At 52.8% G+C, this 57671-nt stretch carries 51 protein-coding genes, 1 tRNA gene and 1 pseudogene (2 of these 53 running past the window's edge); 30 read left to right on the top strand and 23 right to left on the bottom strand.

All coding sequences use genetic code 11. The annotated features are described in order from the left end of the window. Positions 1-423 carry the 5' end (the start) of an ABC transporter substrate-binding protein gene (locus K5Y33_RS01375; RefSeq protein ID WP_101763261.1) on the bottom strand. Its footprint begins 537 nt before the window's first position, so 423 of the gene's 960 nt are visible here — the first part of the coding sequence; the start codon lies at positions 421-423; its stop codon lies beyond the left edge, outside the window. Between the two features lie 137 nt (positions 424-560). On the opposite strand from K5Y33_RS01375, the gene K5Y33_RS01370 reads away from it, so the two are divergent. Then, positions 561-1916, top strand: coding sequence for a PLP-dependent aminotransferase family protein (locus K5Y33_RS01370; RefSeq protein ID WP_222233125.1), 1356 nt, complete (start codon positions 561-563; stop codon positions 1914-1916). On the opposite strand, the gene K5Y33_RS01365 is transcribed toward K5Y33_RS01370, so the two are convergent. The 3 genes from K5Y33_RS01365 to pagP form a co-directional block, all read right to left on the bottom strand. Continuing rightward, entirely contained in the window at positions 1900-2325 is a 426-nt protein-coding gene (locus K5Y33_RS01365) for a GNAT family N-acetyltransferase (RefSeq protein ID WP_101763263.1), read from the bottom strand. The genes K5Y33_RS01370 and K5Y33_RS01365 overlap by 17 nt on opposite strands. 357 nt (positions 2326-2682) lie before the next feature. Continuing rightward, positions 2683-2892 carry a transcription antiterminator/RNA stability regulator CspE gene (cspE, locus tag K5Y33_RS01360; protein WP_007890714.1) on the bottom strand — a complete coding sequence of 70 codons (210 nt, stop codon included), beginning with the start codon at positions 2890-2892 and terminating at the stop codon, positions 2683-2685. Between the two features lie 150 nt (positions 2893-3042). After that, on the bottom strand, positions 3043-3615 hold the full coding sequence (pagP, locus tag K5Y33_RS01355) for a lipid IV(A) palmitoyltransferase PagP (RefSeq protein WP_101763264.1): 573 nt from the start codon (positions 3613-3615) through the stop codon (positions 3043-3045). 947 nt (positions 3616-4562) lie between these two features. Between pagP and K5Y33_RS01350 the strand changes: the two genes are divergently transcribed. Continuing rightward, complete coding sequence (locus K5Y33_RS01350; protein WP_101763266.1) at positions 4563-4808, top strand: hypothetical protein; 246 nt, start codon at positions 4563-4565, stop codon at positions 4806-4808. A 106-nt stretch (positions 4809-4914) separates the two neighbouring features. Next, on the top strand, positions 4915-5997 hold the full coding sequence (locus K5Y33_RS01345) for a malate/lactate/ureidoglycolate dehydrogenase (protein ID WP_222233124.1): 1083 nt from the start codon (positions 4915-4917) through the stop codon (positions 5995-5997). A 39-nt stretch (positions 5998-6036) separates the two neighbouring features. On the opposite strand, the gene gntT is transcribed toward K5Y33_RS01345, so the two are convergent. Next, complete coding sequence (gntT, locus tag K5Y33_RS01340; protein ID WP_101763267.1) at positions 6037-7353, bottom strand: gluconate transporter; 1317 nt, start codon at positions 7351-7353, stop codon at positions 6037-6039. Positions 7354-7636: 283 nt separating this feature from the next. Here gntT and K5Y33_RS01335 point away from each other — a divergent pair, with 283 nt between their 5' ends. Then, positions 7637-8788 (top strand): iron-containing alcohol dehydrogenase, encoded by a 1152-nt coding sequence (locus K5Y33_RS01335; protein ID WP_370634077.1) that lies wholly within the window; start codon positions 7637-7639, stop codon positions 8786-8788. A 32-nt stretch (positions 8789-8820) separates the two neighbouring features. On the opposite strand, the gene K5Y33_RS01330 is transcribed toward K5Y33_RS01335, so the two are convergent. From K5Y33_RS01330 to K5Y33_RS01315, 4 genes are all read right to left on the bottom strand, one after another. After that, positions 8821-10749, bottom strand: coding sequence for a methyl-accepting chemotaxis protein (locus K5Y33_RS01330; protein ID WP_222233122.1), 1929 nt, complete (start codon positions 10747-10749; stop codon positions 8821-8823). Between the two features lie 125 nt (positions 10750-10874). Next, complete coding sequence (locus K5Y33_RS01325) at positions 10875-11702, bottom strand: Cof-type HAD-IIB family hydrolase (protein ID WP_110865702.1); 828 nt, start codon at positions 11700-11702, stop codon at positions 10875-10877. A 107-nt stretch (positions 11703-11809) separates the two neighbouring features. Then, entirely contained in the window at positions 11810-12295 is a 486-nt protein-coding gene (locus K5Y33_RS01320) for an RcnB family protein (protein ID WP_210081527.1), read from the bottom strand. Positions 12296-13092: 797 nt separating this feature from the next. Continuing rightward, the gene (locus K5Y33_RS01315; RefSeq protein WP_222233121.1) at positions 13093-13323 is read right to left on the bottom strand and encodes a DUF1272 domain-containing protein; all 231 of its coding nucleotides are present in this window, start codon (positions 13321-13323) and stop codon (positions 13093-13095) included. A 204-nt stretch (positions 13324-13527) separates the two neighbouring features. On the opposite strand from K5Y33_RS01315, the gene K5Y33_RS01310 reads away from it, so the two are divergent. Both K5Y33_RS01310 and K5Y33_RS01305 read left to right on the top strand, forming a co-directional pair. After that, on the top strand, positions 13528-14652 hold the full coding sequence (locus K5Y33_RS01310) for an AI-2E family transporter (RefSeq protein ID WP_222233120.1): 1125 nt from the start codon (positions 13528-13530) through the stop codon (positions 14650-14652). A gap of 111 nt (positions 14653-14763) precedes the next feature. Further along, entirely contained in the window at positions 14764-15444 is a 681-nt protein-coding gene (locus K5Y33_RS01305) for an HAD family hydrolase (protein WP_101763273.1), read from the top strand. An 18-nt stretch (positions 15445-15462) separates the two neighbouring features. Here K5Y33_RS01305 and K5Y33_RS01300 read toward each other — a convergent pair whose 3' ends face one another. From K5Y33_RS01300 to K5Y33_RS01270, 7 genes are all read right to left on the bottom strand, one after another. Next, positions 15463-16704 (bottom strand): VWA domain-containing protein, encoded by a 1242-nt coding sequence (locus tag K5Y33_RS01300; RefSeq protein ID WP_222233119.1) that lies wholly within the window; start codon positions 16702-16704, stop codon positions 15463-15465. 83 nt (positions 16705-16787) lie between these two features. Beyond that, entirely contained in the window at positions 16788-17363 is a 576-nt protein-coding gene (locus tag K5Y33_RS01295; protein WP_101763275.1) for a TerD family protein, read from the bottom strand. Between the two features lie 57 nt (positions 17364-17420). Further along, positions 17421-17999 (bottom strand): TerD family protein, encoded by a 579-nt coding sequence (locus tag K5Y33_RS01290; protein ID WP_008103744.1) that lies wholly within the window; start codon positions 17997-17999, stop codon positions 17421-17423. 50 nt (positions 18000-18049) lie between these two features. Continuing rightward, on the bottom strand, positions 18050-19087 hold the full coding sequence (locus tag K5Y33_RS01285) for a TerC/Alx family metal homeostasis membrane protein (RefSeq protein WP_008103746.1): 1038 nt from the start codon (positions 19085-19087) through the stop codon (positions 18050-18052). 24 nt (positions 19088-19111) lie between these two features. Beyond that, a complete protein-coding gene (locus K5Y33_RS01280) occupies positions 19112-19567 on the bottom strand; it encodes a tellurite resistance TerB family protein (RefSeq protein ID WP_192236653.1) in 456 nt (151 codons plus the stop codon). 20 nt (positions 19568-19587) lie between these two features. After that, complete coding sequence (locus K5Y33_RS01275; RefSeq protein ID WP_222233118.1) at positions 19588-20769, bottom strand: TerD family protein; 1182 nt, start codon at positions 20767-20769, stop codon at positions 19588-19590. Continuing rightward, on the bottom strand, positions 20769-21353 hold the full coding sequence (locus K5Y33_RS01270) for a TerD family protein (protein ID WP_101763278.1): 585 nt from the start codon (positions 21351-21353) through the stop codon (positions 20769-20771). Before K5Y33_RS01270 ends, K5Y33_RS01275 begins: the two co-directional genes overlap by 1 nt. A 320-nt stretch (positions 21354-21673) precedes the next feature. Between K5Y33_RS01270 and K5Y33_RS01265 the strand changes: the two genes are divergently transcribed. The 16 genes and pseudogenes from K5Y33_RS01265 to K5Y33_RS23620 form a co-directional block, all read left to right on the top strand. Further along, complete coding sequence (locus K5Y33_RS01265; RefSeq protein ID WP_222233117.1) at positions 21674-22732, top strand: ATP-grasp domain-containing protein; 1059 nt, start codon at positions 21674-21676, stop codon at positions 22730-22732. A 10-nt stretch (positions 22733-22742) separates the two neighbouring features. Next, positions 22743-23870, top strand: a complete 1128-nt coding sequence (locus K5Y33_RS01260) for a phosphoribosyltransferase domain-containing protein (protein ID WP_222233116.1) — start codon at positions 22743-22745, stop codon at positions 23868-23870. Beyond that, on the top strand, positions 23863-24648 hold the full coding sequence (locus tag K5Y33_RS01255) for a hypothetical protein (RefSeq protein ID WP_222233115.1): 786 nt from the start codon (positions 23863-23865) through the stop codon (positions 24646-24648). Before K5Y33_RS01260 ends, K5Y33_RS01255 begins: the two co-directional genes overlap by 8 nt. After that, positions 24638-25714 carry a cysteine protease StiP family protein gene (locus tag K5Y33_RS01250; RefSeq protein ID WP_222233114.1) on the top strand — a complete coding sequence of 359 codons (1077 nt, stop codon included), beginning with the start codon at positions 24638-24640 and terminating at the stop codon, positions 25712-25714. Before K5Y33_RS01255 ends, K5Y33_RS01250 begins: the two co-directional genes overlap by 11 nt. Next, positions 25714-26658, top strand: a complete 945-nt coding sequence (locus tag K5Y33_RS01245) for an HpcH/HpaI aldolase/citrate lyase family protein (RefSeq protein ID WP_222233113.1) — start codon at positions 25714-25716, stop codon at positions 26656-26658. The genes K5Y33_RS01250 and K5Y33_RS01245 overlap by 1 nt, the downstream gene beginning before the upstream one ends. Positions 26659-26833: 175 nt before the next feature. Next, positions 26834-27307: a tellurium resistance protein TerW gene (locus K5Y33_RS01240; RefSeq protein ID WP_222233112.1), complete on the top strand. Its 474-nt coding sequence runs from the start codon at positions 26834-26836 to the stop codon at positions 27305-27307. A 486-nt stretch (positions 27308-27793) separates the two neighbouring features. Beyond that, a complete protein-coding gene (locus K5Y33_RS01235) occupies positions 27794-28399 on the top strand; it encodes a DUF1819 family protein (RefSeq protein WP_222233837.1) in 606 nt (201 codons plus the stop codon). After that, positions 28396-28998: a DUF1788 domain-containing protein gene (locus tag K5Y33_RS01230; RefSeq protein WP_222233111.1), complete on the top strand. Its 603-nt coding sequence runs from the start codon at positions 28396-28398 to the stop codon at positions 28996-28998. The genes K5Y33_RS01235 and K5Y33_RS01230 overlap by 4 nt, the downstream gene beginning before the upstream one ends. Before the next feature lie 12 nt (positions 28999-29010). Then, positions 29011-32619 carry a BREX system P-loop protein BrxC gene (gene brxC, locus K5Y33_RS01225; protein WP_222233110.1) on the top strand — a complete coding sequence of 1203 codons (3609 nt, stop codon included), beginning with the start codon at positions 29011-29013 and terminating at the stop codon, positions 32617-32619. Positions 32620-32667: 48 nt separating this feature from the next. After that, the gene (gene pglX / locus K5Y33_RS01220) at positions 32668-36285 is read left to right on the top strand and encodes a BREX-1 system adenine-specific DNA-methyltransferase PglX (protein WP_222233109.1); all 3618 of its coding nucleotides are present in this window, start codon (positions 32668-32670) and stop codon (positions 36283-36285) included. Beyond that, complete coding sequence (locus K5Y33_RS01215; protein WP_222233108.1) at positions 36285-37328, top strand: ATP-binding protein; 1044 nt, start codon at positions 36285-36287, stop codon at positions 37326-37328. The genes pglX and K5Y33_RS01215 overlap by 1 nt, the downstream gene beginning before the upstream one ends. Then, positions 37325-37885: a DUF4435 domain-containing protein gene (locus tag K5Y33_RS01210; RefSeq protein ID WP_222233107.1), complete on the top strand. Its 561-nt coding sequence runs from the start codon at positions 37325-37327 to the stop codon at positions 37883-37885. Before K5Y33_RS01215 ends, K5Y33_RS01210 begins: the two co-directional genes overlap by 4 nt. A 275-nt stretch (positions 37886-38160) precedes the next feature. Beyond that, complete coding sequence (gene pglZ, locus K5Y33_RS01205; RefSeq protein WP_222233106.1) at positions 38161-40758, top strand: BREX-1 system phosphatase PglZ type A; 2598 nt, start codon at positions 38161-38163, stop codon at positions 40756-40758. Positions 40759-40768: 10 nt separating this feature from the next. Next, entirely contained in the window at positions 40769-42844 is a 2076-nt protein-coding gene (gene brxL / locus K5Y33_RS01200; RefSeq protein WP_222233105.1) for a protease Lon-related BREX system protein BrxL, read from the top strand. Between the two features lie 122 nt (positions 42845-42966). After that, positions 42967-44316, top strand: a complete 1350-nt coding sequence (locus K5Y33_RS01195; protein ID WP_222233104.1) for a phospholipase D-like domain-containing protein — start codon at positions 42967-42969, stop codon at positions 44314-44316. 293 nt (positions 44317-44609) lie between these two features. Next, positions 44610-44780, top strand: a pseudogene (locus K5Y33_RS23620) (integrase); the annotation flags it as partial. A 17-nt stretch (positions 44781-44797) separates the two neighbouring features. Here K5Y33_RS23620 and K5Y33_RS01190 read toward each other — a convergent pair. Both K5Y33_RS01190 and K5Y33_RS01185 read right to left on the bottom strand, forming a co-directional pair. Then, positions 44798-44874, bottom strand: a tRNA-Arg gene (locus K5Y33_RS01190). A gap of 95 nt (positions 44875-44969) precedes the next feature. After that, positions 44970-45473 carry a DUF1198 family protein gene (locus K5Y33_RS01185; RefSeq protein ID WP_222233103.1) on the bottom strand — a complete coding sequence of 168 codons (504 nt, stop codon included), beginning with the start codon at positions 45471-45473 and terminating at the stop codon, positions 44970-44972. A 175-nt stretch (positions 45474-45648) separates the two neighbouring features. On the opposite strand from K5Y33_RS01185, the gene folD reads away from it, so the two are divergent. Further along, positions 45649-46515, top strand: coding sequence for a bifunctional methylenetetrahydrofolate dehydrogenase/methenyltetrahydrofolate cyclohydrolase FolD (gene folD, locus K5Y33_RS01180; RefSeq protein WP_036648219.1), 867 nt, complete (start codon positions 45649-45651; stop codon positions 46513-46515). Continuing rightward, positions 46515-46727: a ribosome-associated protein YbcJ gene (gene ybcJ, locus K5Y33_RS01175; RefSeq protein WP_007890771.1), complete on the top strand. Its 213-nt coding sequence runs from the start codon at positions 46515-46517 to the stop codon at positions 46725-46727. Before folD ends, ybcJ begins: the two co-directional genes overlap by 1 nt. A gap of 25 nt (positions 46728-46752) precedes the next feature. Here ybcJ and K5Y33_RS01170 read toward each other — a convergent pair whose 3' ends face one another. Both K5Y33_RS01170 and cysS read right to left on the bottom strand, forming a co-directional pair. Further along, entirely contained in the window at positions 46753-47859 is a 1107-nt protein-coding gene (locus K5Y33_RS01170) for an AAA family ATPase (protein ID WP_222233836.1), read from the bottom strand. A gap of 33 nt (positions 47860-47892) precedes the next feature. Further along, positions 47893-49278, bottom strand: coding sequence for a cysteine--tRNA ligase (gene cysS / locus K5Y33_RS01165; RefSeq protein WP_222233102.1), 1386 nt, complete (start codon positions 49276-49278; stop codon positions 47893-47895). A 218-nt stretch (positions 49279-49496) separates the two neighbouring features. On the opposite strand from cysS, the gene ppiB reads away from it, so the two are divergent. From ppiB to purK, 4 genes are all read left to right on the top strand, one after another. Next, complete coding sequence (gene ppiB, locus K5Y33_RS01160) at positions 49497-49991, top strand: peptidylprolyl isomerase B (protein WP_008103818.1); 495 nt, start codon at positions 49497-49499, stop codon at positions 49989-49991. Then, positions 49991-50707, top strand: coding sequence for a UDP-2,3-diacylglucosamine diphosphatase (locus tag K5Y33_RS01155; RefSeq protein WP_222233101.1), 717 nt, complete (start codon positions 49991-49993; stop codon positions 50705-50707). The genes ppiB and K5Y33_RS01155 overlap by 1 nt, the downstream gene beginning before the upstream one ends. 131 nt (positions 50708-50838) lie before the next feature. Beyond that, entirely contained in the window at positions 50839-51348 is a 510-nt protein-coding gene (purE, locus tag K5Y33_RS01150; protein ID WP_110865667.1) for a 5-(carboxyamino)imidazole ribonucleotide mutase, read from the top strand. Then, entirely contained in the window at positions 51345-52409 is a 1065-nt protein-coding gene (gene purK / locus K5Y33_RS01145) for a 5-(carboxyamino)imidazole ribonucleotide synthase (protein ID WP_222233100.1), read from the top strand. The genes purE and purK overlap by 4 nt, the downstream gene beginning before the upstream one ends. Before the next feature lie 123 nt (positions 52410-52532). Here purK and K5Y33_RS01140 read toward each other — a convergent pair whose 3' ends face one another. From K5Y33_RS01140 to ybbA, 3 genes are all read right to left on the bottom strand, one after another. Beyond that, positions 52533-53276, bottom strand: a complete 744-nt coding sequence (locus tag K5Y33_RS01140) for a class I SAM-dependent methyltransferase (protein WP_101762377.1) — start codon at positions 53274-53276, stop codon at positions 52533-52535. Between the two features lie 82 nt (positions 53277-53358). Further along, positions 53359-55776 (bottom strand): putative ABC transporter permease subunit YbbP, encoded by a 2418-nt coding sequence (ybbP, locus tag K5Y33_RS01135; protein WP_222233099.1) that lies wholly within the window; start codon positions 55774-55776, stop codon positions 53359-53361. Next, positions 55773-56459 carry a putative ABC transporter ATP-binding protein YbbA gene (gene ybbA, locus K5Y33_RS01130; RefSeq protein ID WP_217547357.1) on the bottom strand — a complete coding sequence of 229 codons (687 nt, stop codon included), beginning with the start codon at positions 56457-56459 and terminating at the stop codon, positions 55773-55775. Before ybbA ends, ybbP begins: the two co-directional genes overlap by 4 nt. On the opposite strand from ybbA, the gene tesA reads away from it, so the two are divergent. Next, positions 56427-57053 carry a multifunctional acyl-CoA thioesterase I/protease I/lysophospholipase L1 gene (gene tesA / locus K5Y33_RS01125; RefSeq protein ID WP_176971305.1) on the top strand — a complete coding sequence of 209 codons (627 nt, stop codon included), beginning with the start codon at positions 56427-56429 and terminating at the stop codon, positions 57051-57053. The genes ybbA and tesA overlap by 33 nt on opposite strands. A gap of 31 nt (positions 57054-57084) precedes the next feature. Then, a protein-coding gene (locus K5Y33_RS01120; RefSeq protein WP_222233098.1) for an SDR family oxidoreductase crosses the window boundary here: on the top strand, positions 57085-57671 show its 5' portion. The gene runs 187 nt beyond the window's last position; 587 of the gene's 774 nt are visible here — the first part of the coding sequence; the start codon lies at positions 57085-57087; the stop codon falls past the right edge of the window.

Genomic DNA, 57671 nt, shown 5'->3' with positions numbered 1-57671 from the left:
GTGATCCTCAGTCAAACGCCCGGCAAACCAATACGCATCATCAATCTCCACGCCCGCTTCACGCAGCACGGTGCGCGTCCAGGTGTTGCCGGAATCCTGCCAGCCGGTAACGCCGATCTTTTTGCCTTTCAGCTGCGCTGGCGAGGTAATCGGGCTGTCGCTGCGCGTAATGATGCAGCGCTGACGGAAACCGCGCATCAGAAAGTGTGGCAGGCCCAACAGTGAAGTGTCACCTTTTGCCCGAGCCTGAGCAAAGCGGCTAAACGACACCTCACCGGCATCGTATTTATCGCTGGTGGCGAGGTTATCCACCAGCGTGCCAACACGATCGATCTCCAGCGTGAAACCTTCCGGCTTGATATCGCCAAGTGCCAGCGGTGTGAAGTAATCCCAGTCACGTACCGCCAGTCTGATGGTTACCATAGTTTTGCCTTCCCCGTCTGTTCTGCCAGCCCTGCGGCTGTGATTATTTATGCAGCAAATAGTGCTTGAATTTGAGTCTAAATCGCGAATACTAATCTGAACAATCTATTATTTGTTACTGAACAAAGGATTTTCTTATGACGCAAAGTGTGGATTTGGAGTGGCTCAGCCAGCAGATCACGGATGCTTCGGTGAAAGGCATCACGCATGCGGCATCCACGCTAATTCGCGATGGGCAGATTGCGGTGGGCATGCAGATGCCGGCGGTACGCGAGTTGGCTGAGCGATTGGGCGTGAGCCCGGCAACCGTTTCCGCTGCCTGGGCGCAACTGAAGAAGCAGAAAGTGCTGGCGGGTAAAGGTCGCAGCGGCGTGTGGGTGAGCGGTAACAGCGTGATGCCGCGTCCGATTCGCTTCGAGAAGATCGGCAATTACGGCGAGAATGTTCAGGCGTCACTGGCGATGGCCTCACCGGATCCAACGTTATTGCCGGATCTGCGTCGGGCGATGCTGGCGGGCATTGCATCGCCGCAACTGAATAGTTATCAGCGTGAGGCGATTTCACCGCAATTGCTGGATGCCGTAGCGCCACGTTGGCCCTATCCCGCCGAAGCCTGGTTGGCAACCGATGGCGGCTTCGATGCCATGAACCTGATCGTTCAGACGTTGCTGTCACCGGGCGATCGTGTGGCAATCGAAGATCCTACTGCAACGCGATTACTGGATATTTTAGACAACATCGGTGCTGAAATTCTGCCGCTGCCCTGCGATGAGCAAGGTCCCATTCCCTCGACGCTGACCACGCTGATGCAGAAATCTCCGGCGATGTTTATCTATCAACCGCGCACCCATTCCGCTACCGGAAACAGCGTGAGCCAGCGTCGCAGTGCAGAGTTGGCGCGCGTGCTGGCAAACAGCAGCACCGTCATTGTCGAGGATGACGGCATTGGCGATCTGTCGCGCTACCCGGTGTTTAGCCTCGGCTTCCACTATCCCGAACGCGTGCTGCATGTGCACTCGTTTTCTAAAGCTTATGGGCCGGATTTGCGGCTGGCGGTGTTATCAGGCACCGCCGAAATGGTGAAGCGCCTGCAAGCGTGGCGCAACTTTGGCGTGAGCTGGACCAGCCGTATTTTGCAGGATGCCGTGGCGTGGATGCTCAATGATGAAGAGACTCAGCAGCGTATTCAGCAGGCCAAAGCCACCTATGCGCAGCGTCGCCAGCAGTTACTGGCCGCGCTGGCGAAACGCGGTCTGGTGCTGGAAGAGCGTGATGGATTGAGCGTGTGGATTCCGGTGGAATCGGAGCAGTACGCGATGATCACGCTAGCCGCGCGCGGTATCGCCGTGCTGCCCGGTGAACGCTGTAGCATTAGCAGCCGGCAGTTCATTCGCGTCAGCGCCGCGCTGCTGCCTGTGGCACAACTCGACAGCATCGCCGATGCCATCGTGATAGCCAGCGGACGCGAGCTCAATCTTAACCCAGAGCTTTAATGTGATAGCGCGGTGATTCCACATAGCCTTCACGCGCATAGAACTGGTTGGCTTTGAGGCGCGATGAATGGCAGTGCACTTCCATACGGTCGCAACCGCGTGACCGCGCCAGCTGTTCGGCGTGGTTTAATAACTGCTGCCCGCTGCCTTTGCTGCGCTCGCCTTCGGCAATACAAAAGTAGCTGATGCGGGCAAAATCGCCGGCCAATGCCAGCTGCGGAATAAAGTGCAACGAGAGAAAGCCCAGCACCTGATTGCCGTGTTCCGCGACCAACAACATTTCATCGGGATGATGAATAAGCTGCGCCAAACGTGTATCGATAAATCCTTCCGTCGCGCTATAACCTAATTCGGTTAGCAACGCGCTCAATGCAAAACTGTCTTTTGCCTGTGCCTGACGTATGTTCATCCTGCCTCCTCATTTTCCCTGAGCAGTTATATAGCGTTGCCTAACAAAAATCTGCAAGTAAGCATTGTTGTGGCTATGTTACGGAAGTTATCTGTGAGATGTGCCGCAGAATCTGCCTTGTCACGAGAATGTCATAACGGCTTAAGGCTGGCTTAATCTGGCATTGGCATGCTGAGGGAAATCTCTTTCTGAGGCAGGCGAAATGAAAAACCTTATTCCACGCACTTTCGATGAGTTAATGGCACTGAGCATCAGCATGCTTGCCTTAGCGAGCTGGATGATTATTTGGTGGCGAGCCTAAAAAAGGATAAAAAAAAACCCGCCAGAAGGCGGGTTTTCAGAATTCGAACTGTTAAATTACAGTGCGATAACGTTAGCAGCTGATGGGCCTTTAGCACCGTCAGTGATTTCGAACTCAACGCGTTGACCTTCAGCCAGAGTTTTGAAACCGTTGCTGTTGATTGCAGAGAAGTGTACGAATACATCTTTGCTGCCATCTTCTGGAGTAATGAAACCGAAGCCTTTCGACTCATTAAACCACTTTACGTTACCTTTGATCTTAGACATCTATATTACCTTTACATGAAAAAAGGACACTAAACTGTGTCGACGTCTAGTACAGCAATTGCGGTGACATTTGTCCAGTGCGATTTGATGAAAAAGTGATAAATATTGATTTTTTGCATGCCGATCACACTTTATGCGTGCCGCCAGCGCTTAAAACTCAAATCTCAGCCATGCAAAGTAAACGTTGCCGTTATTGTAAGTGCCAGGAATATAAGTCATTTGGAAAGTGGCTGGACCATATCCAATTGATGCTAAAGGCAATATCAGCGGAACCGGGATGTAGCGCCAGTTATCCCGCGCCGTTACACCCGCCGTGTATCCGGCGCCCAAATGAAAGTTCTGATCGCTAAGCGGTCGCCAGGTCGCTTCCCAACCGTAACCGCCAATCGGCTCCCATTTATTGAAGGAGTCCTTGAACGCCATCAGGTACAAACCGTGCCAGTTACCTTTCTCATCCCAGCGCGAAACGCCCGCACCTGCGCCCCACGGGCGCTCGTTGTATTTATCGATGTGTTCATCGTCGTAAGTCCAACGGTTGTGCCAGGTAATCGCCGGCAGATAAAAATCATAATTCTGCGGTTGCGACCAGGTTTGCGACACGTTATCGCTAAAGGTGTTCCAGCCTGATTTGATGGCTTGTGAAGTTGTTACCGCTGATGCCGAAAAGGAGACCGATGAGGTCAAAATGCAGCCTAACAAAACTGCAGAAAAGTGCCGATTCACAACGTAATTTCCTGTTAATTCATGCTGAAAAAGTGCACTACCCTGAGGCAAATTTTTCAGATTCTTGTACGACGCATTCCTAAGTAATCGCCAAAAGGATATTAAAAAACATGCTTAATATCTCCAGGCTAATTCTCGGTTGACGGCGAATTTTACCTCATGCGGAACGTGAAATTGAAACGCCGGATAAACAGAAAGGCATTACTGAGGGATGTACACAAAGTGCAATCATGTTGTGATGATGACGGCAAGCAATAAGATAGCTTTCAGTGACTTAGTGTCAACTATTCACGCATGGAATAAATTAACAAAATTTATCAATTGAACTCGCCCGACGAATAAGATAAATCTCGATACTCCAGGACGGAGATGGGGAAAAAACTGACATGACTATTCGTTGTAGCCGCTGCGGTTGCACTAAATTTTTTTACACCTTAACGGACTGCAAACAGGTCGATGCAATAAATCATCATGGTGCCTGCTGCGCGCAGTGTCAGAAACCGTTGACGCTGGGCGATCTCATCCTGCCGATTGCGTCTTTTAATGACAGCGAAAAATCCTATGCGGAATAAAAAATTCAGGCACCCGCAGGTGCCTGTTGTTGTCAGAAAATCAGTTTAAAGACGCCTGTTAGTGTCAGTAACCCAACGATGAAGATGATGGCGATAACCCACAGAATTATTTTCATTGTTCGCTCCTTCAAGTATGAAAAATAACGTGTCTGCTAACCAGTATAGATGATCATTCTGCTTTCGCTGGGCGCTGCGAGAGTGGTCACAACCCTTTGCTATCGTTTCGCTTAATGCCGATTGAATTCTGCGAGACGGGTCGCAGCCTGCGATTTTCCCTCTCCTTGATTCCGCACTCAGCGCCTGTCGACAGTCTAAACTTATAGCGCCTGAAGAGGCCTCGATTGTTATCAATGCCGACGTAACAAGGAGATTCTTATGAGCACGATTAATACCAGCATGGGGCGTTATAGCCTTAAGGCAAAGGATTACGGCAACCACATCAGCGGCAGTATTGCGATTAATGATGAAGGTGGCACGCAACTCACCCTGCAGGAGTTTGAAGAGCACTATCTTGACGATGTCGTCAACAATGTCATTTATCCGATCACTGGCGGAAACCGTGAAATTACCCGCGCGCTGCGCGATCAGATGGTCAAAGCAGGCTTTGAACAGCCGCACTGAGTTTTTGGGCCACACGTTGTGGCCCTTTACTTCTTATCATTGACTTGCGGTTATTACTGGTTTCAGCACAGGATGCATGATTGTTCATGATAAGGAGATTGACCGTATGAGTACTCTGCATCTTATTCCCCCTTCTCGCCTTCATCAGTTTGTTCAAGCCATTTGGTTACATGCTGGCAGCAGCGCCGAAGAAGCGCGCCTGGTCGCCGACCATTTGGTGGCCGCGAATCTGGCGGGTCACGATTCACACGGCGTTGGCATGATTCCGAGCTACATGAAATCGCTGGCACAGGGCTTTTTGCAACTCAACCAACATGCCAGCATTGCAAAAGACGCCGGCGCGGTGCTGACGCTACACGGGCACAACGGTTTTGGTCAGGTGGCGGCCTTTGAGGCGATGCAACTCGGTATTGAGCGCGCAGCCAGGTTAGGTATTGCGGCGGTTGGTTTACACCATTCGCACCACATTGGTCGCATCGGCCATTGGGCAGAACAGTGTGCGGCCGCCGGTTTTGTCTCGTTCCATTTTGTTAACGTGATGGGCGTTCCGATGGTCGCGCCGTTTAACGGTAGCGATCGTCGTTTTGGCACTAATCCTTTTTGCGCCATTTTCCCGCGCCGCAATGCCAAACCGCTGCTGCTCGATTTCGCCACCAGCGGCATCGCCTTTGGTAAAACGCGAGTGGCGTGGAATAAAGAGCAGCAGGTCGCGCCAGGTTATCTGATTGATCATCAAGGCCAGCCGACCACCGAACCGGGCGTGATGCATCAGGCGCCGTATGGTTCACTGATGCCGTTTGGTCTGCACAAAGGCTATGCGCTGGCAACCATGTGTGAAATTCTCGGCGGCGCGCTGTCCGGCGGACGCACCACACATGATGAGACGCTGGTCACCAGCCACGATGCCATTTTCAACTGCATGACCACCATCATCGTGAATCCGGATGCGTTTGATGCGCCTGCGATGCAGGAAGAGGCGGAATCATTCCTGGATTGGGTGAAACAGTCGCCGCAAAGTGGCGATGCACCTATTCAGGTGCCCGGCGAGTGGGAAGAGCAAAACCGCGTGGCACGTGAACGCGATGGCATTCCTCTCGACAGCAACAGCTGGGAGCAAATCTGTGACGCGGCGTTACAAGCGGGAATGCCGCAAGAGGAACTCGCGGCATTCCGCGCCTTAACGCAGTAAACCGCAAGCGGCTGAGGCGCAGTGCCTCAGCCTTGATACTTAGATGACGTTGGCGAGCAGTAAGCAACCCAGCAAACCGCACACCGAAATAATGGTTTCCAGCGCCGACCATGAGCGGAAAGTTTCGCCGATGGTCAGGTTGAAATACTCCTTAAACAGCCAGAAGCCCGGATCGTTGACGTGAGAGAAAATCACGCTGCCGGAGCCGACCGCAATCACCATCAGTTCCGGACTGGCGCCGCTGGTGATGATCAACGGTGCGACAATGCCGCCTGCCGTAATCGCCGCCACGGTAGCGGAACCCAGGGCAATACGCAGCACCGCAGCAATCGACCACGCCATGAAGATCGGCGACAGATTGGTTTCATGCATCATGCTGGCGATATATTTATCGACGCCGCTGTCCACCAGCACCTGTTTGAACGCCCCGCCACCACCAATCACTAACAGCATCATGGCGATGATCTTGATCGAATCGGTGATGGTGCCCATCACGTCATCCATGCTGCGGCCACGGTTGAGACCAAAGGTGAAGATGGCGATCAGCACGGCGATCAAGGTTGCCATAATGGGGTCACCAAAGAACTCGGCATACGGCAACAACACGTGACCTTTCGGCAGCAGCATCTCCGCCACCGCGCGCAACGCCATCAGTACCACCGGCACCAATGCCGTCCAGACGCTAACGCCAAAGCCAGGCATCTCCGCTTCGGTAAAGGTTTTCGGGTTCCACAAGCCTTCCGGGATCGGCTTATCAATGCCTTTCAGGAAGCGCGCATAAACCGGACCGGCGAGAATAACGGTTGGAATCCCCAGCAGCGTTCCGTACAGCAGCGTTTTACCCATATCGGCATTAAACAGCGTGGCGATCGCAGTTGGGCCCGGATGCGGTGGCAGGAAACCGTGTGTGACCGAGAGCGCGGCCGCCATCGGCACACCCACGTAGAGCAGCGGCACGCGCGCGGAGGCGGCGATGCTGAACACCAACGGCAGCATCAGCACAAAGCCCACTTCGTAGAACAGCGCAAAGCCGACGGTGAAGCCGGTCAGCACCAGCGCCCACTGAATATGCTTCTCACCAAATTTAGCGATTAACGTGGTGGCGATTCGCTGCGCCCCGCCGCAATCCGCCAGCAGTTTACCCAGCATCGCGCCGAAGCCCATGATCAGCGCGAGGCTGCCCAACGTGCCGCCGACACCGGTTTTAATCGAAACAATAACTTTGTTGACCGGCATGCCCTGCATCATGCCAACGGCCAGCGCCACCAGAATCAGCGCAATAAATCCGTTCAGTTTAAAACGAATCATCAGCAACAGCAGTAACGCTACGCCAATCGCCACATAGAGTAATGGCATAATTTTTCTCCACTTTTGCGCACGGTAAGCTACCGGCAGCGGTTTATTTTGGTTATCCCAGAGGACATGAGAATCAACAACGTGCACCACAGTAAACATCCTGCTGAGCAATGTTACGGGTATCATGTTAAGGGTAACATTGCGCACAAAGCACCTGGCGTCGCAGCGGAATTTCTGTTTTGCGAAGGTGATCAACTTTTTGCCAGCGGGTTATCAGAATGTTTGCAGCGGGAGTGTCATGGCTTTTGGTTACACTTAGGTCTTTGAGCCAAACAAGAAGGACGTGCAGGTGAGTGAGAATCTGATCGAGTTGTACAGTAATCAACAAACCCTGTTTGGGCGCGGCAGCATTGACCAACTGATTCCGCTGCTGGCGGCCAATACCCAGCCGACGCTGCTGTTTTGCGGCCGCTCATTCCTGAATGGTCCGGCCTGGACGCGCTTAGGTGCCGCGCTCAACGATCACATCATCGGTTACGAGATTGTCAGCCATGAAGCCTCGCCAGATGAGATTGATGGCTGGGTGCGACGCTGGCGCGGCCATGTTGATCGCGTGGTGGCGATTGGCGGCGGCAGCGTGCTGGATGCGGCTAAAGCCTTTAGCGCGATGATGCAGCACCCGCTGAATACCGCGCGCTATCTGGAGAAAGTCGGTGATACGCCAGTGCAAGCGGTGACCTTGCCGCTGATCGCCATTCCCACCACGGCCGGCACCGGCAGCGAAGCCACGCAGAACGCAGTGGTGACCGATCAGCAGCATATTCAGGTCAAAGCGTCGCTGCGCCATCCGGTGTTTGTGCCACAGGTCGCAATTCTCGATCCTGATCTGCTAAAAGGCGCGCCCGACAGCGTGCTGGCAACCTGCGCCATCGATGCCTTCACCCATCTTTTCGAAGCCTATCTGTCGCGCAAAGGCAATTTGTTCACCCAGCAAACTGCGCTTAATGGGCTGCGACTGTTCTTCCAGGCCTGGCCAGATTTAAACCGTGACGACGAGCGTGGAGATGCCGCGCGCGAAGCGATGATGATGGCGTCATGGTTGGGTGGCGTGTGTCTGAGCAGCGCCGGATTGGGCGTGATCCACGGCATTGCCGGTGAGTTGGGGGCGATCAAGCCGTTCCATCACGGCGAAGTGTGCGGACGTTTACTGTTCCCGTTCCTCGAGGTGCTGGCAGAAACCGAGCATGCTGAACAGCAACGTTTGATGGCGCAGTTCGGCCAACAGTTGCTGCCGGACGATCCCGCGCCGCCCGCGCTGGCGTTGAAAGCCTTGATCCAGCAGCAGGCGATCGTGCCGTTCTGGTTAGATGGCCCAACGCTGTCAGCCAGCGACGTTGACTGGATTGTGTCACGCGCCAACAGCAAAAATGGCTGGGTCAGCTACGATGCACCGACGTTAACCGAGATGATCGCCGCCGCCTGGCGCATCGTCTAAATGATAACGGGCAGCCGACGCTGCCCGATTTTTTACTGCTCAGCCACTTTAAACATCGCCATCTCTTGCGCCAGCTGCGCCGCTTCATCACGCAGCGCCTGGGTATTTTCAGCGGTTTGCGTCACCAGCATCAGGTTTTGCTGAATACCGCGCTCCATTTGCGATACGGCCAGCGTCACTTCCGCGATACCTTTGCTCTGCTCATCACCGGCCACGCGCATCTCGCTGACTACCTGCTTCACTTTATGCACGTCGGAAACCAGTTGCGAAAGCTGCTGCCCCGCGCCTTCCACCAGTTTACTGCCGGCCAGCACGTTGCTGTCGGAATCGGCAATCAGCGCTTTGATCTCCTGCGCCGACGTGGCACTGCGCTGGGCTAAGGCCCGCACTTCCGATGCCACCACCGCAAAACCACGCCCTTGCTCACCAGCGCGCGCCGCTTCCACCGCCGCATTCAGGGCAAGGATGTTGGTTTGAAACGCGATGCTGTCGATCACCGTCAGAATCTCCGCCACGCGGCGCGACGAGGATTGAATAGCGCCCATGGTGCTCACCACTTCGCCCATCACTTCGCTGCTGCTGCGGGCAATCTGCGCGGTCTGTTCGGCGGCAGCATCGGCCAGTCGGGTATTTTCAGCGTTTTGCTGCACGGTGGCGTTAAGCTGCTCCATCGCCGCCGCACTCTGCTCAAGCGCCGCAGCCTGCTCAGCGATTTTCTCCGACAGCGCGGTGTTGCTGTGCGCTAATCCCGATGCGTTGGCCGCCACCGTTTCGCCGCTGCCCTGCACGCGGGTAATCACGCCAGCGATCTTATCGACAAAGCTGTTGAACGCACCGGCAATATCCGCCAGCTCATCGCGCCCACTTTTGGTCAGACGGCGGGTTAAATCGCCATCGCCATTGGCAATCTCATCCAGCGCCGCGTGCGTCGCCTTCAGACGTTGGCCAATGCGTTGGGTAAACGCCCAGGTTAACAGCAGCAGCACGATCATCGCCGGAATCAGGAAAGTGAAGATGTCGCGCATCATGGTACGCGCCAGGCCGCTGACGGCACTTTCCGGCGTTACCAGGCCAATCACCCAACCGGTGCCGGGCATGCGGAACAGCGTCACCTGCGCGCTGTTGTGCAAGTAGCCGTCTGCAAAATCCGACAGTTGTAATACATCGCCATCGCCCTTCAGCTGGGCGATACGGGCGGCCAGCGGCGCCAGCCAGCTGGATTTTTCCGCCAGGCTGCTCAAGGTGGTTAGCGATTTCATATCCTGGCCTGGGTAATAGAGCAGATTGCCCGCGCTATCGAGCGCAAAGGCATAACCGCCCGTCACCTGCCCTTTCTGCTGCATAAAGCCCGCAAGATTATCCAGCTGCACATCCAGCGTTGCGACACCGGCAAACCGATCGCCCGCCGCATACGGCACGCTGCAGGTCACCATTTTTACACCGGAGACCGGATCCTGATACACCTCCGACCAACCGCAACGATCGCGCGGTCCGTTACGCACCGCGCTGTACCAGCTTTCCTGTTGATAGCCGTTGCCCGCAGGCAGGTTGTAGTCATCGGAATAGGCCAGCGCGCCATCACCCTGTCGCGCCCAGAAGAAGCTACGACGTTGCACACCGGCGCTAAACGCATCGGGTTCCGGCCACACGCCGCCGCCGGCAATGGTTTTATTGCCGCTGCTGTTGATGATTTGTGGGAAGCTTTGCTGCCACAGCGTGGCATCGTGCGGCAACACTTCAGCAAGGCGCGCCATGCTGACGGCCTCGCCTTCAATGCGCACCAGCTGCTGATTTAATTGGCTGACCAGATTGCTACCGGCCTGCTCAATCAGCGTATGGCTGGCTTCGATGACGCGCGGCTGACCGCGCAACAACAGAACGGAAAACACGACTGCGGTGGTGACGCACAGTAATAGCAGGCCACCCAGCGTCATGCGGGCAGCCAAACGGGTTGGCAACATAATTTATCCTTTCTAACCGACTGCATTAACGATTGAGATAAGAAGTGCCGCTCAGCGGCGAATTGTGCGTTCCGTCACAATCGAATATCGGCAAAGCAAAGAATAAATTCAGCTGTAAATGACGATCAGATGACAAACGGCGGTTTGCCGGCCAGCATCTGCTCAATCACCTGTAAAACGCCCTCGTCGTTATTACCCGGCGCTTCAAAGCGGGCCGCATCTTTGACCTTCTGCGGTGCGTTCGCCATGGCAAAGCTGAAGCCCGACTGCTGCAGCATTTCGAGATCGTTACCGCCGTCGCCAAACACCAGAATTTCACTGCGTTCGATGCCCCAGCGTTTGCCCAACAGATCGAGGCCGTGACCTTTATGGTTGCCCGGCACGATCAAATCCACCGATCCATGACCGCTGGACGTGGCGGCGGCCGCCCCCTGATGCAGACGCTCAATGTCCGCCATCAGCGGTTCCACGTAATCATCAGACAGATTCAGCGCAAACTTGAACAGCTTATCGCCCGCCACGTCATCGAGGCTGCGAATCGCCTTCAGGCGATGGCAATAATGACGCATTTTCACCAGCCACTTTTCATCAAGGCCTTCGAAGTAGTACGCGCTGTCACGTCCGCACAGGATGTAACGCAGTTCGGGATAGTTACCGTTGTGCAATGTATCCAGCACCGCATCAATATCCGGACGGGAAAACTCGCCGCAGAATAACTCTTCATCACAATCGATAATCCACGCGCCGTTCTCCGCCACGAAGGCAATTTCGTGGGCGATCTCAGGGAAGAAGGATTTGAGTTGGTAATACTGGTTGCCGCTGGCTACCACAAACTTGATGCCGCGCTGCTTCATTTCCTGATAGCAGGCGTTAAAACGCGCGCGATTGTACTGTTTCTTGTCGTCGAGAAAGGTGCCGTCTTTATCCACCGCCACCATTTTTACCACGGTCATCATCACTCCTTAACGTATCGAAAGGAAAAACGGGTCGTAGAGAGAATAACCTGGTGAGCGGATAAAGCGCAGAGAAACACGGATGGCCGCAGCCATCCGCGGAGGGATTAGTTGAACGCGCCGTTGAGCAGAATCGCGGTAATGATGCCGGTTGCTGCGGCCACCAGCACGTAATTACCGTCGATGTAAGCCCAATGCTCACCGCGCGGTGGTTCATACAGACCACGGTCACGCCAGTCATCTACGCGATAATGCGGACCACGAAACTCCGGCGGTGCCGGATAGCCGCGACGGAAGTCATGTCCGCCCCAGGCGAAGCGGTCGCCGTCACGATGCCCTTCCGGCATACGATGGTCAGCATAACGGTCATGACGATCCGGGCCGGGGCCGCGATCGTGGCCACGGTCATGATGATTGCCGCGATCCGGTCCGCGGTCGCCGCCACGATCCGGGCCACGTCCGTGGTCCTGATGCTGGTCGCTGCCGTGCGGCTGCCAGCGCTGGTCACCTGGGCCGTCTGCCCACGAGACGCTAGAAAACAGTGTGCTGCATGCAATAAATGACGCAATAAGAGTTAATGTTGTTTTTTTCATGGTGTTGCCTCCAATGATAACGGCGGTTGCTGTGCCGTTAAGCATTACTATTGATTAACTGGAGACAGAAAAGCATTTCCAAAACTCTTAAAAACCGCATACTTACAGGAAATTACGTCAACTTATCACTTTCTTAACGATTGTGTATTTTCTGACATTAACAGGATCGAAGAGACGCATCAGCCTTTATTGCGGCGAGAGCGGGAAATATAAAGAAAAACCCGATCGCAAGGATCGGGAGGATAATTCAATTTCCATAAATTGCATAAAGGGGTAAACCCTGCAAAAGTGAGGGTAAAACTGAAGCACACAACGCCACATCACTAGCATTGCCAGCAAACAATACCATTTAAAATTGAAAACTTCTTTTGAAAAGGGCTATTTTTCAGAAAAATACGCAAAAATTAAATGACAGAAAAAATATTTTTTTAGGAACGTTGTTTCAGGATAAATAAGGTCTGTGCTCTGACCAGATTCAGCAAAGACACAACAATAAGGCATTCAAGCAGCTAATCCATGTTATCAAGAATGGTTAATATCCCTTTAAAAACAACACTATTTGCTTTTTAAACCTTTATAATCTCAGCACGCCGCACGCGCAACCTGATGAGTATTTAACAATTACTGCTCCTTATTAGGCGCGGATTGTTTATCACCAACATTAATACACGGCGGTGATTACTATCGTGCTCAAAATTACCCTGCTTGCGTAACGTTTAAATATCACGAGGCAGCCTGATAAACTATTTAGGGTAAACGTTTACACGAGCAGAATATTGGTTTGCACGCTCACTATCTCATGAAGAAGATAAATGGCGCGTTGAGGACGCCGGATGACGTGCTAACGCTGCAGCAGGACGAATCGGTCGACGCACCAGTTCACCGCTGCAATTCGGGCAGCGCTGCGCCAGGATACCTTCCGCGCACGCCACACAGAACGTGCATTCAAATGAACAGATGCGCGCCTCAAGCGACTCCGGCGGCAGATCTTTATCGCAGCATTCGCAGTTAGGACGTAGTTCCAGCATGATTTCCTCCGGTGAGTTTCAGCCACCATCATCACCGTAATAATGCTGCCGCGCCAGCCAGTGAACAGACATCAGGCGGACAAATCGGGACATCCTGTGTCTGCTCTCTTCACGAGCTTAAGCGAACCATCGATCCTAAAAACATTACTTTCCCCGTTAAGCGTTCTATAGTTCATTCGCCCTATCTACTGACGAGACTTTGTAATGCGTATTAAAGGACTTAATTTAGGCTTCTTTATCGTTATTTTGGCGATCGTCACCTTCGCCTTTTTTGATGTGCTGACACCCTATTTTTCTGCCATTTTCTGGGCCGCGATTCTGGCGGTGATCTTCCATCCACTGAAGTCGCTGCTGCGCCGTAAAATGGGCGATCGCAATGGTCTGGCTTCGTTCGCTACGTTGCTGATTATCTGCCTGATGGTGTTCACGCCGCTGGCGCTGATCACCTCTTCAATGGTGGTTGAAGTTAACACCGTCTATACCAAGCTGCAGAACAACTCCGCGCAGTTCCCTGCGGTGTTTGCCGATCTGCTGCAGCATCTGCCTTCCTGGGCACGCAACTACCTCGCCGATAACAACCTGAACAACGCGCAGGAGATTCAGCAGAAGCTCTCTGGCTTTGCGCTGAAAGGCGGCCAATACATGGCGGGCAGCGTGTTCCTGATCGGCAAAGGGACGTTCACCTTTACCGTTGGCTTTGGCGTGATGCTCTATCTGCTGTTCTTCCTGTTGAAAGATGGCGCCTGGCTGGTGAATTTAATTCTGGAAGCGCTGCCGCTTTCAACCTACGTGAAACATCACCTGCTGATGAAGTTCGCAGCGGTATCGCGCGCCACGGTCAAAGGCACGGTGGTGGTTGCGGTGGTACAAGGTGTGCTGGGCGGCATCGCCTTCTGGATCACTGGCATTGATGGCAGCTTGCTGTGGGGCACCTTAATGGCGTTCCTGTCGCTGATTCCGGCGGTCGGTTCCGCTATTGTCTGGGTACCGGCAACCATCTTCTTCTTCGCCACCAGCGCCATCTGGAAAGCGCTGTTCCTGATTGGCTTCTTCATAGTGGTGGTTGGACTGGTGGATAATATTCTGCGTCCGCTGCTGGTCGGTAAAGACACCAAAATGCCGGACTATCTGATCCTGATCTCCACGCTAGGCGGCATGGAAGTGTACGGCATCAACGGCTTTGTAATTGGTCCGCTGATCGCCGCGCTGTTTATTGCCTGCTGGAATCTGCTTTCTGGTCGCGATAACCGTGAGAACTCTGAAGAGATCGACGAAGAGTTTATCGAAGAGGGTAAAACCCGCGAGGAAGAGGGCAAAATCCGCGAGTAAGCGTTTCAAACGGCTACCGTTTATCGGTAGCCGCATTCACGCATGAGAATATCGGCCAGCCATTTGCTATCATCGTGGCATTGATTACGGCTTGCGACAAAAGAGAACAACATGTCCATGGAATCCTCCTTAGCGCGTGAAAATCAGGTTCTGTCAGTCTTCGATTTTGACGGCACGCTGACCATTCACGACAGCTTCATCCCCTTTCTGCGTTTCAGCTTTGGCAAACGCGCGTTCGCACGCAAAATTGCCAAACTGGCATTCCCTACGCTGCGCTGCATGCGGAAAAAGCTAACGCGTGATGAGTTAAAAGAAGTGTTGATTCACACCTTTTTAACCGGCGTTGAGGAGCAATGGATTCGCCAGCAGGCGCAACTTTTCTGCGCGGCAAACTGGAATAAGCTAATGCGCCCAGCCGGGCTGTTAGCGGTTGCCGCCGAAGTGAACTCCAGCGCCGAAGTGACCATCTGTTCCGCCTCGCCAGCGATGGTGTTAGAACCGTTCGCCGAGCGTCTGGGCATCAATCTGATCGGTACCCAATTAGAAGTGGTAGACGGCATTCTTACTGGTAAAATTACCGGCCATAACTGCCGCTGCGGGCAAAAGGTCAAGCGACTGGAAAGCGTTTACGGCCCGCTGCATAACTATCACCTGCGCGCATGGGGTGATACGCGCGGTGATTTTGAGTTACTGGCTGCCGCGCAGGATCCACACTGGCGTCATTTCCATCCAACGTGGAAAAAACGCCGCGTGCCAATGGAAAAACTGCGCATGCTGCGTCTGGATCCTTAGGCGCACAATTCGGGCTGATCAATAAATCCGGTCAGCCTTTGCTGCATCCAGCCACGGCTTAAACTCCTCCAGCAGCAAATCGTATAACCGGTCTTCCGCCAGGCTGGCAAAGTTGTCGATGGCGAAGAAATGGGTGTTGTCGATGCGGCGATCGTTGAAGTTATCCAAATCCTGCAAAATGCCATAATTACTGCCGCCGAGGCCGACAAATTTCCAGAAGATGGGATAGTTAGCCGAGCGGCGAATCGCCTCTTTGATGGCGCGGGTTTTGCTGATGCCGCCGTCGGTAATGAAAACCACGTACACCGGCAGATCGCTGTGCCTAAAGGTATCAATCAGCTCTTCCATGACCGGCGGTTCATTATTAGTGCCGCCCAGTCCGGGTAAAATCTCCCACGCCGATGTCTTGCCGCCACGCTGGATGGTAGCGATGTAGCCATCAAGATTATCCAGGGTTACATCGGGATATTTCGCGTGCTGCTGACCGAAGCCCCAGACATCCATCGAACCGTCATCATCAAACTGCGCCGCCAGCACCGCAATGCGATCTAATACGGCCTGCACGTTGCCCTTACTAAACTGCCCTTTCATCGAACCCGAGGCGTCCAGTACAAATGCCACCTTCGCTTTCACCGTTTGTAGCTGGTATTTGCTCAGGCTAACGCTGGCGTTTTTCGCCAGGCTCACTAATCGTGGCGCTTTCTGTTGCAGCTTTTTCTCCAGGCTCACCACCGTTGGCGCGGCTGGCTGAGGATCGGGCTGGGCGATATCCACGCCATAATGACGCGCCAGTGGTTCGAGCCCGCCGTTGAATCCCTGCCCCAGCGCGCGCAGCTTCCAGCCGCTATTGTGACGATAAACTTCGGCCAGAATCAGCGCCTTCTCGCCGCGCCCGTGCGTTTCCGGGCTGAACTGAGCAATATTTTCGGCGGTTAAGCTCAGGCTGTTGAGCGCATTGATCGCCTCGTCGCCGTCAATCACTAAGGTGACGGCGATTTTACTGACGCTGGCGGCAATCTTCATCAGATCCAGATTAATGGTGCAGCCTTGCGGCGTGCTCTGCATGACCACACTGCGATTGGCGGTTGTGGGCTGATTGAAGAAGATGAAGTCTGCATCGCCACTCACTTTGCCAGCGGCATCGAGCAGAAAAACACTGGTATCCACATCGCCGCGCAACGTGGATGAAGCAGCATAGTGCAGGCGCAACGTCAGTTCGGTGGTGTTCAGCGGCAGGTTCTGGCCCGGTTGTAACATCATAGTTTTAACCTCCTGTTAAGGATGCGTCCTTTGAATAGCAAAAAGCCCCGGACCAGCCGGGGCTTTGTTAGCAATGCTTTGAATCAGACGCTCACGCCGTGCTGCGAAGCCAGCGCTGACAGGCCGCCTGCGAAGCCCTGACCAACGGCTTTGAATTTCCACTCGGCACCATTGCGATACAGCTCACCGAACACCATCGCGGTTTCGGTAGACGCATCTTCAGACAGGTCAAAACGGGCGATTTCAGCACCGCTGTCATTATTGAAGATACGCATGAAGCTGTTGCTCACCATGCCGAAGTTCTGCTTACGCGCTTCGGCATCATAAATGGTCACCGCGAAGACCAGCTTCTTCACCTCAGCCGGTACTTTAGACAGGGTAATTTTAACCTGCTCGTCATCGCCATCGCCAGCACCGGTGCGGTTATCGCCCTGATGCTCAACGGAACCACAAGCGCTCTGCTTGTTGTTGAAGAAGATGAAGCTGGCATCGCTCAGCACTTTACCGTCGTCACCGACCATAAATACTGACGCGTCGAGGTCGAAATCCTGACCATCTGTTACACGTGCATCCCAACCCAGACCCGCCATGGCAACATTCATGGTGGGTGCTTCTTTAGTCAGGGAAACGTTACCGCCTTTTACCAGAGAAACTGCCATTTTAAAGCTCCTGCTTTTAATTGGATGATGCGGGCAGCGCGAAGCTGCCCGTGATAATTAAGACGCGTTGATACCGTACTGAGCACATACCGAAGCGAGGCCGCCGGCATAACCCTGGCCTACCGCGCGGAATTTCCACTCGGCGCCGTTACGGTACAGCTCACCAAACAGCATCGCGGTTTCGGTGGAGGCATCTTCGGTCAAATCGTAACGCGCCACTTCACTGCGATCGTCATCGTTGACCAAGCGGATAAACGCGCCGGAAACCTGGCCAAAGCTCTGACGACGGGTCTGCGCATCGTGGATGGTGACCACAAACACAATCTTGTCGACGTCAGCCGGAATCAAATCCAGTTTGATTTTCAGCGATTCATCATCGCCATCGCCTGCACCAGTACGGTTGTCACCGGTGTGGGAAACGGAACCGTCGGAAGAGACCAGATTGTTGTAGAAAATAAAGTCAGCATCGCCGCGGACTTTGCCGCTGGCGGACAGCAAGAACGCTGACGCATCAAGGTCAAAGTCCTGACCATCGGTGGAACGTGCATCCCAGCCAAGGCCAACGAGGACGTTTTTCATGGTTGGTGCCGCTTTGCTCAGCGAAACGTTACCGCCTTTAGAAAGAGAAACGCTCATTGTAATTACCTCTTGGTTAATGATTTTTCAGACTCATTGCTGGCAGAAGATCAGCTCTCTTCTTTTTCCTCGGGTTTACCGGGGAACATCACGCTGAGTACGATACCGACCGCTAACACGCCGAGTACCACAAACAGGCTGGCGCTAGCAGAGATGCTGTAGCCGTGATGCCAGATATGATCGGTAGCATTCAGACCCAGTTTCACCGCGATGAAGAACAGCAGCACGATAACGGCTTTTTCGAGGTGAACCAGATACTGCTTCAATGCTTCAAGTACGAAGTACAGTGTACGCAAGCCGAGGATGGCGAACATCATGGCGCTATAAACGATCAGCGGTTCACGGCTTACTGCGATAATCGCCGGCACGGAGTCAAAGGCGAACATCACGTCAGAGAGTTCAACCACCGCCACACACAGCATCAACGGCGTGGCATACAGTGCCGCTTTCTTGCCGCGACCAATCGCTACGTCTTTGTTTTCTGGCTTCTGCAGCTCTTCATCAACTTCCTTCTGATTCAGCAGGAAGGCGTTACCGCGCATTTTTGGCCAGATTGGGAAGAAGCGCTTCACCATGCGATAAGCAAGGTGCTGCGAGTAATCTTCGATCTCGTCGCTGTCATCGCCGCTTTTCAGCATCATCACCGCCGTCCACGCGACGATCAGCGCAAACACGATTTCGACATACGGACCAAGGCTCAGCAAGCCGGTACCGATCGCCACGAAGATGCCACGGAAAACGATGGCACCGATGATGCCCCAGTAGAGCACGCGGTGACGATAGCGGTCCGGAACGGCAAACCACGAGAAGATCGCCATCATCACGAACAGGTTATCGACGGAGAGTACTTTCTCCAGCGCATAACCGGTCACGAACAGGCTGGCAACTTCAGCGCCGTGATGGATATAGAGGAAGCCGGCGAAACCCATCGCCACCGCCACCCAGAACACTGACCACAGCGCCGCGCTTTTCAGCGAAATCGGCTTGTCGCCGCGGTGCATGAACAGGTCGATAAAAATAGCGCCCACCGACAGCGCGATGAAAACCGCGACAGTTTCAGTTGGGAAGCCAATGTGCGTAGACACCATGATGAACCCTTAAAAGATAAAAAATTACAGACCAAATATTGCTGGATCAAAGCCCAAAGCGACGGCGATTTCGCGCACCGCTTTCTGCTCGTCAGCATCAAAATCACCATCACTCTTACCGACAGCAATACCTACGCGGATCGCCAACTGTGCGGCTTCCGGCTGATCTTTCAACGCCATGATGTGCTTCATGGTTTCGCCCTTGCCGATTTCCAGATCGAAATCAAAGCTGCTCACCAGTTTGTTGAAGAACTCAATCACTTCATTGGTATCAAAGACTTTCAACTCTTCGGAGGCGCGCAGAAAACCGATCATCTTCTGCTTCTCTTCCGCGCTCACGCCGCCGTCTGCCACCGCAATGCGTGCGCACACCGCGACGGTGCCTTGCATAAATTTCTTGTTCTTAAAGCGGCTAACCTGTTTGGTTAATTCATCGCGGCCGGAATTAAATGCCCCTTTAACCTTGTTGAAAAAGCTCATAGTGAATCCTCTGTCTGTTATTATTTGGAGCCAGCTCGCCAGTTGAATCCCCAACCGAAAGCTTTGTCCATATCGGAATGCCCGTTAAAGAACTGATTGATACGCTCGACGCGGATACTGCCGTTCTCATTGACCAGGCGAGCAATCGCACACATGTTGCGGCGGTTCTCCCCTTCAGTCATACGCGTTTCAATCGGAGGCTGGTCTGGAATGTGCAGCGTGACTACGCCATCCGTTTTGTCCCAGCTCGCCGCACCTTGATAGATGAAGGCGAAAATTAATACCTCGCGAATCTGACTCCATTCGCGACCGTTGATGTGCAGCCATTCGCCGTCGGTCACTTCGCCGGTGCGATCGTCGCCCTGCAAGTGTACGAAAGGTTTGGCATGCATGGCGCCAAAATTGCCGCCCAGCGCCTGGATCACACCGCGCGAGCCGTCTTGCAGCTCAACGAAGGCGCCGAGATCGAGATCCACGCCTTTGTTGCCGCCGAACAATCCGCGCAATCCGCCGCCACCGCTGCTGGTTTCACGGTGCCAGTTCAGATTGATGCGGATCTCACCGAAGTTATCGCGCTTGGTCAGGCTGATAGCTGGCTTCTCTTTGGTAAGAGACACTTTGCTCAGATTGATTTTTGCCGGCGCGGGTGTCGGTGCTGGAGCCGGTGCCGTCTGCGGTGCAGGCGCAGGCGTTGGGGCAGGCGCGGGTTCAGCCACATCCACACCAAAATGTTCCGCCAGCGGCTTTAAGCCGCCGTTGAAACCCTGCGCAATAAAGCGGAATTTCCACTCATTATTACGGCGGTAAAGTTCGCCGAGGATCAACGCTGCTTCCTGACGTCCCACCAGCTCAACGCTGCCATTCAGCAACACTTCACCGCTCTGCTCCACCTGAATAGCCAGACGTTGCAAACCCGACACGTTGCGGCCGCCGTCACAGGTAACGGTAAAGGCCACTTTCTGCACGTCAGGACGCAGGCGGGTGAGATCGACAGAAAAGGCAGAGTTGTGCCCTTCGCTTTTCAGGCTGATGGTGCGGTCATCGTTATCCGGCTGACCGTAGAACACCATATCGGCATCGCCATTGACTTTGCCGCTGGTGAACAGACGAAAGGCCGAAGCATCAACGGCGGCGCCAGCGAGTACGCGCACCGTCAGCAGATTAGCGGGAACGGGAGCATTGCTCCCCGGCGTCATATTCATTAGCGCACCACTGCGGCAACGATGTCGTTTTGCATCGCGTCAATGGTACGGCCGGCACTCGCGCGGCCATGCGCCGTGAAGTCCCACAGTCCGCCGTTGCGGTGCAGCGAAGCAATCACGATGCCGGTATGGCTGCCTTGCTCAGTCAGCTCATAGCGCGCCAGCTCTTTGCCGTTTTGATCCACCACGCGGCAGAAGGCATTTTCCACTTCGTTGAAGGTTTGACCCTGGAAGCTGTTCACGGTGAACGCCAGATACTCAACGTTAGCTGGCAGACGTGACAACTCAACGATGATCACTTCATCGTCGCCATCGCCTTCGCCGGTACGGTTATCGCCGCTGTGTTTCACCGCACCACATTTGGAGGTTAATGCGCGGAACCAGATGGTATCAATGGCATGACCGGATTGATCCAGTAATACGCAGCTGGCATCCAGATCGATGGAATCGCTGCCACCACCAAAAAGCTTGCCCATGAAGCCTTTCTTTTTAATGGGATCCCAGCCTAAGCCGAAATGTAATTTATTCAGCGAAGCGGTTTGTTTGCTGAGTGAAACCGTCTGATTCTTGCTTAATGAAACCATGTCATAATTCCTTCAAACAGGTTTGAAAAGGGTTTTATATTTGCATCAAATTCCATGAGGGCAAAATCATAACATGAGGATATTCATGTTCAGCATTAATTTTCACAGCAATTTTATGAAACACAATAAAGCCTTGCATAAGAACAACTTAAAAGAATCCAGCCCGAACCAGCAACGCACTAAACATGACAATTCTTTACATTAAAATTCATAAGGTTACGTTAGGGTAAAAAATCATATTATGATTGACTCATTTCGAAGTGAGAAATAAACTCGCAAACCATAATCCAGCCACCAGCCTCTTGCGGAAATAATTAGAAATGTCTCACAAAATTTGGCTAATGGAAGGTTTATCCTCCCAGCGCGATATAATTAATGGCATAACATCTACAGCTAAAAAACATAACTACAACGTGTCGATTTATGCATCACATCGCCAATCGCGTAATGAAATACTTTCGCTGGCGGATCATGCATTAATTGAACCTGATGATATTAATCAGCGTCTCGAATTTATTCTTTCCACCGTAGAAAAATATGCCATTCAGGCGATCCATACTGGTCGACATGCTCATTGGTTTGAAGCCCATCGCGCCGCTATCGAAGCCAGCGGTGCGCGCTTAACCACCGGCGCACGCGATGTTGCGATGCTGGATCTGGCCGATGACAAAGTCGCGTTTGCCCACCATATGAAAAGCCTGAATTTGCCGGTAGTGCCTTCACTGCGCGTGGATTCGCCCGTACAGTTGCGTGAGCTGATCGCCGGTAAACCCTTTGGCGATCTGCCGCTGTGCGTAAAACCGGTTACCGGTATTTATGGCATGGGATTCTGGCAGTTTGATGAAAGCGTCTCGCCGATGGCGCCGTTTACCCATCCCGACGCACGCCGGGTGAAAGCCGAATATTACTTACAGGCGCTGGAGGCCGCCGACAGCATGGAGCCGCTGGTTCTGATGCCGTATCTGCTAGGCCCGGAATATTCGGTTGATATGCTGGCGGAAAACGGCAAGGTGCTGGCCGCCGTGGCGCGCCGCAAAGAAGGGGCGCTGCAGTATCTGGAAAACCGCGGCGAAGCCTTTGAGCTGGCGCTAGCCTGTGCCGCTGCGATGGGCGCGGATGGATTGATCAACGTGCAGACGCGCAATGACGCCAGCGGCAAACCGCTATTACTGGAGATCAATATGCGCCCCTCCGGCGGCATTGGTTATACCCGCTTCAGCGGCGTCAATCTTCCCGGCTTGTTTGCCCTGCGCCAGCTAGGCTTGATCAGTCAGCAGCAGGTGATCGACAACGCCCGCCGCGACTTCACGCCAGCCACCGTCCGCGCGCTGAGCGACGTGGTGGCGTACAACCCCGTCCTGTCCAACCAGGTTCAATAAGGAACAATCCATGACCACACTTTGGAGCAGGACGCTGTCATGCGGCACGCTGAGCGTTACGCCAACCGGCGGCATCAGCGCCATCGACGATCTGTTCGAGATCGCCGAGCGCCGCAATCCCAAGCGCGCTTTTTTGTTCGTCAGTAAAGTGCTTGGCCGCCACATTCCGGTGGCGCCGGAGAAAATGCGCGCCGTGTATCGCCAGCTGGCGGAGCAGTTTCCGCCGCTTTCTGACGGCCCGGTGCTGTTTATCGGCATGGCGGAAACCGCCGTTGGCCTCGGCGCAGGCGTGTTTGATGAAGTGCGCCAGCACGTCAGTGAGCCGGTGTATCTCACCTCAACGCGCCATCCGCAGCAGGCGGATTTGCTGTGCGAGTTTAAAGAAAATCACAGCCACGCCACCGATCATCTGATCTACCTGCCCGATGATGCGCAGCTGCGTCAGCGCGTGCTCAACGCGCGCACGCTGGTGATGATTGATGACGAAGCCACCACCGGCAACACCTTTATTAACCTGCTCGACGCGCTGCGCAACGACGGCGGCTTAACGCAGATCGAGCAGGTTATCGCCGTCACGCTCACCGACTGGAGCGGCGATGCGTTATCCGCGCGCTGTCCGGTGCCGATGCGCAGCGTGTCGCTGGTGCAAGGCGACTGGCACTGGCAGCAGGATCCCGACGCCGCACTGCCGCCGATGCCAGCGATGGTGCTTAACGATGCCGCCACCGTGCCCATCACCGGCAAACAGCGCTGGGGCCGACTCGGCATGGCAGCGCCAGCGGGCGATCTGGGTTGCGCGATTCAGGCGCAGCCGGGAGAAAAAATCCTCGTGCTCGGCAGCAGCGAATTTGTCTGGGAACCTTTCTTGCTGGCTGAACGTCTGGCGGCACAAGGCGCAGAGGTGAAATACAGCTCCACCACGCGCTCGCCAATCGCTACCGGATTTGCCATCGAATCGGCTATCACCTTCGGTGATAACTACGGTCTCGGCATCGCCAACTTCGTTTACAACGTGGCGCATCAGCAGTTTGACCGCATTTTGCTGTGCATCGAAACGCCGGTCGAAAGCGTGGATCCGCTGTTAACCACGGCACTGGCCCAGGTTGCGCCACAGGTGGAAGTAATTAGCTATGAATAAACCGGTGATTTTTTCCGACCTTGACGACACGCTATTTCAAACGCGCCGCAAAATGGTGGACGAGCTGGATCTTGAGCCGTTCCGTACTGGCGCGCTCGATCTCAGCCTGCAGCCGCGCAGTTTTATGACCGAAGAGCAGTCGATGCTGGTTGACTGGATGATCGAGCAGGCCGATTTGATCCCGGTCACCGCGCGCGGCACCGAAGAGATCGCCCGCGTGCAGATCCCTTTCCGGTCGTGGGCGGTGACCACGCACGGCGCGGTGATCCTCAACCCGCAAGGCGAGGAAGATGCCGAATGGCGCGCGCAGATGCTGGAAAAACTGACGCCGTACGGCCCGGCGCTGCTCTCAATGCAGCAGGCGATCACCGACCTGATGGCAGAGCGCGACATCAACGGCTGGGCGCGCATCAACTATGAATATGGCGTCACGCCGATCTATCTGGTGATGAAGCACCGCGACAGCACGCGCCTCGAAGAGCTTTACGCCATCGCCGATGAAATCGAGCAACGCTTCCCCACCGCCGGCTATTATATCCATCGCAACAGCAATAACGTCGCCTGGCTGCCGAACGTGGTGGAAAAAGGCTTAGCCGTCAGCTACCTGCTGGAAAAATTGCGTCACGAGCGCGGCGTTTTCCCGGTAATTGGCCTCGGCGACAGCCTCAGCGATCACCGCTTTATGAAGCTGTGCAGCTGGTACGGCATTCCGCGTCAGAGCCAGTTTGCCGAACGCATCAACCAGGCAATATTCGGAGAACAAACAGATGGTGAATAACTTGCCTTTCTCTGGATCGTACCAAGCCGGCGACGTCGAGTTTCTGCTGAAGCCGGTCGAGATCGACATGACGCCGGTGGATCAAAAAGAGCAGCTGATCCAATCCGGTGCGCGTCACTATTCCGAGATGTTGAGCCAGGAACCGGAACCGACGCGCTGGCACCTTGAGCTGTTTTCCCGCGCGCTTGACGCAGGTGCCGGACGCCTGGCGAAAGAAGTCACCATGCTGGCGCGGACGCTGGCACAACAGTTTGGCGACACGCCGATTGTGCTAGCAAGCCTGGTGCGCGCGGGCGTGCCGCTCGGAGTGATGCTGCAACAGGCGCTGCGCGCGATGGGCCGCGAATCCTACCATTACGGCATTAGCATCATCCGCGATCGCGGGATTGATCAGGCCGCGCTGGAGATCATCGAAGCGCGCCACGGCACCGCAGGCATTGTCTTCGTTGATGGCTGGACCGGCAAAGGCGCCATCACCAGCGAGCTGATCCGCAGCCTCGAACATCGTCCCGGCTATCCGGCACAGCCGCGCTTGGTGGTGCTGGCCGATCCGTGCGGTCGGGCGTGGCTTTCGGCCAGCGATGATGACTGGCTGATCCCGTTTGGCATTATGGGCGCGCCGGTTTCAGGGTTAATCTCGCGCTCATTGTGGTCTGAAGATGGCTTGCACGGCTGCGTACAGTGCGACCATCTGGCGCAATACGATTGCAGCCAGCAGCTGGTAAACACTGTGGCGGAATATGCGCGATCGCTGGATATCAGCGCCCTGCCCGCTTGCCAGCAGGATCCACAACAGCAGCAGCTGGTGGCGCAAAGTGAAGCGGTGATCGCCATGCTGGCGGCGCGTTATCAGGTGAACAGCATCAACCGCATTAAGCCGGGCATCGCCGAAGCCACGCGCGCCGTGCTACGTCGCGTGCCGGATCAGGTGCTGGTCCGTTCGGTGGACGATCCCGACGTGGCGCTGCTGGTCTATCTTGCCCAACAAAAAGGGCTGACCATCACAGAAGCGGGTGCCGATCTTGGGCAATACCGCGCCGTGACGATAATCAAAAAGGTGCTGTGATGAACGGCCGTATCTCTCCGTGGCGTTTGGGCGCAACGCTGTATATGCCAGCGGTGCGCAGCGATATTGTCGATGCCATTCTGCACAATAAAATCAGCGGGTTGCGCTCGCTGGTGATCTGCCTGGAAGATGCGGTCAGTGATGCGGATTTGCCGCAGGCGCTGCACAATCTCCAGCAGATCCTGCTGGTGTTGAATGCCGAACAGCGTGCCAATGGCAACGCGCAGTGGCCGCTGGTGTTTATCCGTCCGCGCAACAGCGAGATGGGCGCGTGGCTGGTGGAAAACCTCAACCTCAGCGCGATAGACGGTTTTGTGCTGCCGAAATTCACCGCCGACTCCTTGCCGCTGTGGTGGCAGATTCTTGAACCGAGCCATCTGTGCATGATGCCGACGCTGGAAACCGAAGAGGTGTTCGACGTGGTGGCGATGCGCGAGCTGGCCCTCACGCTGCAAAACCATGCCTGCCGCGAGCGCGTGATCGCCCTGCGCATCGGCGGTAACGATTTGATGAATGTGCTGTCGCTGCGCCGTTCACGTCACTTCACGCTGTATGACAGCCCGATGGGTTACACCATCAAAATGCTGGTGGCGGTATTCGCGTCGCGCGATTTTGCGCTGACCGCGCCGGTGTGCGAGCACATCGACGATCAGCAGATTATGGATCAGGAACTGGCGCTGGATATCGCGCACGGTTTGGTGGGCAAAACCGCCATTCATCCGAGCCAGATCGGCAAGATTCAGGAGATGTTGATGGTTTCCGCCAGCGATCAAGCGGATGCCTTCCGCATCCTCAACTCAAGCCAGGCAGTATTCAAATCGCAGGGCGCGATGTGCGAACCGGCGACGCATCGCCGCTGGGCCGCCGCCATCCTGGCGCGCGCGCAGGAATACGGCATCGCACCCGATACCCGCTCAGACGGCGCGTTGATGCTGGTAACCTGACAAACCCCGCAGGGTGGGCATTCATGCCCACCGCGTTACCACTGAACCACAAACCGGACGTAGGAATTTTCGGACCCTATTTACCTGATATTTAAATACCCTCTGATACTGTCGAAAACCGTTTGCCAGGAGGGCGATACCGACCATTGACCACTAACGCAGGCCTCAATCGACCATGCAACTCAGTACCCGACAGACACGCGTATTTATGCTCGCCTCACTGCTCAGCAGCGGCAAACCGGTCGCATCCAGCCGCATTCTCGCCTCGCTTGACTGCTCCGAACCCACGCTGACGCGCGCGCTAAAAGAGCTGCGTGAATCCTGGTCTGCGGAGATCAAATACAGCCGCCTCACCCACTGCTACCAACTTACTGAACCCGGCAAACTCGATAAGAAAAGCCTGCGCCATATTAATGAAGCGCTTAAGCTCAATGCCGAACTGCAACAAAGCGAAACCGTCAGCCGGGTATTTCTGGATAAAGAGAAAAAGAAAGCGGTGTCACTGTCGTTGCGGATGTCGGTTTTAAGGAAAATCGATCAGGTTGTGAGATTGAGTGAAACGACGAGGAGCGATGCGGTGGAGATGCTGGTTGAGAGCGGGCTGGATGAGTTGATTGAGAAGTTGCGGCGGGAACAGGTTAAACGGTGAGAATAATAAGAAGCTAAATGAGTAGATAGAGTTCTTAGCCGATAAGTGGTTCTGCAAGGATTTTTGCAAAGAGTATGGCTTTGAAAGCCGCTAAGCTTGTCTTAATCCCTAACTTGATTGAGAGTGAGGTAAATGATTCGTTAACCTATTCAATTACTCATTCCCATAATCGACTCTAAATTAATCAATAATTTAATTCCCCTCCCAAAGTCGACACCATAAAAATACAAGCTCGTCAATTGTTTAATCTTTATTGCATTGCATGCACACTAAATAATCAATCGTTAGATTTGTATTCATCTCAAGCCCTGTTTTCCGCTACAAATTCTAAATTGTAGTCAGTGACTAACTCATTCGATCATATGCGTTTTCAGAGAAAATTGAGAGGAACGTGATGAGCATAGGCATAGCATCTCCCAGGCATGCCGATTACAATTGTTACTTGGTTTTTGCGAACGGCATTCTGGATTTTTGATGACACATAACATGATACATAATGATAAAAGCTGGATCGGTGATCTGCTTGGCGGTTCACTTATGGGCCGTGAAAGCAGGATCATTGCTGAATTGTTGCTCAATGATCCTGACGAAGCCATGTGGCAAGCACAAATCATTGATGAAAATATTTTACAAGCATCTTCCGCCAAAACGGCAAGTCGCTATGCCCGAACGCTAAAATTGCGATTAATGCCCCTTGATAAACAGGCCTTAGAACTTATAGCCAATGGCAGTGAGAGTGAGCGTTTACAACTTTTACTGACAGCCTTGATGCTTCAATCACCAGTAGTTACTGATTTTATCGCTACTGTTCTCAACCCTGCGCGACAAGAGTTTAAAGACAAGTTACCAGGGAATTGCTGGGATTCATTTGTAGAAGAAAATCAACGTCAGCATCCAGAACTAGCTCACTTCTCTGATTCATCAATACAAAAAATGGGAAGCAACCTAATCAAGTCTCTGGCTGAGGCCGGTTATCTGGATACTCCACGTCGACGTCACTTACAGACCATATTTCTACTACCCGAAGTAGCGGCAACACTAAATCGTTTGGGAAAGGCTGACTTGATACCAGTGCTGGAGGGGAGAGCGTGAGCGATCCAATTCTAACTTATCGCTTAAAACAACTCGAAGAACGAATTAGCGATGACCGTTTTTTGAAAAACCAAGGCTCAGGCAATGAAATTGGCTTCTGGATTTTTGATTATCCAGCTCAACAGGAACTGCAAGTCCGAGAGTATCTTGCGTTTCTATTAAAAAAACTGGACAAGAAATTCACATTTACTCAGCTAAATATTTTCCAAGTTATTATCGACATGCTGAATGAACGTAAACTATTCGAGCGTATCTGCCAGCGTGAACCTGAACTTGGGCTGGAAACGTTGAAAAAGCATCTGGCAGCGCCGCTCAGCCAGAAAAAGATCGCTGAATATATTGCCCGTACGGTAGATCTTCCCTCGCAGCAATTTGTCATTCTGACTGGGCTCGGCAACGCCTGGCCGTTGGTGCGCGGGCATGAACTCATGAGTGCTTTACAGGATGTAATGGGCTTTACGCCACTTCTGATGTTCTATCCTGGCAATTACAGTGGATATGACCTGTCTCCTCTAGCTGGCATTAACTCCCGTAACTATTACCGAGCCTTCAGACTGGTACCAGAAACCGGTCCTGCGGCGACTTTGAACCCTCGTTAAAAGACGACAGCAATGAATATTGAACAGATTTTCGAAAAACCGCTAAAACGTAATATTAACGGCGTGGTTAAAGCCGAGCAGACCGATGACGAAAGTGCCTGGATTGAACTGGATGAGTATGTCATCACCCGCGAACTGGATGGCCACCTACGCCAGTTTTTCGAGGTGTACGCCCCCGCCACAGGCCCCGGTAGATTGCAACTTGCCGATAAGATGGGTGTTTGGGTTTCCGGCTTCTTTGGCTCCGGTAAATCTCACTTCATTAAAATCCTTTCTTATTTGTTGGCGAACCGCGAGGTCAGCCACAATGGCGTAACACGCAATGCGCTCTCTTTCTTTGAAGAGAAAATCGACGATGCACTGTTATTGGCCGATATTCGCAAAGCGGTTCAACACCCGACCGATGTGGTGCTGTTCAATATTGACTCGCGCGCAAACGTTGAAGATGGCGTTGATGCGATCCTAAAAGTTTTCCTGAAAGTCTTTAACGAATTGGCAGGCTATTGCGGGGACTTCCCGCACATTGCACACCTTGAGCGCGAGCTAGATAAACGCGGTCAGTTTGATACGTTTAAAGCCGCCTTTGCCGACATTACCGGCTCTCACTGGGAAGATGAACGCGATGTCTATCTGATGATCAACGATCAGATGGCGCAGGCATTAAGCATCGCAACGAAACAGAGTGAGGAGTCCTCACGCCAGTGGATCGAACAACTGGATAAGAACTTCCCACTGGATATTAAGAACTTCTGTACGTGGGTGAAGGAGTGGCTCGACATCCAGGGCAACCGTAACATTCTGTTTATGGTCGATGAGGTTGGTCAGTTTATTGGCAAAGATGCCCAGATGATGCTGAAACTGCAAACTATCACCGAAAACCTGGGCGTTATCTGCGGTGGTCGCGCATGGGTGATAGTGACATCTCAGGCTGACATCAATGCCGCGATTGGCGGTATGAGCAGCCGCGATGGTCAGGACTTCTCCAAAATTCAGGGACGTTTCTCCACACGTTTACAGCTCTCCAGTTCCAATACTTCAGAAGTTATCCAGAAACGACTATTGGTGAAAACCGACGCGGCAAAACCGGCGCTGGAAGCTGTCTGGCAGGAAAAAGGCGACATTCTACGTAACCAGCTGGCGTTTGACACAACAACCACAGCCACGCTGCGCGCTTACACCAACAGCAAAGAATTCGTTGATAACTATCCGTTTGTGCCATGGCACTACCAGATCCTACAAAAGGTCTTTGAATCGATCCGTACCAAGGGGGCCGCAGGTAAGCAGCTGGCAATGGGGGAACGCTCTCTGCTGGATGCCTTCCAGTCAGCAGCTGTGCAAATCTCTGCCGATGGCCTGGACAGCCTGGTTCCGTTCTGGCGATTCTATTCCGCGATTGAAAGTTTCCTGGAGCCTGCGGTCAGCCGCACCATTATTCAGGCCTGCCAGTCTCCGTCACTGACGGAATTTGACGGCAAACTGTTGAAGACGCTGTTCCTGATCCGCTACGTTGACGTGCTGAAAAGTACTCTTGATAACCTCGTCACGCTCTCCATCGATCGTATTGACACTGATAAAGTGGAACTGCGTCGACAGATTGAAGCCAGCCTTAATCGTCTGCAGGCTGAGATGCTGATCTCACGTATTGATGACAAATTCGTTTTCCTCACCAATGAAGAAAAAGAGATCGAAAACGAAATTCGCAATATCGACATTGAGTTCACCACCATCAATAAGCAGCTCTCGACTATCATTTTTGACGAAATCCTGAAAAGCAAAAAGTACCGTTATCCGGCGAACAAGCAGGATTTTGATATCAGTCGTTTCTGTAACGGACACCCGCTGGATGGCGTGAATCTCAACGATCTTGTGGTTAAAGTCCTCACGCCGCTGGATTCGAACTACGAAAGCTATAGAAGTGCACATTCCAACAGTCTGCTGATGACGGATAGTAAAGACTGCATTCTGATTTGCCTTCCTGATGAAGCTCGTACCTGGCAAGACCTGACCATGTATGCACAGACCAAATCTTTCCTCAGTAAGCAAAGTGGGCAACGCCCTGAGCAAGCAACGCTGTTGGCCGAAAAAGGCCGTGAAAATGGCATGCGCGAAAAAACACTCAAAACGCAGATTGAAGCCCTTTTGGCGCAGTCTGATGTCTGGGCGTTGGGAGAACGGCTGGATAAAAAATCCTCCTCGCCGTCGACGATTGTTGATGCCGCCTGCAGCTATGTAATCGAAAACAGTTTCTCCAAACTTAAAATGTTGCGTCTCAGTACCGGGGATGTAAACCGTGAGACCCATGCACTGCTAACGGTAGAAAATGATACCCAGCTTGATTTGGGAGAAATGGAAGAGTCTAACCCAGAGGCGATGCGTGAAGTGGATAACTGGATCAGTATGAGTATTGAAACTCATAAGCCGGTTTATCTGCGGGACATTCTCACCACGTTTGGCCGTCGCCCATTTGGCTGGCCGGAAGATGAAGTCAAACTGCTGGTGGCTCGACTGGCGCGTAGTGGAAAATACAGTTTCAACTTACAGGGTAGCGAAATCGCTCTGAAACAGGCGTGGGATGCGTTTAATAATTCACGTCGCTACAGCGATTTACGGCTGCTTAAAATTCGTCGCCATGACGAAGCACAGTTAACCAAAGCCGCGCAGTTGATGGCCGACATTGCCGGGGAACCCTTCAACGAGCGTGAAGAGCAGTCGCTGGTGTCCCACATTCGCGAACTGTTTGGCCGTTGGAAGAGTGAACTGACTGTCTTTAAAACCAGATCCGAGAGCGGGCAAAATCCCGGTCGTAAAGAGATTGAAGAAGGTCTTGTACTGCTGAACGGGATTCTCAGTGAGAAAGAAGAGTATGCCGTTATTGAAAAAGTTACCGCAGCGGCTGGCAACCTCGAAGATTTTGCAGAAGACTGGGACGATCTGGTCAGCTTCTACAAGAACCAGTATGCCACCTGGCAACGTCTCAGTGCCGCGTTGAACGGCAGTTTTAAAGCTAACCGTAATGCGCTGGAAAAAGACGATACCGCCCAAAATACACTTCGGGAACTGGAGGCTATCTACGGAAAGCCGCGACCTTACGGTGAACTGCATCGTATTATCCCTCTGATTGAAACAGTTGAGGCTGTTAACCTGCGTCTGGTGGAAGAATACCGCAACCATGCGCTTATGCAGATTACTAACCACATTGACGAGCTGAAGCAAAGCATGCAGGAGATGCACGTTCCTGCTGATTTGCAGCATACGCTCTTACATCCAATGCAGCAGTCACGCAAAAAAGTGGAACAAAACGGTCTAATCCCTCAAATCATGGACGAACAGTCTGAGGTTCTTGCTCTGCAACGTAAAGCGAATGAGCGCCTGAATGCCTGGGTTGAAGAGCAGCGTAAAAAGGAATCAAAACCAGAGCCTGCACCGGGAGGCGTAGTACCGCCTACTGAACCCAAACCGAAGCTTAAAAAAACCATCTACGTGAATACGCGTAAAACGATGGAACGAGCAGCGGGTGTCACAACGCTGGATAACGCCGAACAGGTCGATAAAGCGCTGGAACAATTACGCAAAACACTGATGGATGCCATTAACGCAGGCGAACGCGTACAACTTCAGTAATTCCCCCATTTTCAGGGCAGACGCTGTCTGCCCTATTCAGGACTTCACATGAATACATCAAACATCAAAAAATACGCCCCAGTGGCACGTAAGCAGTTCCGCGATGCGGTCATACAAAAATTGACCACGCTGGGTATCAGTGCGGATAAAAAAGGCAATCTACTGATTGCTGAAGCCACTGATCTGGGCGAAAACGTACGTTATGGACAATTCTCTCTTGCTAAGTCTCTAGTCACGCGTCGTGAACGCCTGGTTAAACGAGCAGAAAAACAGGGTTATGAAGTGCTGGTAGAGCACATCGCTTACACCTGGTTTAACCGCTTCTGCGCCATCCGTTATATGGAGTTGCATGGTTATCTGGATCACGGTTTCCGTATGCTGTCTCATACAAATCCGACACTGGAAGGCGGTTTTGAGGTTCTGGATCATGTGCCGGAAGTAGCTGATGCTCTGGGGCTGGACAAATCGCGCCTGGTGGAAATGAAGCTGGCAGGCGATCGTGACGAAGAACTGTATCGTGAACTATTGCGTGCCCAGTGTCATGCGTTGCACGGTGCAATGCCTTTCCTGTTCGAAGCAGTTAATGATGAAATTGAGCTAATGCTGCCGGATAACCTGACCCGCACCGACTCTATTCTACGTGGGCTGGTGGATACCATTCCTGAAGAGGACTGGGCACAGGTCGAAGTGATCGGCTGGCTATATCAGTTCTACATCTCCGAGAAAAAAGACGAGGTGATCGGTAAGGTGGTAAAGAGCGAAGATATTCCAGCCGCCACCCAGCTGTTTACGCCAAACTGGATTGTGCAGTACCTGGTGCAGAACTCGGTGGGCCGCCAGTGGCTGCAAACCTACCCGGACTCGAGCCTGAAAGGCAAAATGCCGTACTACATTGAGCCAGCGGAGCAAATGCCGGAAGTGCAGGCGCAACTGGCAGCTATTACCCCATCGAGCATTGAACCTGAAAGTATTAAGGTGCTGGATCCGGCCTGTGGCTCCGGCCATATCCTGATTGAAGCCTATAACGTGCTGAAGGCGATTTACGAAGAGCGCGGTTATCGTACCCGTGATATCCCACAGCTGATTCTGGAAAATAACATCTTCGGTCTGGACATCGACGACCGTGCTGCACAACTTTCTGGTTTTGCAATGTTAATGCTGGCGCGTCAGGATGACCGACGTATTCTTAGCCCTGGTCGTGGCGTGCGCCTGAATATCGTTTCCTTGCAGGAAAGTAAACTGGATATCGTTGAACTGTGGGACAAGCTTAATTTCCATCAGCAAGTACAGCGCGGCACCACGGGCCAGATGTTCCCTGAAGGGCCAGCACTGGCCATTACCGACAGCGCGGAATACAACCTACTGATGCGTACGCTGGCGCTGTTCACCAGTGCGAAAACTCTGGGGTCGCTGATTCAGTTGCCGCAGGAAGATGAAGCGGCGCTGAAGACATTCCTGGATGGACTGTATCGTCTGGCTGTCGAGGGTGATATCCCGCAGAAAGAAGCGGCAGCAGAGTTGATCCCGTATATCCAACAGGCTTGGATTCTGGCGCAGCGTTATGATGCGGTGTTGGCAAACCCGCCGTATATGGGTGGGAACGGAATGAACGGTGAACTGAAAGAGTTCGCTAAGAAACAATTCCCGGACAGTAAATCGGATTTGTTTGCGATGTTTATGCAGCATGCGTTTTCTTTGCTCAAAGAAAATGGTTTTAATGCGCAAGTAAATATGCAGTCGTGGATGTTTTTATCGAGCTATGAAGAGCTTCGTGGCTGGCTTTTGGATAATAAAACATTTTTCACCATGGCACATTTAGGTGCACGGGCATTTGGGCAGATCTCAGGCGAAGTTGTTCAAACTACAGCATGGGTAATTAGTAACAACTACAATAAATTTTACCAGCCTGCATTTTTCTATTTAACTAATGGTAATGAGTTACAGAAAAAAAACGCCTTGCTAAAACAGAATAATAGGTTTGATCATGTTTTTCAAAGTGATTTTAAAAAAATACCCAGCTCACCAATTATCTATTGGTTAAAGGGGTTGGATAATTTCAAAAGAAAGAAACTGTCAGCTTATTTTGTTTCCGGAGGTAGAAATAAAACCCATAATAATGATAAGTTCGTAAGATATTTTTGGGAGGTTTCGCTATGCGAAAAAAAATGGATTGGTTATGCTAATGGTGGTGAGTCCAGAAAATACAACGGAAATGATGAGTATGTCATTGACTGGAGCGATGAGGCAAAAGCAGTTTATGATTCACATGGTGGGCTTTCAAATCAAAAGTTCTGGGATAAAACAGGAATAACTTGGTCCCTTATTGGAACTAAAGGGTGTGCATTCCGGTTGAAACCCAATGAACTTCAATATAGTTCGGGTTCACCCGTTATTTTTTGTGAAGATGAAACCACAACCTACGTCACACTTGCTTTTTTAAATTCGATTGTCGGTCAATACTATTTGACAGCGATTAGCCCAACAATAAATACAACTGTAAGCAATGTTCTTTCATTGCCAATGCCTACGCTAAGTCATGATGATGAAGTTAATGTTGTATTAAACATAAAAAAATGCCTTGACGTCGCCAATAAAGATTGGAGTAACTCAGAGAATTCTCCATCCTTTGATAGTAATGCTCTTGTTAAACTTAGCGGGAAGAACTCACTTATACGCGACGTATATTGCTCTCATATAGAGATAGCGAAGAATGAATTGCTTATCTATAATCAGGGTGAGAAGGAAATTGAAGAGGTAATGTGTAGTGATTATGATTTGAATTTAGATGATGAGGTGCAAGGGAATAGTTATGACGCCACGCTAAATTTAAATTTATTATATAAATACGGGAGTAATGATGATGAAAATAAATGTAGACATCAGTCTGATATAATATCTGATTTGATATCATTTATTATTGGATGCCAAATAGGTCGCTACTCCTTAGATCGCGAAGGTTTGGTTTATGCCCACGAAGGCAATAAAGGTTTTTCTTACCTCCAAGATGAACGTGCCTACAAAAGCTTCCCTGCCGACGAAGACGGCATTCTGCCGCTGATGGATTCTGACTGGTTCGACGACGATGTCACCGCACGTGTTAAAGAGTTCGTCCGCACAGTTTGGGGTGAGGAGCATCTACTGGAAAACCTCGATTTTATTGCCGAAAGCCTCTGTTTGTACGCTATCAAGCCGAAAAAAGGCGAATCTTCGCTGGATACTATCCGCCGCTATCTTTCCACTCAGTTCTGGAAAGATCATATGAAGATGTATAAGAAACGCCCGATTTACTGGTTGTTCAGCTCCGGTAAAGAGAAAGCGTTTGAGTGTCTGGTCTATCTGCACCGTTATAATGACGCCACCCTGTCGCGTATGCGTACCGAGTACGTGGTCCCACTGCTGGCACGCTACCAAGGCAATATAGATCTGGTAAGCGATCAGCTTAAAAGCGTCGAATCGGGAGCAGCAACCACCCGTCTGAAAAAAGAGCTGGATGGACTGAGCAAAAAATTCAATGAGCTGCGTAACTTCGACGATCGCTTGCGCCACTATGCTGATAGACGTATCACTATTGATCTGGATGACGGCGTTAAGGTTAACTACGGCAAATTTGGCGATCTGCTGGCAGATGTGAAGGCTATTACTGGCAGCGCACCTGAGGATATTTAATGAAAATAGCGGCGATTTATACACAGGCCGTTGGTCCTTTGGCCGACGGTGAGATTAGTTTCCAGAGTGACTGGTCGGGAGAGATTGAATCGAACGTACTACTCACAGGTCCGAACGGTTGTGGTAAATCGACGCTTCTTCGTTCCATCGCGATGCTTTGGGGAGCACTGGGATTCTGGCTTGAGCAATCCAAACCTCTACCAACATCTCACGAGTCTCGGAAATGGTTAGAACGATGGAAAGGTGTCGCGATTGTTATTGATGATCTATTGCCAACAACGCCATCTCGCTTAGGACTCTTTTTCGGCTCAGAGGAATGGTTCGAGAATTTAATTAAAACCCATAAAGATGTTGAGTGGATTGGTGAAAGCCGTGCAGGGCGTAAATTGACGTTATGGACTCTGGAAGATGCTCGGTTCCAGCAATGGGGCCAGCACTACCAGAAAATGGTAATCACTACTGAGAAAGTCTCGTCACCTAATGTTATTTATTTGGACGCTGAAGCGCGCAGATGGCTCACGCCTAAAAAGAACATTTCCTCACTTGCGCAAGATGATCTTAGCCAGCGCTGGCTGGCAACCTATACCCCAACTTCGGACTGGAAAGGGCAACTCGAAGCATCGCTGTTCAATATGAAAGCCACCCTACCCGATCTATACCCTGAAATGATGAAAAACCTGAATCAGTTCTTCACGGGAAAAGTGATTGAAGAGGACATTCATCCTGGGCAGCGCCAGCAGGTCAGGCTGGCTAACGGTGACACTCATACGCTGGATGAACTGAGTTCTGGAGAGCACCAGGTTTTGATCATGCTCTTCATGGTTCAACGCTGGCTTCAACCGGGTGGTGTTGTATTAATCGACGAACCGGATCTACATCTTCATCCTTCTTTGGTTTCGCCACTGCTTGCGACACTGGAAAACATTATCCAGAAAATGCAGGGACAGCTTATTTTGACTTCTCATGCTACCGATGTTTGGCAACGCTATGAAAGTTTAGGACTCCGTTATCCTCTTTCGGTTGAAAAGGGTGATGAGAAATGAAGGAGTTTGAGTGGCATATCAAGACCATACTTGAGACAAAGATCACCGAAGGAAAAAAAGCGTTAATCGTTGAAGGTAAAACGGACGAGCTTATTTTTACTCAGCTCTTAAAAAAGGTTGATCCCCAGTGGGAAACGAAATGGGTTCTTGCTGAAGTTGGCGGTAAACGTAACGTTGTAGATATCCTTACAGCGCAGCCTACATGGCTGGGTATTGTTGATAGAGATGAGTGGGATAATGCTCAACTTAGCCAGAGGCAGCAGCAACTTCCTAATCTGTTAGTTTTGCCAAGGTTCTGCATTGAAAACTATGTTGTTGTCCCGAGCGAACTTTGGCATTGCTTGCCACATAAGCAAAGAGCAAAGCTCCCGGATGAACGAGAAGCAGCAATCCTGTCTATTGCTACGCCAATTACTGAGAATCTTGAGCGCTGGGTTCAGTTTGGCGCTCTGTGGGCAATTATTAACCCACTCTGGGATGAACTGCGGTTACTTGGTTTCAACCGCGACCTTCTCGACCCTGAGCTGGTTGTTGACGAGCAGGGTTTTCGGGCATAGTGCGCTAGTTGGCATAGTCATCTTGAGCCTCAAGGACTCTGGCTGAGATATCAGGAAAAACTGGCCGCAATTCAGGGGCAGACTGATGATGAAAACCTGCGCACCGTAGTTCATGGCAAAAAATTTTTTAAGGCAATCGTGACCCCTGCATTTAGGCAGCTGTTTGCCATTCAAAGTACTATTTCAGTGGAAGATTTATTCCGAGAAATGCCAGTCCCAGCAGATCTGGCATTTGTCTGGCAACGCATGGATTTAAACCCAGAAGAAAACTAATTATGCAATTTAAAGAACTGGAATCAGGCCTTCGTCAGAAGTTTACCGACAATCGCATCGTCTTCTGGCACGACCCGGAACAACGCTTCATCGATTCGCTCATTGAGCTGGATCTTGACGACGCCTCGCTGCTGGATATGCGCGGCGTTTCTGTGCTCGCCACAAAAAAAAGAATCGAAATCGACGAGCCAACACAGAAATTTTTACTCTATTTTACCAGTGAAGTTCCCACCCGCGAGCAGGACTGGCTACTGGATATCCGCCTCTATAGCACCGAATTCCACGCTGACTATGCCTCGATCACGCTGAACTCATTGGGCATCCCACAACTAGGGTTGCGTGAACATGTTCAGCTTCGCAAAGCTTTCTTTACCGTCAAACGTACTCAGTTACTTAAAGGCTGGGTTACAGAACGCGAAACAGAAAAATCCCTTGATAAGAAGATGCTGGCAGTGGTTGCCGGAGCCAGCACCTTTGAAACCAAAGAGATCCTGTTTGCTCTGATCCAACAATTCGTTGCCGCAAGCCAGCAGGATGATAGTGCTCTGGAAAATACTTTTGCTGTGCTGAAAAAGCTGGGGCTGGATAAGGTCCTCTGGGAAGTCCTTAGTCTAGAACTGGGATACCAGGCAGAAGTGCCGACGCTGGAAAACCTGCTGCTGAAACTGTTCTGTACCGATCTCTGGGCGCAGGGTGATGAAGCGCATCGTGAGTGGTTAAGTAAAAATGTGCTGACTACTGCCGCAGGTCGTGCCTCTGCCTTGGCCTTTATGGGGGCGTGGCGTAACGATCGTCGTTATAAAACAGAATACGATTATTGTGCAGCCGATCTTCAGCAGACACTGCAGCCGAAAGAGCATTACAACTACAGCTCGCCGTATGCGCTGGCAAAATGTGACACCTTCGAAGCTATCGAGCAATTGATTATCCGTGGCCTGGTGACTCAACTACAGGAAGAAAGCACGACCCTGGACAGGGACGCGTTTAAAGTACTGGTGTCAGAGCGCAGTGCGAAATACTGGAGCCAGACGCAGCCAGTGTATCTATCCATCTGGAATGCTATCCGCCAAGCTGAGCGTTTGCTGAATTTGCGTAACCGTTATACCGACGGGTTTAATTTCCCTGATACTGGCGCGTTCTGGACGGCCTACTGCGACGAAATTTATCGCTTCGATCAGACCTATCGTTTGTTCAATGAATATGCCGCACCGGTGCATAGCAAAGGGGCGATGATCTTGCATGAACTGGATAAATTCATTGAAGAGTTGTACAGCAACTGGTATCTGGCCGAGCTGAGTCGTGGCTGGAACAAACTACTGGAAGCGGAAAACCGTATGCAGGGCTGGCATTTTAGCGGCATACCCCTGCAGCATAATTTTTATAAAGATAATGTTAAACGTCAGTTCGACACCTCTCAGGTGAAACGCGTATTTGTCGTGATCTCGGATGCACTGCGCTACGAAGTGGCGGAAGAGCTGGGCAGACATATCAATCATGATAAGCATTTCAGTGCCGAATTGCGCTCCCAGACCGGAGTATTGCCGAGCTACACGCAGCTAGGTATGGCGGCATTGTTGCCTCATGAGTCGTTGAGTTATCTGCCTGACAATTCCGGCGTAGTATATGCCGATGGGATGTCTACCTCCGGTTTTGAAAAACGCGCCGCTATCCTGGCAAAGGTAAATGGTGTTGCGCTTAAAGCGAAGGACTTGCAGAACGCCAACAACCAGGAAGTGAACGATCAAATCCGCAACGCCTCAGTGGTATATATCTGGCACGACACTATTGATGCCATTGGTGATAAGGCTGCAACAGAAGATAAAACGTTTGAGGCCTGCCGAAGTACCATCACTGAGCTAAAAGATCTGGTCTCACGTTTACGTAACCGATTTAATGCCAGCCGAATTTTTGTCACTGCCGATCATGGGTTCCTGTTCCAACAACAGGCGCTGGTGGAGCAAGATAAAACGAAGTTGGAGAGTAAAGCCTCAAATGCGATTGAAGCGAATAAGCGATTCATTATTGGGCATCAGCTGCCTGAAAGTGAGTTTTGCTGGCACGGCAAACTGGCAGATACCGCAGGCGCAAGCGATGAGAGTGAATTCCTTTTACCCAAAGGGGTACAGCGTTTCCACTTTGTAGGTGGTGCGCGTTTCGTTCATGGCGGTGCCATGTTGCAGGAAGTGTGTGTTCCCGTCTTGAAGATTCGCACGCTAGAGAAAAAAGCAGCCGAGAAACAACCACAGCGCCAACCAGTGTCAGTTGTTGCACGGGACCACGTAATAAAACTGGTTAATAGCATTGATAAAATCGGCTTTATCCAGACGACGGCGGTGGACGAGCTCAATGAACCGCGCACGCTGAATATCTTTATCGTTGATGAAAATAATCAGGTTGTCTCCGGAACGGAAACGGTTTGCTTCGATAGCGACAATGACGATATGGGTAAACGCACCCGCGATGTGACTATGAAACTCATGGGCACTGCATTCAATCGTAAAAACAAATATGTTCTGATCCTGGAGAATGCGGACAGCGCAACAGAGTATGGACGCTACCCGATTACGATCGATCTGGCCTTCCAGGATGACTTCTTTTAAGTGAGGCGTTATGCAACAGCAGGATAACTCGGCTAATAACATGGAAATGGCCTCTGCATTGGCTCAGGACCTGGATTCATTATTGAATCAGCACTTTCGTGGTCGCGTAGTGCGTAAAGACCTGACTAAACAACTTAAAGAAGGGGCGAATGTTCCGGTCTATGTGCTGGAGTATTTACTCGGAATGTATTGTGCTTCGGATGATGATGAAGTAATTGAGCAGGGCTTACAGTCCGTTAAACGCATTCTCTCTGATAACTACGTTCGTCCCGATGAAGCGGAAAAAATAAAATCTCTGATCCGTGAACGTGGTTCGTACAAAATCATCGACAAAGTCACCGTAAAGCTAAATCAAAAGAAAGACGTTTACGAGGCTCAGCTATCTAACTTGGGCATTAAGGATGCCCTGGTACCATCGCAGATGGTTAAAGATAACGAGAAGCTACTAATGGGTGGTATCTGGTGCATGATCACCGTGAACTATTTCTACGAGGAAGGACAAAAAACATCTCCGTTCTCACTAATGACGCTAAAACCTATTCAGATGCCGAGCATGGATATGGAAGAAGTCTTTGAGGCGCGCAAGCAATTTGATCGGGACCAGTGGATTGACGTGCTGCTGCGCTCTGTAGGGATGGAGCCTGCTAATATTGAGTCGCGCACTAAATGGCATCTGATTGCACGCATGATCCCGTTTGTGGAGAACAACTATAACGTCTGCGAACTCGGACCGCGTGGAACCGGTAAAAGCCACGTCTATAAGGAGTGCTCACCGAATTCATTACTGGTTTCTGGTGGGCAAACCACCGTGGCTAACCTGTTTTACAATATGGCCAGCCGTCAGATTGGTTTGGTCGGCATGTGGGACGTGGTGGCATTCGATGAAGTAGCAGGGATCACCTTCAAAGACAAAGATGGTGTGCAGATCATGAAGGATTACATGGCGTCCGGCTCTTTCTCTCGCGGACGTGACTCCATCGAAGGAAAAGCCTCTATGGTGTTTGTCGGCAATATCAATCAGAGCATCGATACGCTTGTGAAAACTAGCCATTTGCTCGCGCCGTTCCCGGATGCAATGATCGATACTGCATTTTTTGATCGCTTCCACGCCTATATTCCTGGCTGGGAAATTCCCAAAATGCGCCCGGAATTTTTCACTAACCGCTACGGTTTGATCACTGATTATCTCGCCGAGTACATGCGTGAAATGCGTAAACGTAGCTTCTCAGACGCGATTGATAAATTCTTCAAGTTGGGCAACAACCTTAACCAGCGTGATGTGATTGCAGTACGTCGTACCGTCTCTGGTCTTTTGAAATTAATGCATCCTGATGGTGCTTACGTTAAAGAAGATGTACGCGTATGCCTAACGTATGCGATGGAAGTACGACGCCGGGTGAAAGAACAGCTCAAAAAAATTGGCGGCCTCGAGTTCTTTGATGTGAACTTCAGTTATATCGATAACGAATCCTTGGAAGAGTTTTTTGTCAGTGTTCCAGAACAAGGCGGAAGTGAACTGATTCCTGCGGGGATGCAAAAACCTGGTGTAGTCCATTTGGTTACTCAGGCAGACTCAGGGATGACTGGCCTATACCGGTTTGAAACCCAAATGATGGCGGGAAATGGTAAACATGCCGTTTCAGGCTTGGGATCGAATACTGCAGCGAAAGAAGCTGTTCGAGTTGGTTTCGACTATTTCAAAGGCAACTTGAGCCGTATCAGTGCAGCAGCAAAATTCTCTGAACATGAATATCATCTGCATGTGGTAGAACTTCACAACACCGGGCCAAGTACAACCACCAGCCTTGCATCGTTGATTGCCTTTTGCTCTATGCTGCTGGCTAAGCCCGTACAGGAACAAATGGTCGTCTTGGGTAGCATGACACTGGGAGGCGTGATTAAACCAGTGCAGGATCTGGCAGCATGTCTACAAGTAGCATTCGATAGTGGGGCTAAGCGCGTACTGCTGCCGATGGCATCAGCTATGGATATCCCAACAGTACCAACTGAGTTGTTTACCAAGTTTCAGGTGAGTTTTTACGCTGATCCGGTGGATGCAGTGTATAAAGCGTTGGGAGTAAATTGAATATATCGAGGAGTGGGTCATACTCCTCAGTTAAATAATCTATCAGTCTTTTCTTGTTTATTTTTTTGAACTATATTCACCAATCTCTCTTTTCATCTGGAATGATGTACGGTTAGATAATAATGAAACTAATTGCAAATGGATTGAACAAACAGTTTTTTAGTTCTTTTTTACCCCCTCCGGATTGCGAAATTGACGGTGTCGTTGCAGCAATAGCATATGGTGATGATAAAACTGCGCTACTTGGCCACTGTCTAAAAAACCATCATCGCCTTGATATCTGGATGCGATATGATCACACTGTCCCTGTATCTCCCTCTCTTCTGGCAAAATTTCTTGCTAATACAAAAAATAAGATCTTCTGCAAACTTGTTCCGGATCGTCTTCACAGTAAAGTCATCTGGTGGAAGGGTTATGGCGCATACATTGGATCGGCTAACTTAACCGATCGTGCATGGCATACAAACATAGAAGCTGGTATCTTCTTCACTGAGAGTGATTTATACAGTTCTAATCTAATTGAGCAACTTGAGGAATTCTTCGATAACTTAGCGTCTCTTAACTGTTGCGTTGATCTCCGTGACGATATTATTAATGAACAAAGACAATTATTAAAATCAAAACTCGAGTTAGATAAAAAAGAGCAAGAACTTATCAAAAAACGAAAAGTACCTGAATGGGGCGGTGTAAACTTTATTGATAACAAAAAAATTAAAGATAAAAGAAAAGAGAGTTTTCATAAGGAATGGGAAGGCACGCTTTCAATCATTCAGAATATCTCAAGCCAGATTAATGATTACAGGCCTATATGGGTGTCAGAAGATACTCCAAAGTTCTGGCAAACCGATCAGTTTTTACATGCATATTATTATAAGCAAGTTCATCAGCAAGATAATACTTATCCTTTTGAGGATTTTTATCATACTAACAGTAAAAACCCACAAGCTGCATTGATGAGCATGCTATCCTGGTGGAAAAGCCAATCAGTTCCTCCATCTAATGAGGATATTCACCTTGTGATCTATGCTCCCTATATTCGGAAACACTTATCAAAAAACAGCATTAGCTCGTTGACTGAGGACAAGCTTCATAAAATATTCGGCTATACGCATGCAACGATGGACCATGTAATAAAAATGAGTGCTGACACATTTGGCCTTTCTGCCAAAACATTCTTAAATAAGGAAGAGCGTGCTCTTTTATTTACAAAATGGATCATGGGCCAAAACAATCAAAAAGGTATGACTATTTCCGAATTACTCAACTATGTGCTCTACGGTGGAAAGCCTTCTTTGATGTGGGAAAGGATCTATCAGGCAGGTAAAGATGAGGAATATAAATTCCAGCATTACGGTATTAACTCCATTGCTGAAGTTGTTGGCTGGGCCAGACCTGATGATACACCTCCCAGAAATGGCAGAACTAATAAAGCATTGCGGGCCTTGGGCTATCCAGTTCACGTGAATATTTGAACATCATTTCTCCTACTCCAGTAAATATAATTCTTACTCAATAAAGTACTTCAAAGGCGTGCTCAGTTCACCAGAACACGCCTGCCGAAAACAGCCAGTACAAAATAGAGTTATTTTACAATTGCATACTCTATCTAATCGGCCAAGATCACTCTGCATATTACTTTGAAGCCAGAATGATTCTCCCCATTGAAGCATGCTGTGATTCAGGTACTTCGCGGCGTTTATTTAACTCCCGGAAGAAACTTACAATCTTACTTAAAGTTTCTATAAAATTAATTTGTCACATACTTGTGTCGTCATTGCAGGAAATGGGTGGCAGGGAAAGCATCGAAATGGTGCAGCTATAAGCTCACCTGGCACCGAACCATTAAACGGAGCATACGAGGCAAATTGACGCGATTTTTGGCAGTCGTGCCCCAAATCTGTCCCATGGGGAAAATTTGAAAGCGGGAGTAGAGTGATAACTCGTTGATTTGTATGGTACGCCCTACAGGATTCGAACCTGTGACCTACGGCTTAGAAGGCCGGTGCTCTATCCAACTGAGCTAAGGGCGCATAGTGATGGGGTCGGATTATACGTCCAGCGGCTCGCGCGTCAACGTTTTTGCCCTTGAACAGAAGCGGAGTGCTGCCAGATTAACCAAAACCCCTTAATGCCGCTTGCGCCATTCGCTCATCGACACTAGATTCCCGCCCTGCTCCGTTTCGCCTTCCAGCTCAATCCCTTGCTGCGTGAAGTGCGCATTGTACTGGTCGCGCAGCGCATGCAGTTCCTGGCTGTCTGGCTCCAGCTGGCGCAAGAACCCCAACGCCAGCAACAGCTGTTGCCTCGATATCAACGCTGAAAACCCCGCCCGGCTCAAAATGCCATGCCAGCGCTGAATATTTTCGTCGCTGCCATCAACAATCAGCACCTGCCAAATCAGCAGCACCGCCGCGCCATTATGCAGATGCGTGTCGTTATCGCCCGCGATGTAATCGGTAAACTCTTTTGCCGCCTCTTTGCCCATCAGCGACAGCATCGATTCGATATGCACCGGCGGCAGTTGCAACCGTTTATTGAGCGCCTGCACCGCATGGCGCGAGCTGGCCGTCAGCAGCTGAAAACCTACCACGAACACCACCGCCAGCGTGGCGAGAATTAACCAAATCATCACGTCATCCATCTCATTCACTGCCCGGCATCATAAGCGCTAACGCGGGCGGGCGCCACGGCGAAAAATCGGGAAAGCGGCGTTGATGGCGAATCTCTACCTGACAGCCGCACGCGCTTCTGACAGAATAGGCGCCATCCCCGATCTAACCCTCTACAGATGGATTTCCTCTCTGATGGCAGCAAAAATTATTGACGGTAAAACGATTGCGCAGCAGGTGCGCCTTGAGGTTGCCGAAAAAGTACAGCAGCGTCTGGCGGCCGGTAAACGAGCGCCCGGTTTGGCAGTTGTGCTGGTGGGTGAAAACCCGGCTTCGCAGATCTATGTCGCCAGCAAACGTCGTGCTTGTGATGAAGTGGGCTTCATCTCCCGCTCCTACGATCTGCCCGCCACCACCAGCGAAGCCGAGCTGCTGGAGCTGATTGATACGCTCAACAACGACAACGATATCGACGGCATTCTGGTGCAGCTGCCGCTGCCAGCCGGCATCGATAATGTCAAAGTGCTGGAGCGCATCGTGCCGGACAAAGATGTGGATGGTTTCCATCCATACAACGTCGGTCGTCTGTGCCAGCGCGCGCCCAAGCTGCGCCCTTGTACGCCGCGCGGCATCGTCACTTTGCTGGAGCGCTACAATATCGATACTTACGGCCTGAACGCCGTGGTGGTTGGCGCATCGAATATCGTTGGCCGTCCGATGAGCATGGAGCTGCTGCTCGCCGGTTGTACCACCACCGTGACGCACCGTTTCACCAAAGATCTGCGTCATCACGTTGAGCACGCCGATCTGCTGGTGGTGGCGGTTGGCAAGCCGGGCTTTATTCCGGGCGACTGGATCAAGCCGGGCGCGGTAGTGATTGATGTGGGTATCAATCGTCTCGACAGCGGCAAAGTGGTGGGCGATGTCGAGTTCGAAGCCGCTGCTGAGCGCGCCTCGTACATCACGCCGGTTCCAGGCGGCGTCGGTCCAATGACGGTCGCGACACTGATCCAAAACACGCTAACGGCGTGTGAAGAATTTCACGACATTGAGGAGGCATAATGGCCAGTTTTTCTCTCGGTAAACATGCCCACGTAGATTTGTGCGACCTGCTGAAACTCGAAGGTTGGGTGCAAAGCGGTGCGCAGGCGAAAGCGGTGATTGCGGAAGGCGAAGTGCGCGTCGATGGCGCAGTTGAAACGCGTAAGCGCTGCAAGATTGTTGAAGGCCAGAAGGTCGAGTTTGCGGGCTTTAAGATTACGGTTGTTGCCTGACCTTTAGGCGTCCCAATCGGGACGCCTAAATCCGCTCTTCCCCCACCACCCGAGTTTCCCCTTCAATTTGCTCAAGTTCGATATGATTCACCGCCGTATGCTGCGCAATCAGCGTCGCCAGTTTCGGTGAATGGCTGGTGATCCACAGTTGGCTAAACTGGCTGGCTTCGGCGATCAGTCGTGCTAATGCAGGCAACAAATCTTCATGCAAACTGTTCTCCGGTTCGTTCAGCGCCATAAACGCTGGCGGCCGCGGGCTGAGCAGCGCCACCACTAAGCAGAGAAAGCGCAGCGTGCCATCCGAGAACTCGGCGCTCTCCAGCGGACGCAAAATTCCCCGCCGTGACATCAGCATCTGAAAACGCCCGTTCTGCACGTCAACGTGAAATTCCGTGTCCGGGAAGGCTTCGGCCATTACCTCAAGCAGTAATTCGGAATGACCGCGTTCAACAATCGTAGCCCAGGCTGCGGCCAAATTGCTGCCATCGTGGCTCAGTACCGGCGCGCGCACGCCAATCTGCGGCGCACGAATCGGCGAACCGGGCCACACCGCAAACTCATGATAGAAACGCCACTGGCGCAGCCTTTCACGTACCTGGGAAAGCTCGGGATAAAGGTGCGGCTCGCCAAGCTGCCCAAACAGCGACTCTTCCGGATGCAGCACCGCAGGATAAGCAACGCGTTCGCCCTCAACGTTGTGCAGGAAAGCGGTTTGATTTTGCCGCTGCAGGATGCAGGAGGAAGGACGCCGACGCTGGCCGCTCATCCATATACGCTCCTCTTTCACCAGCGGATCGAGGTTAAACATGCTGGTGGCTAACGGCTCAGGAAAACCGATATCAAGCTGATAATCCATATCATCCATCACCACCGCGAGCGCCAGACGTTTAGGATCGTGGCGACGATCGCCGCGCCGTAATCCGCCCGCCCACATCGCTTTCTGGATGCCGCCCTCTTCCGCCAGCGCCAGCGCTAAACGTCCGCTCGCCGCTTCGTGTAGCAATCGCACCGCTTTATACAGGTTAGATTTGCCGCAGCCGTTGGGGCCGCTCACCACGTTGAGCTGTTGCAGCGGTAGCGTCAGGTCGCGCACCGATCGGAAGCCGTGAATATGAATATGTTCAATCGCCATCAATAAAAAAGGGCGATTTCTCGCCCTCTCCGGTTATTTGCGTCGCCAGCTGGAACCTTGCGGCCCATCCTCAACGATCACGCCCAACTCATTGAGCTTATCGCGCGCCACATCCGCCTGCGCCCAATCTTTGGCTGCACGCGCGTCGGAACGGGCTTTCACCCAATGCTCGATTTCCGCCACTTCATCGTTATTCACCTGCGCTCCGCTTTGCAGGAACTGCTCGGGATCCTGCTGCAGAATGCCGAGCACGTTAGCGATCTGGCGCAGTTTCGCCGCCAGCGCATCAGCGGAGGCTTTGTCTTCGGTCTTCAGACGATTCACTTCACGCGCCATATCAAACAACACCGAATAGGCTTCCGGCGTGTTGAAGTCGTCATCCATCGCGGTACGGAAACGCGCTTCAAACTCTTCGCCACCCGCCGCCGTGGCGCTGGCATCGGTATGACGCAGCGCGGTGTACAAGCGCTCGAGCGCCGCACGCGCCTGATTGAGGTTATCTTCGCCGTAATTGAGCTGGCTGCGATAGTGGCCCGACATCAGGAAGTAACGCACGGTTTCGGCATCGTAGTGCTGCAACACATCGCGCACGGTGAAGAAGTTATCCAGCGATTTCGACATCTTCTCGCGGTCAACCATCACCATGCCGGAGTGCATCCAGTAATTTACATACGGGCCATCGTGCGCACAGGTGGATTGCGCCACTTCGTTTTCATGGTGCGGGAACATCAGGTCCGAACCGCCGCCGTGAATGTCGAAATGGGTGCCGAGCTGTTTGCAGTTCATCGCCGAACACTCGATGTGCCAGCCGGGACGGCCGTTGCCCCACGGCGAGTTCCACGCCGGTTCGTCGGCTTTAGACATCTTCCACAATACGAAGTCCATCGGATTGCGCTTCACATCCGCCACTTCGACGCGCGCGCCGGCCTGCAGCTGCTCCAGATCCTGACGCGACAGCACGCCGTACTCTTTGTCGCTCATCACATCGAACATCACGTCGCCGTTGTCCGCCACGTACGCGTGCTTACGCTCAATCAGCCTGCCAACCAGCTCGATGATTTCATCGATATGGCGGGTGGCGCGCGGCTCCAGATCCGGCGGCAAAATGCCGAGCGCAGCGAAATCGTTGTGCATCTCGGCGATCATGCGGTTGGTCAGCGTTTCGATGCTTTCCCCGTTTTGATTGGCACGTTTGATGATTTTGTCATCGATATCGGTGATGTTACGCACATACTTCAGCTGATAGCCCACGTAACGCAGATAACGCGCCACCACGTCGAATGCCACAAATGTACGCCCATGGCCGATATGACAGAGGTCGTAAACCGTGATACCACACACGTACATACCGATTTCACCGGCGTGGATAGGTTTAAATTCCTCTTTCTGTCGACTCAGGGTGTTATAGATCTTCAACATTGAATGGTTCCGTTAGTGACGTTTGCGGGATACGCCCTTGCAGCGTAGCCGGTTATTGTGCCGTATTTTTCTGACTTGTGCATCGCTCGGTTGCCAACTGCCGTCCGGTTACTGACGCGTTATTGGAAATTGTGATATAAGAAGCGTCTACAAAAATGCCCCGCCGCCTTACAGGCGTGGCAGTTGATACTGACGACAACCTTGACAGGAAGAAAATAATGGTCACTTTCCAGACGAACCATGGCGATATCGTAATCAAAACTTTCGATGACAAAGCGCCGGCTACCGTGAAGAACTTCCTGGAATACTGCGCGGAAGGTTTTTACGATAACACTATCTTCCATCGCGTAATCAACGGTTTCATGATTCAGGGCGGCGGTTTTGAGCCTGGCATGAAGCAGAAAGATACCAAAGCAGACATCCGCAACGAAGCGAACAACGGCCTGAAAAACACCAAAGGCACCCTGGCGATGGCGCGTACTCAGGCGCCACACTCTGCAACAGCCCAGTTCTTTATCAACGTGGCAGACAACGACTTCCTGAATTTCCGTGACGAAAGCCTGCAAGGCTGGGGTTACTGCGTGTTCGCTGAAGTGGTTGAAGGCATGGACGTGGTTGAGAAAATCAAAGCGGTGAAAACCGGCCGCAGCGGCATGCATCAGGACGTTCCGGTTGAAGATGTTGTCATCCAGAAAGTGACTGTTAGCGAGTAATGTCGCGCACGCTGTTTATCGCAGATCTGCATCTGTGTCATGAAGAACCGGCAATTACTGCCGGTTTTCTGCATTTTTTGCAGGGAGAAGCGCGCACGTGCGATGCGCTTTACATCCTCGGCGATCTGTTTGAAGCCTGGATCGGCGACGACGATCCTAATCCGCTGCATCAGCAAATCGCTGCGGCGCTCAAGGCGCTGCCAGTGCCGAAGTTCTTTATTCACGGTAACCGCGACTTCCTGCTCGGCCAGCGTTTTGCGCGTGCCAGCGGCATGGCGCTGCTGCCGGAAGAGAAAGTGCTCGATCGCTACGGACATCGTGTGTTGATCATGCACGGCGATACCTTGTGCACCGACGATGAAGGCTATCAGCGCTTCCGCGCCAAAGTGCATCAGCGCTGGTTGCAGCGTCTGTTCCTCACGTTGCCGCTGCGTCTGCGCATGCGCATTGCCGCGCGCATGCGCAATGGCAGCAAGCAGGCGAATCAGCATAAATCAGTCAGCATCATGGACGTCAATCAGTCCGCGGTGGAAGCCGCGATGACGCGCCAACAGGTGGCGATTCTGATTCACGGCCACACGCATCGTCCCGCCATTCACGCCTTCCCGCTGCACGGCAAAAACGCCCAGCGCGCGGTGCTGGGTGCCTGGCATGAGAACGGATCGATGATTCAGCTCGATGCCAGCGGCGTAAGCCTGATCGAATTCCCCTTCTGAAATCCGGGCATCAATGCCCGTTTTCCGCCTACGCAACCGTTTTCCTTGCTGCCATCTCATGCTATTCTCTGTGCCCTTCTTCGCCTGCCCGCCCGGCCAGGTTCGTTTGCATATTCACAGGAGTTGACCGCATGTCATCCAACGCCGCCCCGGCCCGTATCGCCATTGTCATGGGTTCCAAAAGTGACTGGGCTACCATGCAGTTCGCCGAGGAAATTCTTAACAGCCTGGATGTTCCCTTCCACGTTGAAGTGGTCTCAGCTCACCGTACGCCCGACAAACTGTTCAGCTTCGCGGAAACCGCCGCCGACAACGGTTTTCAGGTGATCATCGCCGGTGCCGGCGGTGCTGCCCATTTGCCGGGCATGCTGGCCGCGAAAACGCTGGTGCCGGTGCTGGGCGTGCCCGTGCAAAGTGCGGCGCTGAGCGGCGTCGATAGCCTCTACTCCATCGTGCAGATGCCGCGCGGCATTCCGGTGGGTACGCTGGCAATTGGTAAAGCCGGTGCTGCCAACGCCGCCCTGCTGGCGGCACAGATTCTGGCGATCCACGACAGCGCGCTGTCAACGCGCATCGCTAACTGGCGTCAAACGCAAACTGATGAAGTGCTGAACAACCCGGATCCGCGGGAGGACGTATGAAGCCGGTTTGCGTATTAGGAAATGGTCAGTTAGGCCGCATGCTGCGCCAGGCGGGTGAACCGCTCGGCATCGCGGTGTATCCGGTGGGCCTGGATGCAGAACCTTCTGCGCTGCCGATCGCCGAAAGCGTGATCACCGCTGAGATCGAGCGCTGGCCGGAAACCGCGTTAACCCGCGAACTGGCGAGCCATCCGGCCTTTGTGAATCGCGATATTTTCCCGCGTCTGGCCGATCGCCTGACGCAAAAACAGCTGCTGGATCAGCTGAACCTCGCTACCGCGCCGTGGCAGCTGCTGGCCGATAAAGCCGAGTGGCCAAATGTGTTCAACTCGCTTGGCGAACTGGCGATTGTAAAGCGTCGTACCGGCGGCTATGACGGCCGTGGCCAGTGGCGTTTGCGCGCCCATGAAACCGACGCGCTACCGGATGAATGCTACGGCGAATGCATCGTTGAGCAAGGCATTAACTTCAGCGGCGAAGTGTCGCTGGTCGGTGCGCGTGGGCACGATGGCAGCACGGTGTTTTATCCGCTGACGCACAACCTGCATCAGGATGGCATTCTGCGCACCAGCGTGGCGTTCCCGCAGGCTGATACCGCACAACAACAGCAGGCGGAAGCGATGCTCAGCGCCATCATGCATGAGCTGAACTACGTCGGCGTGATGGCGATGGAGTGTTTCATTACGCCAGAAGGTTTACTGATCAACGAGCTGGCACCGCGCGTGCACAACAGCGGCCACTGGACGCAGAATGGCGCGTCAATCAGCCAGTTCGAACTGCATCTGCGCGCGGTTTTGGGCCTGGCGCTGCCAAAGCCGGTGGTGTTTGCGCCGTCGGTGATGGTGAATCTGATTGGTACTGAGGTGAATCTGGCGTGGCTGCAGCAGCCGCTGGTGCATCTGCATTGGTACGACAAAGAGGTGCGTGAAGGCCGCAAGGTTGGGCATCTTAATCTCACCGATAGCGATCACGCGCGTCTGGCGTCAGCCTTGAATGCGCTGGTGCCGCTGCTGCCGGAAGCGTATGCAAGCGGGATTGCGTGGGCGGTTGAGAAGCTGTAGTTCAGCTGTTTTTCCCCTCACCCTAGCCCTCTCCCATTGGGAGAGGGAACCGATCGCGCCAACATCTCCCTCTCCCTCTGGGAGAGGGCCGGGGTGAGGGCATCAGCCCGCTCAGAACTCCCCTTACCCCACCATCTTCATCGCCACATGGCTCCAGCGATTCAGATGCGTAATCTGGAACCCATGCGCACTGAACAATGCATTCAGCGACGCTTCCGAATGAATCGTAATATGACCGGTGCGCGGCGCAATATACCAGTCAGTCATCCCCAAATGACTCACTTCGTCAGTGGTCGCGGTGCTGAAGAAAAACACTCCGCCTTTTTTCAAAAAACCTGACACTTCTGCCAGCGTTTTATGCGGATCCGGCGTATGCTCAAACACCTCAAAACTGGTCATAAATTCATAAGAATTCAGTTCTGGATAATCGCCGGGCACAAACGGATCCCACGCCACCATATCAATGCCCACTTCCTGCATTAAGCGCGCCAGCGTGCCGGTGCCTCCACCGTAATCCAGCATTTTTTTGCCGTGATATTTTTTGAATAACGTCAAAATCAGATCGCGATTTCTCATCGGTCGATTGATCTCATAGTTAGGATCAAACTGCCCGTAAGCCTCGTTATACATATGCTGTGCATAATCCGCTGGCGTCCAGTCATCGCATGCGTGGGTATACACCAAACCACAGGTCTGGCATTGATGATAATAAATCGCCACGCCGGTGAGCGGATAAGTGTAACGACTGGCATTTTCCGAATGACAGATGGTATTGAAATCGGTCACACCATACAGCGTGGCCTCGCCCTGGCAGACTTTACAGCAGCCGATTTCAACAACGGATTTGACGATAAGTGGAGATGACATGTTTAGCCTTAAATAAGTCTGGTCTGCTTTCATGAGTCGACTCACGCAGACCAGAACTTAAATTTAAGACAAATCGTTTTGCTTATCCGGCACTGAAGCTTCTGAACAGCGCCTTCTGTTTTAACAGCCGAATCCCCAACCAGGCACCGCACAGCGAGAGCAGCAGCGCACCGCCGATCGGCAAGGCGATCCACAACGTCCAGTCTGGCTGCCACGGGAAATCGAAGATCTTGCGCTGCAAGCCCCACAGCGCCGCTTCCGCGCCCAGCGCCGCCGCAATCCCCGACACCACGCCAAGCAGCGCAAACTCACACCATAAGGTGCCGCGCAGCAGGCGTTTACTGGCACCCAACGTGCGATAGACCACCAGCTCCTGCCGACGCTGACGCATGCCAACCTGGATCTGCGCCAGCAACAGCAGCAAGCCGCACACCGTTACCAGCACCACCATCACTTCCAGCGCCTGGCTCACCTGCGTCAGCACCTGACCGATCTGGCGCATCATGCTGCCGATATCCAGCAGGCTCAGCGTCGGGAATGCACGATTAAGCTGCGCCAGCAGCGCCGGATTGCTCTCCATACGGAAGCTGGTCAGCCAGGTTTGTGGCTGTTGATCGAGCGCGCCCGGTGGGAAGATAAAGAAGAAGTTCGGCCGCAGACTCTCCCAATCCACCTTGCGTAAGCTGGTGATTTTGGCGCTGAACTGCTGGGTATCGCCGCTGAAGGTTAAGGTATCGCCGAGCTTCACGCCCAGACGATCCGCCAGCTCCACCTCCATTGACACTTCACCGGCCTGCGGCGGCCAGTTGCCGGATATCAACGGATTGTGATCCGGACGCTCCGCTTGCCACGTCAGATTGAGTTCGCGATTCAGCGCGTTATCCAGCTGGGGATCAGCCTCTTTGCCGTTTAGCTCGGTGAGACGTGCACGCACAATCGGGTAGAAGGTTTCCGGCTTGAGCTGATGTCCGGCCAGGAAGTCGCGTACCTGCGGCACCTGCTCTTGGGTGATGTTCAGCAGGAAATAGTTCGGACTGTCCGGCGGCAGTTGCTGTTGCCAGCGATCCAGCAGATCGCCGCGCATCACCAGCAGCAGCGCCAGCAGCATAAATGACAGCGAAAACGCCGCCAGCTGGCTGAGTGTCATCGCCGGTTGACGCAGCAGACGGTTGATCGCCAGGCGCAGCGCCAGATTGCGCACCACCAGCCGACGCAGCAGCAGCAAGGTGCCCCAGCCGAGTAACGCCAGCAGCAGCGCCAGCATCACCACGCCCGCCAGCAGCACCCACAGCATTTTGCTGCCGCCCATTAGCAGCGCCAGCAAGCCAATCACCACCAGCGCCATTGCCGGCAGATAGAATCGCAGCGGCCAGACGTTCGCCACCGCATCCCGCCGCAGTACGCGCAGCGGTTGCGTCGCCATCAGCAAACGATACGGACGCAAACCCACCAGCAGCGAAATCACAAACATCGCGCCGATCGCCCACAGCCACGGCCAGAAACTCGCCGCAGGCAGCGCGCCCGGCAGCACCGGTTTCAGCATCAGCAGCAGAATCACTTCAATGCCCTGCCCCAGGGCGCTCCCGACAATCGCCGCCAGCAACAGCACCGCCAACCATTGACCGATAATCAGCCGCTGCAGCGCCTTGCGCGTTGCGCCCAGCGTTTTCAGCACTGCCACCAAATCGTAGCGGCTGCGGCAGTAATGACTCATCGCCACCGTCACCGCAGCAATCGCCAGCATCAGCGTCAGCAAGGCGGAAAGCAGTAAAAACTGCTGCGCACGCTGCATTGAGCGGCCCAGCGCATCTTCCGAATTCTCCACGCTGATCCAGCGCTGATCGGCTTTTAGCTGCGGCGCGATCCAGCTGTCATAGCGCGCCAGGGGTGCCGGATCGCCGGAGAATTTATAGCGCCAGCTCAGACGACTGCCCGGCTGCACCGCACCGGTTTTCTCCACGTCGGCCAGATTCATTAGCAGACGTGGCGCGGTCTGGAACGGATTGAAGCCGCCATCCGGCTCCTGAATCACTTCCCCGGCAATGCGCAGCGTGGTGTCGCCGACATCCACGCTGTCGCCCACTTTCAGATTCAGCAGCGCCAGCAAACGCGGCGCGGCCAACACCGTGCCCGCTTGTGGACGTAAGCCCGGCGGGTCGGTTTGCAGCGTGCCGAACATCGGATAGGCGTTATCCACCGCCTTCACGTCCGCCAGCTGCGGCGTCTCTTGCGCGAAAGTCATGGTCATAAAGTGCAGCTGGCTGCTGACCGACAGCCCTTCGTCACGCGCTTTGTTAAGCCACGCTTCCGGCGCGGGCGCGGTAGTGCGCAGCGTGCGATCGCCCGCCATAAAGTCGCGGCTCTGCTGGCTTAAGCCTTTTTCCATGCGATCGCTGATCGAACCCAGCGCCAGCACGCAGGCCACCGCAAGCGTGAGCGCCAGCCAGACAATCAGCAGCGAGGGCGAACGCCACTCGCGCCAGAACCAGCGCCAAATCATGACTCCTCCCACAACTTGCCGTCGCGCAGCCGTAAGCGACGGTCGCAGCGCGCCGCCAGTTGTTCATCGTGCGTCACCAGAATCAGCGTGGTGGCAAAATCGCGGTTGAGGGAGAACAGCAGATCGGCGATACGATCGCCGGTTTTACGGTCGAGGTTGCCGGTGGGTTCATCGGCAAACAGCAAACCGGGACGGCCGCTAAAGGCACGCGCCAGCGCCACACGCTGCTGCTCGCCGCCCGAAAGTTGCGCCGGCAGGTGGTGAAGACGATCTTTCAAGCCCAGCACCGTCAGCAGTTCCACCGCCTGGCGGCGACTTTCGCGATCGCTGTCGCCACGCAGCAGCGCCGGCAACTGCACGTTTTCCAGCGCATTCAGTGTCGGCACCAGCATAAAGGATTGAAACACAAAGCCCACTTCGCGCGCACGCAGCGCCGCTCGCTGCTCTTCATTCATGCTGTGCAGCGGCTGGCCAAGCAGATGCACTTCGCCGCTGCTGCCGTCGTCCAGCCCGGCCAGAATGCCCAGCAGCGTGGATTTGCCCGAGCCGGACTCGCCAATCAGGGCGAGGGTCTCAGCTGGTTTGACAACCAGCTCAACTCCGGTAAGGATGGTCAGCTGATGCTCTCCCTGACCGACGGACTTAGTAAGATGATGAACTGCAACAATGTTTTCCGCTGGCATTATCCCTTCCTGTTGTTATTGCTTCTGCTGGTGTCCCGACTCGCCGCCGCCGATACCTTACTGGTGTTGGGCGACAGCCTGAGCGCCGGGTATCGCATGTCAGCCACGGCGGCCTGGCCCAGCCTGCTAAATAAAGAGTGGCAACAGCAGCCCAAAGTGGTCAACGCCAGCATCAGCGGAGATACCGCAGGACAAGGGCTGGCGCGTTTACCGGGCCTATTAAAACAGCATCAACCCCGCTGGGTGTTAATCGAATTGGGCGGTAACGATGGCCTGCGTGGTTTCCCGCCGCAGAATATCGCCGCGGACCTGACCAAAGTGATCGACGAAGTGAAAGCCGCTAAAGCGCAGCCGCTGCTGATGCAGATTCGTCTGCCGGCTAATTATGGACGTCGTTATACGGAAGCGTTTAGCGCGATCTATCCGCGCCTGGCACAGCAGTACGACATTCCTCTGGTGCCCTTCTTTATGGAGCAGGTCTACCTGAAGCCGGAGTGGATGCAGCAGGATGGAATTCACCCCAATCCGGATGCTCAGCCGTTTATCGCCAACCTGATGGCGACCGAACTGGCTCCGCTAGTAAAGCATGATTAATGCAGGCGTGTGATTTTTAACGGGTAAAGAAATGCAAAAAACAATTCTCATCACCGGCTGCTCGAGCGGCATTGGTTTGGTCACCGCAAATGACCTTTTATCGCGCGGCTATCGCGTGCTGGCCGCCTGTCGCCGCGCCGACGATGTGGCGCGCATGGAAGCATTAGGATTTATTGGCGTGCAGCTCGATCTCGATGATGCCGCCAGCGTCGATGCCGCCGCCGATCGCGTGCTGGAACTCACCGATCATCGCCTGCACGCGCTGTTTAACAACGGCGGTTTTGGTCAATATGGGCCGCTCAGCAGCGTTTCGCGTCAGCAATTAGAGAAGCAATTTTCCACCAACCTGTTTGGCACTCATCAACTGACCATGCGCCTGCTGCCCGCGCTGCAAGCCAGCGGCAACGGACGCATCGTCAATACCAGCTCGGTGCTGGGACTGATCTCGACGCCGGGGCGCGGTGCCTATGCCGCCAGCAAATGGGCGCTGGAAGCCTGGAGCGATGCGCTGCGTCTTGAAGTGCGCGACTCTGGCGTGCGCGTTAGCCTGATTGAACCGGGCCCGATAAGCACGCGTTTCACCGATAACGTGCATCAGGGCCAGCAGGATAAACCGGT

Source organism: Pantoea sp. DY-17, assembly GCF_019795975.1.
Taxonomy (GTDB): Bacteria; Pseudomonadota; Gammaproteobacteria; order Enterobacterales; family Enterobacteriaceae; genus Pantoea; species Pantoea leporis.
The sequence above is the reverse complement of the archived record's forward strand: the minus strand, read 5'-3'. Positions and strand labels throughout refer to the sequence as shown.

Excerpts from the sequence above, each read along its gene's own strand:
- purE (WP_110865667.1), top strand. The coding sequence starts at position 50,839 with ATGTCATCCAACGCCGCCCCGGCCCGTATCGCCATTGTCATGGGTTCC.
- K5Y33_RS01270 (WP_101763278.1), bottom strand. The coding sequence starts at position 21,353 with ATGGTTTCATTAAGCAAGAATCAGACGGTTTCACTCAGCAAACAAACC.
- K5Y33_RS01195 (WP_222233104.1), top strand. The coding sequence starts at position 42,967 with ATGAAACTAATTGCAAATGGATTGAACAAACAGTTTTTTAGTTCTTTT.
- K5Y33_RS01365 (WP_101763263.1), bottom strand. The coding sequence starts at position 2,325 with ATGAACATACGTCAGGCACAGGCAAAAGACAGTTTTGCATTGAGCGCG.
- ybbA (WP_217547357.1), bottom strand. The coding sequence starts at position 56,459 with ATGCCAGCGGAAAACATTGTTGCAGTTCATCATCTTACTAAGTCCGTC.
- K5Y33_RS01350 (WP_101763266.1), top strand. The coding sequence starts at position 4,563 with ATGAGCACGATTAATACCAGCATGGGGCGTTATAGCCTTAAGGCAAAG.
- brxC (WP_222233110.1), top strand. The coding sequence starts at position 29,011 with ATGAATATTGAACAGATTTTCGAAAAACCGCTAAAACGTAATATTAAC.
- K5Y33_RS01240 (WP_222233112.1), top strand. The coding sequence starts at position 26,834 with ATGCAACTCAGTACCCGACAGACACGCGTATTTATGCTCGCCTCACTG.
- ybbP (WP_222233099.1), bottom strand. The coding sequence starts at position 55,776 with ATGATTTGGCGCTGGTTCTGGCGCGAGTGGCGTTCGCCCTCGCTGCTG.
- K5Y33_RS01310 (WP_222233120.1), top strand. The coding sequence starts at position 13,528 with ATGCGTATTAAAGGACTTAATTTAGGCTTCTTTATCGTTATTTTGGCG.
- brxL (WP_222233105.1), top strand. The coding sequence starts at position 40,769 with ATGCAACAGCAGGATAACTCGGCTAATAACATGGAAATGGCCTCTGCA.
- K5Y33_RS01315 (WP_222233121.1), bottom strand. The coding sequence starts at position 13,323 with ATGCTGGAACTACGTCCTAACTGCGAATGCTGCGATAAAGATCTGCCG.
- K5Y33_RS01215 (WP_222233108.1), top strand. The coding sequence starts at position 36,285 with ATGAAAATAGCGGCGATTTATACACAGGCCGTTGGTCCTTTGGCCGAC.
- folD (WP_036648219.1), top strand. The coding sequence starts at position 45,649 with ATGGCAGCAAAAATTATTGACGGTAAAACGATTGCGCAGCAGGTGCGC.
- K5Y33_RS01210 (WP_222233107.1), top strand. The coding sequence starts at position 37,325 with ATGAAGGAGTTTGAGTGGCATATCAAGACCATACTTGAGACAAAGATC.
- pglX (WP_222233109.1), top strand. The coding sequence starts at position 32,668 with ATGAATACATCAAACATCAAAAAATACGCCCCAGTGGCACGTAAGCAG.
- tesA (WP_176971305.1), top strand. The coding sequence starts at position 56,427 with ATGATGAACTGCAACAATGTTTTCCGCTGGCATTATCCCTTCCTGTTG.
- K5Y33_RS01325 (WP_110865702.1), bottom strand. The coding sequence starts at position 11,702 with ATGACCGTGGTAAAAATGGTGGCGGTGGATAAAGACGGCACCTTTCTC.
- ppiB (WP_008103818.1), top strand. The coding sequence starts at position 49,497 with ATGGTCACTTTCCAGACGAACCATGGCGATATCGTAATCAAAACTTTC.
- K5Y33_RS01245 (WP_222233113.1), top strand. The coding sequence starts at position 25,714 with ATGAACGGCCGTATCTCTCCGTGGCGTTTGGGCGCAACGCTGTATATG.
- pglZ (WP_222233106.1), top strand. The coding sequence starts at position 38,161 with ATGCAATTTAAAGAACTGGAATCAGGCCTTCGTCAGAAGTTTACCGAC.
- K5Y33_RS01255 (WP_222233115.1), top strand. The coding sequence starts at position 23,863 with ATGAATAAACCGGTGATTTTTTCCGACCTTGACGACACGCTATTTCAA.
- K5Y33_RS01275 (WP_222233118.1), bottom strand. The coding sequence starts at position 20,769 with ATGAATATGACGCCGGGGAGCAATGCTCCCGTTCCCGCTAATCTGCTG.
- K5Y33_RS01330 (WP_222233122.1), bottom strand. The coding sequence starts at position 10,749 with ATGTTGCCAACCCGTTTGGCTGCCCGCATGACGCTGGGTGGCCTGCTA.
- ybcJ (WP_007890771.1), top strand. The coding sequence starts at position 46,515 with ATGGCCAGTTTTTCTCTCGGTAAACATGCCCACGTAGATTTGTGCGAC.
- K5Y33_RS01250 (WP_222233114.1), top strand. The coding sequence starts at position 24,638 with ATGGTGAATAACTTGCCTTTCTCTGGATCGTACCAAGCCGGCGACGTC.
- K5Y33_RS01285 (WP_008103746.1), bottom strand. The coding sequence starts at position 19,087 with ATGGTGTCTACGCACATTGGCTTCCCAACTGAAACTGTCGCGGTTTTC.
- K5Y33_RS01265 (WP_222233117.1), top strand. The coding sequence starts at position 21,674 with ATGTCTCACAAAATTTGGCTAATGGAAGGTTTATCCTCCCAGCGCGAT.
- purK (WP_222233100.1), top strand. The coding sequence starts at position 51,345 with ATGAAGCCGGTTTGCGTATTAGGAAATGGTCAGTTAGGCCGCATGCTG.
- K5Y33_RS01260 (WP_222233116.1), top strand. The coding sequence starts at position 22,743 with ATGACCACACTTTGGAGCAGGACGCTGTCATGCGGCACGCTGAGCGTT.
- K5Y33_RS01345 (WP_222233124.1), top strand. The coding sequence starts at position 4,915 with ATGAGTACTCTGCATCTTATTCCCCCTTCTCGCCTTCATCAGTTTGTT.
- K5Y33_RS01140 (WP_101762377.1), bottom strand. The coding sequence starts at position 53,276 with ATGTCATCTCCACTTATCGTCAAATCCGTTGTTGAAATCGGCTGCTGT.
- K5Y33_RS01305 (WP_101763273.1), top strand. The coding sequence starts at position 14,764 with ATGTCCATGGAATCCTCCTTAGCGCGTGAAAATCAGGTTCTGTCAGTC.
- K5Y33_RS01320 (WP_210081527.1), bottom strand. The coding sequence starts at position 12,295 with ATGAAAAAAACAACATTAACTCTTATTGCGTCATTTATTGCATGCAGC.
- cspE (WP_007890714.1), bottom strand. The coding sequence starts at position 2,892 with ATGTCTAAGATCAAAGGTAACGTAAAGTGGTTTAATGAGTCGAAAGGC.
- cysS (WP_222233102.1), bottom strand. The coding sequence starts at position 49,278 with ATGTTGAAGATCTATAACACCCTGAGTCGACAGAAAGAGGAATTTAAA.
- K5Y33_RS01280 (WP_192236653.1), bottom strand. The coding sequence starts at position 19,567 with ATGAGCTTTTTCAACAAGGTTAAAGGGGCATTTAATTCCGGCCGCGAT.
- K5Y33_RS01370 (WP_222233125.1), top strand. The coding sequence starts at position 561 with ATGACGCAAAGTGTGGATTTGGAGTGGCTCAGCCAGCAGATCACGGAT.
- gntT (WP_101763267.1), bottom strand. The coding sequence starts at position 7,353 with ATGCCATTACTCTATGTGGCGATTGGCGTAGCGTTACTGCTGTTGCTG.
- K5Y33_RS01185 (WP_222233103.1), bottom strand. The coding sequence starts at position 45,473 with ATGATTTGGTTAATTCTCGCCACGCTGGCGGTGGTGTTCGTGGTAGGT.
- K5Y33_RS01155 (WP_222233101.1), top strand. The coding sequence starts at position 49,991 with ATGTCGCGCACGCTGTTTATCGCAGATCTGCATCTGTGTCATGAAGAA.
- K5Y33_RS01295 (WP_101763275.1), bottom strand. The coding sequence starts at position 17,363 with ATGGCAGTTTCTCTGGTAAAAGGCGGTAACGTTTCCCTGACTAAAGAA.
- K5Y33_RS01300 (WP_222233119.1), bottom strand. The coding sequence starts at position 16,704 with ATGATGTTACAACCGGGCCAGAACCTGCCGCTGAACACCACCGAACTG.
- K5Y33_RS01170 (WP_222233836.1), bottom strand. The coding sequence starts at position 47,859 with ATGGCGATTGAACATATTCATATTCACGGCTTCCGATCGGTGCGCGAC.
- K5Y33_RS01290 (WP_008103744.1), bottom strand. The coding sequence starts at position 17,999 with ATGAGCGTTTCTCTTTCTAAAGGCGGTAACGTTTCGCTGAGCAAAGCG.
- K5Y33_RS01235 (WP_222233837.1), top strand. The coding sequence starts at position 27,794 with ATGATACATAATGATAAAAGCTGGATCGGTGATCTGCTTGGCGGTTCA.